Annotated in this window: 34 protein-coding genes and 3 pseudogenes (1 of these 37 cut by a window edge); 20 read left to right on the top strand and 17 right to left on the bottom strand. The window is 44.6% G+C overall.

From position 1 onward, the window contains the following. Positions 1–561: 561 nt before the first annotated feature. Together HPS56_RS05415 and HPS56_RS05410 are read right to left on the bottom strand one after the other, a co-directional pair. The gene (locus HPS56_RS05415; protein WP_172275108.1) at positions 562–3,003 is read right to left on the bottom strand and encodes a glycoside hydrolase family 31 protein; all 2,442 of its coding nucleotides are present in this window, start codon (positions 3,001–3,003) and stop codon (positions 562–564) included. Positions 3,004–3,318: 315 nt separating this feature from the next. Next, complete coding sequence (locus tag HPS56_RS05410) at positions 3,319–5,220, bottom strand: sialate O-acetylesterase (protein ID WP_172275105.1); 1,902 nt, start codon at positions 5,218–5,220, stop codon at positions 3,319–3,321. Positions 5,221–5,400: 180 nt separating this feature from the next. Between HPS56_RS05410 and HPS56_RS05405 the strand changes: the two genes are divergently transcribed. Genes HPS56_RS05405 through HPS56_RS05385 form a run of 5 tightly spaced genes read left to right on the top strand, consistent with a single transcriptional unit; the run spans position 5,401 to position 12,239 of the window. Then, positions 5,401–6,891, top strand: coding sequence for an MFS transporter (locus tag HPS56_RS05405; RefSeq protein ID WP_172275102.1), 1,491 nt, complete (start codon positions 5,401–5,403; stop codon positions 6,889–6,891). A 27-nt stretch (positions 6,892–6,918) separates the two neighbouring features. Further along, positions 6,919–8,031 carry an endo-1,4-beta-xylanase gene (locus HPS56_RS05400; protein WP_172275069.1) on the top strand — a complete coding sequence of 371 codons (1,113 nt, stop codon included), beginning with the start codon at positions 6,919–6,921 and terminating at the stop codon, positions 8,029–8,031. Beyond that, on the top strand, positions 8,028–8,993 hold the full coding sequence (locus tag HPS56_RS05395; RefSeq protein WP_172275065.1) for a glycoside hydrolase family 43 protein: 966 nt from the start codon (positions 8,028–8,030) through the stop codon (positions 8,991–8,993). Before HPS56_RS05400 ends, HPS56_RS05395 begins: the two co-directional genes overlap by 4 nt. Before the next feature lie 22 nt (positions 8,994–9,015). After that, the gene (locus tag HPS56_RS05390; protein WP_253952394.1) at positions 9,016–10,341 is read left to right on the top strand and encodes a glycoside hydrolase family 43 protein; all 1,326 of its coding nucleotides are present in this window, start codon (positions 9,016–9,018) and stop codon (positions 10,339–10,341) included. Between the two features lie 26 nt (positions 10,342–10,367). Continuing rightward, on the top strand, positions 10,368–12,239 hold the full coding sequence (locus tag HPS56_RS05385; protein WP_172275062.1) for an alpha-glucuronidase: 1,872 nt from the start codon (positions 10,368–10,370) through the stop codon (positions 12,237–12,239). 170 nt (positions 12,240–12,409) lie between these two features. On the opposite strand, the gene HPS56_RS05380 is transcribed toward HPS56_RS05385, so the two are convergent. The 7 genes from HPS56_RS05380 to HPS56_RS05350 form a co-directional block, all read right to left on the bottom strand. After that, entirely contained in the window at positions 12,410–14,800 is a 2,391-nt protein-coding gene (locus HPS56_RS05380) for a DUF5686 family protein (protein WP_172275058.1), read from the bottom strand. 95 nt (positions 14,801–14,895) lie between these two features. Further along, entirely contained in the window at positions 14,896–15,840 is a 945-nt protein-coding gene (locus HPS56_RS05375) for a CDP-alcohol phosphatidyltransferase family protein (RefSeq protein WP_172275054.1), read from the bottom strand. A 2-nt stretch (positions 15,841–15,842) separates the two neighbouring features. Beyond that, positions 15,843–16,625 (bottom strand): sugar phosphate nucleotidyltransferase, encoded by a 783-nt coding sequence (locus HPS56_RS05370; RefSeq protein ID WP_172275049.1) that lies wholly within the window; start codon positions 16,623–16,625, stop codon positions 15,843–15,845. Positions 16,626–16,800: 175 nt separating this feature from the next. Beyond that, positions 16,801–19,401, bottom strand: coding sequence for a DUF5686 and carboxypeptidase-like regulatory domain-containing protein (locus HPS56_RS05365; RefSeq protein WP_172275045.1), 2,601 nt, complete (start codon positions 19,399–19,401; stop codon positions 16,801–16,803). Between the two features lie 237 nt (positions 19,402–19,638). Continuing rightward, complete coding sequence (locus HPS56_RS05360; protein WP_172275041.1) at positions 19,639–20,967, bottom strand: inositol-3-phosphate synthase; 1,329 nt, start codon at positions 20,965–20,967, stop codon at positions 19,639–19,641. After that, a complete protein-coding gene (locus HPS56_RS05355; RefSeq protein ID WP_172275037.1) occupies positions 20,954–21,691 on the bottom strand; it encodes an HAD family hydrolase in 738 nt (245 codons plus the stop codon). Before HPS56_RS05355 ends, HPS56_RS05360 begins: the two co-directional genes overlap by 14 nt. Further along, the gene (locus HPS56_RS05350) at positions 21,691–22,542 is read right to left on the bottom strand and encodes an ATP-grasp domain-containing protein (protein ID WP_216655760.1); all 852 of its coding nucleotides are present in this window, start codon (positions 22,540–22,542) and stop codon (positions 21,691–21,693) included. The genes HPS56_RS05355 and HPS56_RS05350 overlap by 1 nt, the downstream gene beginning before the upstream one ends. A 640-nt stretch (positions 22,543–23,182) precedes the next feature. Between HPS56_RS05350 and HPS56_RS05345 the strand changes: the two genes are divergently transcribed. From HPS56_RS05345 to HPS56_RS05335, 3 genes are all read left to right on the top strand, one after another. Continuing rightward, entirely contained in the window at positions 23,183–24,073 is an 891-nt protein-coding gene (locus HPS56_RS05345) for a serine O-acetyltransferase (RefSeq protein WP_172275034.1), read from the top strand. Between the two features lie 24 nt (positions 24,074–24,097). Then, a complete protein-coding gene (locus HPS56_RS05340; RefSeq protein WP_172275031.1) occupies positions 24,098–25,705 on the top strand; it encodes a THUMP domain-containing class I SAM-dependent RNA methyltransferase in 1,608 nt (535 codons plus the stop codon). Positions 25,706–25,781: 76 nt separating this feature from the next. Beyond that, complete coding sequence (locus HPS56_RS05335; protein ID WP_216655761.1) at positions 25,782–27,944, top strand: S9 family peptidase; 2,163 nt, start codon at positions 25,782–25,784, stop codon at positions 27,942–27,944. A 90-nt stretch (positions 27,945–28,034) separates the two neighbouring features. Here the strand turns inward: HPS56_RS05335 and HPS56_RS05330 are convergent, their stop codons facing one another. Both HPS56_RS05330 and HPS56_RS05325 read right to left on the bottom strand, forming a co-directional pair. Continuing rightward, positions 28,035–28,223, bottom strand: coding sequence for a hypothetical protein (locus HPS56_RS05330; protein WP_172275024.1), 189 nt, complete (start codon positions 28,221–28,223; stop codon positions 28,035–28,037). Between the two features lie 11 nt (positions 28,224–28,234). Continuing rightward, the gene (locus HPS56_RS05325) at positions 28,235–30,244 is read right to left on the bottom strand and encodes a hypothetical protein (protein WP_172275021.1); all 2,010 of its coding nucleotides are present in this window, start codon (positions 30,242–30,244) and stop codon (positions 28,235–28,237) included. Between the two features lie 770 nt (positions 30,245–31,014). On the opposite strand from HPS56_RS05325, the pseudogene HPS56_RS05320 reads away from it, so the two are divergent. From HPS56_RS05320 to HPS56_RS05300, 6 genes and pseudogenes are all read left to right on the top strand, one after another. Next, positions 31,015–31,487 (top strand): annotated as a pseudogene (locus HPS56_RS05320) (AAA family ATPase); the annotation flags it as partial. Positions 31,488–31,500: 13 nt separating this feature from the next. Then, positions 31,501–31,668 (top strand): hypothetical protein, encoded by a 168-nt coding sequence (locus HPS56_RS13305; RefSeq protein WP_253952386.1) that lies wholly within the window; start codon positions 31,501–31,503, stop codon positions 31,666–31,668. A 195-nt stretch (positions 31,669–31,863) separates the two neighbouring features. After that, a complete protein-coding gene (locus HPS56_RS13525; protein ID WP_369800271.1) occupies positions 31,864–32,013 on the top strand; it encodes a hypothetical protein in 150 nt (49 codons plus the stop codon). A gap of 31 nt (positions 32,014–32,044) precedes the next feature. After that, positions 32,045–32,575 carry a very short patch repair endonuclease gene (locus HPS56_RS05310; RefSeq protein ID WP_172275017.1) on the top strand — a complete coding sequence of 177 codons (531 nt, stop codon included), beginning with the start codon at positions 32,045–32,047 and terminating at the stop codon, positions 32,573–32,575. Positions 32,576–33,239: 664 nt separating this feature from the next. Beyond that, positions 33,240–33,518: pseudogene (locus tag HPS56_RS05305) on the top strand (AlbA family DNA-binding domain-containing protein); the annotation flags it as partial. Between the two features lie 447 nt (positions 33,519–33,965). Further along, entirely contained in the window at positions 33,966–36,287 is a 2,322-nt protein-coding gene (locus tag HPS56_RS05300; protein ID WP_128703273.1) for a TonB-dependent receptor domain-containing protein, read from the top strand. A gap of 62 nt (positions 36,288–36,349) precedes the next feature. Here the strand turns inward: HPS56_RS05300 and mobV are convergent, their stop codons facing one another. The 6 genes from mobV to HPS56_RS05270 all read right to left on the bottom strand — a co-directional run bounded on the left by mobV (position 36,350) and on the right by HPS56_RS05270 (position 43,234). After that, a complete protein-coding gene (gene mobV / locus HPS56_RS05295; protein WP_128703271.1) occupies positions 36,350–37,972 on the bottom strand; it encodes a MobV family relaxase in 1,623 nt (540 codons plus the stop codon). 384 nt (positions 37,973–38,356) lie between these two features. Continuing rightward, the gene (locus HPS56_RS05290; protein ID WP_128703269.1) at positions 38,357–39,700 is read right to left on the bottom strand and encodes a DUF3987 domain-containing protein; all 1,344 of its coding nucleotides are present in this window, start codon (positions 39,698–39,700) and stop codon (positions 38,357–38,359) included. Further along, positions 39,697–40,062 carry a helix-turn-helix domain-containing protein gene (locus tag HPS56_RS05285; RefSeq protein ID WP_128717272.1) on the bottom strand — a complete coding sequence of 122 codons (366 nt, stop codon included), beginning with the start codon at positions 40,060–40,062 and terminating at the stop codon, positions 39,697–39,699. Before HPS56_RS05285 ends, HPS56_RS05290 begins: the two co-directional genes overlap by 4 nt. Before the next feature lie 938 nt (positions 40,063–41,000). Further along, complete coding sequence (locus HPS56_RS05280) at positions 41,001–41,534, bottom strand: GNAT family N-acetyltransferase (protein WP_107036474.1); 534 nt, start codon at positions 41,532–41,534, stop codon at positions 41,001–41,003. Positions 41,535–41,536: 2 nt separating this feature from the next. Further along, entirely contained in the window at positions 41,537–41,695 is a 159-nt protein-coding gene (locus HPS56_RS05275) for a hypothetical protein (RefSeq protein WP_164913280.1), read from the bottom strand. 276 nt (positions 41,696–41,971) lie between these two features. Continuing rightward, entirely contained in the window at positions 41,972–43,234 is a 1,263-nt protein-coding gene (locus HPS56_RS05270) for a tyrosine-type recombinase/integrase (RefSeq protein ID WP_128703462.1), read from the bottom strand. 231 nt (positions 43,235–43,465) lie between these two features. On the opposite strand from HPS56_RS05270, the pseudogene HPS56_RS05265 reads away from it, so the two are divergent. The 6 genes and pseudogenes from HPS56_RS05265 to HPS56_RS05240 form a co-directional block, all read left to right on the top strand. Beyond that, positions 43,466–44,695: pseudogene (locus HPS56_RS05265) on the top strand (ATP-binding protein); the annotation flags it as partial. 16 nt (positions 44,696–44,711) lie between these two features. Further along, entirely contained in the window at positions 44,712–45,422 is a 711-nt protein-coding gene (locus HPS56_RS05260; RefSeq protein WP_172275014.1) for a hypothetical protein, read from the top strand. Positions 45,423–45,427: 5 nt separating this feature from the next. Next, positions 45,428–46,252, top strand: a complete 825-nt coding sequence (locus tag HPS56_RS05255; RefSeq protein WP_172275011.1) for a hypothetical protein — start codon at positions 45,428–45,430, stop codon at positions 46,250–46,252. Positions 46,253–46,298: 46 nt separating this feature from the next. Continuing rightward, positions 46,299–51,485: a DEAD/DEAH box helicase gene (locus HPS56_RS05250; RefSeq protein ID WP_172275008.1), complete on the top strand. Its 5,187-nt coding sequence runs from the start codon at positions 46,299–46,301 to the stop codon at positions 51,483–51,485. A 5-nt stretch (positions 51,486–51,490) separates the two neighbouring features. Next, entirely contained in the window at positions 51,491–54,370 is a 2,880-nt protein-coding gene (locus HPS56_RS05245) for a helicase-related protein (protein WP_172275005.1), read from the top strand. Between the two features lie 12 nt (positions 54,371–54,382). Further along, positions 54,383–57,671: the 5' portion of an Eco57I restriction-modification methylase domain-containing protein gene (locus tag HPS56_RS05240; RefSeq protein WP_172275002.1), read on the top strand. 821 nt of this gene lie beyond the right edge of the window; only the first 3,289 of its 4,110 coding nucleotides appear in the window; it begins with the start codon at positions 54,383–54,385; the stop codon falls past the right edge of the window.

The following is a 57,671-nucleotide window of genomic DNA, read 5'->3' as shown; positions in this document are numbered from 1 at the left end:
TGCTGTATTTCAACACATTACACACCACATATACAAACACAAAATCCCTTAAAAATAGCTCAGGAATATAGTGCGAATTATTTTTACATATATTTCATATCATACATTATATTCATTCCCCAAAAGCCATGATATCGCTTCGCAATATATATAGTATATAGGGGGGGGGAATCATTGAAGGTGGCCGTCTTCCACATGACACGTGCCAAAGGCACGTCCCTACATATAGGATGAAGGAGCACATCCGGCTCATGAAAAAAAAGAAGGAGCACATCCGGCTCCCCAAGGGGGAGAGAAGATGAGCCCCTCCAGCTCCCCAAAGGGGAGAGAAAGGAAGGGTATGTGAAAGCATCAGATGGGAATGCAGGACACTGCCCAAAGTAGGGACATGCCTTTGGCATGTGTCAGGAGAAAAACACCCACACACATCGATTCATTCTACAATAATACACACATCGCAAAACGATGTGAAAAGAAATAAAGATAACTGTGGATGCTCATAAAACCTGCAAAATGGCGTCCTCCACAATTTGAGGACGCCATTTTGCAGGTTTTCATTTGTCAGAGTCTCACGGAAACCTTCCTTCCGTCATAGCTTACCGTCTTACGCACACCATCCTGTGTGACAATGGTAAACTTCCGTTTCTGAATCATTCCTTTATATGCGCCCTTACGCCGGCCTATCGTAAGTCTGCGTGAAGCATTACTCCATGATACCGGTATTTCTGTATATTCACCTTTCTCATAGTTATAGTTGTCAAACTCATCTTCATATATGACAAACTCACCGTCGGCACCTGTATATACGCGAAGCTCCAGATTATCCCACGCCTTTTCTGCCGAATACTGTACGTCCGGCCCTATCGGAACAATGCTCCCGGCCTTGACATACAACGGGATGACATCAAGCTTTGTAGTCTTTGATATTTCCCTGCCACCGTCATGACGCTCATTGGTCCAGAAATCATACCACACAGTGCCGGCAGGAAGATAAACCTTTGAGTGATGAGATTTTGTAAAATCCGCCTTCACGGCATTTTCCACCTTCTTTCTGTCACGGTCCCATCCGTCATTCTCATTCACCTTCACAGCCACCTCCGGAGTATAATGAGCCTCCAATACGGGAGCCACAAGTATTGAACGGCCAAACATATACTCGTCATTCATATCCCAAACATTGCGGTCATCGGCAAAATCCATAACCAAAGCACGCATGAAACTGCCACGACGACGCGATACATCCCATGATGTGGAATAGATATACGGCAACAAGGAATAGCGCAGACGTATCGCCTTCTCGATGGCATCATAAACAGGCTCTCCTTTCTTTCCGAACTGATAAATCTCACGCGGAGCATCCGCACCGTGCGAACGCATCATGGGATTGAATGCGCTGAACTGCAACCACCGTACATACAGTTCCTGGAACATCGGATTACGCGGTGCCCCGCCATCTGCATAGCTTTTATTATAATGTCCGCAGAAGAATCCTCCTATGTCGCTGTTGTAGTTGGGATTGCCGGCAAGGGTGAAGTTCAATCCGGCAGGCACCTGCTTGCGCAACGTCTCCCACGAAGAACCGACATCACCCGACCATACGTTGGCTCCATAACGCTGTTGCCCGGCAAAGACGCTGCGGGTGAGTATCATCACGCGTTTATCGGATGTAGCGGCACGCTGATGATCATAAACACCGCCAACAGTCATCAGAGGATATGCGTTGCGCACCTTTCTGAACGACCCCATATAAGTCTTAGTATCAAAGTCCTCCGGCTTAAAATCCAGATGATCAGGCTCGGTGGAGTCCATCCACCATCCGTCTATTCCGAACTTGAATACTCCGTCATTAAGATATTTCCAGTATATATCGCGGGCCTCAGGATTATAGGCATCATAAACCCTCACCCCGGAAGGATAGTTTCTGTCCGGCGGCCATGAATCGATACCCGATTGGGGCCAAGTGCCGAAATCGAACAACATGCCCTTGCCGGCAAGTTCGCGATAGGGTCTTGTGGCCGGTCCGAATGACGACCATATAGATATCATCACGCGGGCATTCATGCCGTGAATGTCATCCATCATCTTCTTAGGATTCCTGAACAGAGGATTCTGGAAGTCCATGGCATTCCACAAGTAATTATGACCCCAATACTGCCAGTCCTGAATAACACAGTCTATCGGCACATTCAACTCACGGTACTTACGCAAGACACCGACAATCTCATCCTGACTCTTATAACGCTCCTTACTCTGCATGTATCCGTAAGCCCAAAGCGGAATCATAGGAACATCTCCGGTAAGACGGCGCATCTTTGCCACAACACCGTCGGCATTGCCTCCATACATAAAATAATAGTCTATGCAATCGCCCACTTCCGAACGGAATGCCGTCTCTTCACCGGCATCTATAAAATCGGTGGGAGAATAGTTATCCCAATAAATGCCATAGCCCTTTACCGACTGTATAAAAGGAATGTAGTCCTCCACATTTCCTTGGACCATACGCTTCGTCTGGCCGCGCTGAGACATCTTACCGTTCTGCAATATGCCGAGGCCATATACAGGCTCATCCTTATCCAGACGGAAAGACTGCCTGACAGAGAACGTCTTATTGCCGGCGTCATTAAAATCTTTAAACGACGGACGACCCTGCTCGGAAACCAACAGTTTTCCACCGGCATCAAAAAATCCGACCACACCTGTCTCCATGTCAAAAACGACCTCCACACCTGAAGTCTTAAGTCTTACGGAATTTCCGTTCTCTTTCACGGAAATCCTGACTTTCTCCGGCACTTCCGTAACGGCAAGACTTTTTTTCTCAAAACTCCTCCCCTGCGGAGACTTCAAAACCCTTACTGTAGAAGCATTGTAAAACTGCAACTCTACATCAGTCCCACCGACAGAGGCCTTAAGGCCGTTCCCGGTAAGCTGATACTTCTGTGCAAAGCCCACAGAGGCATAAAACAACATTGCAAGCAATGTAAACTTATTCATAATCTGCATACTGGTTAGTTTTATTTCTTTCTTAAACACAAAGGTAACAATAAAAAAAGACATTATGATTATACGTTTGATATAAAAACAGACACGTGACACAATACAAAAACTATATGATACAATCATAAAAACAATCAAAACACAAACATCATACTTTTGCAAAACATACTTACTTTAACCCAAAACAAAAAGAATGAGACAGTTACACTTTTATTTATGTATCGCATTATCTTACACATGAAAGTAAGATACAAAATAAAACCGGCATTATCTGTCTGCGACAGATAATGCCGGTTTGTCTTTATATTAACAAAGAATGACTTACCCGCCTATAACCATCTGGAAAGGAGATAGCGGCAGATTATCCTTGCTGTAGGCATTTGCACGGGCCGGATTATTCTTCCATGCGTAACGCACAGACTTAGGAGCAGCTACAGGCGACTTTATCACAATACGGTTTCCATCCGCCGTCGCCTCCGCATTATGGTACTTTCCATCACTTCCGGCAAGCTCAAACTCATATAGCGCACCGGACTGAAGCTGCTGGTCAAGGGTAAGAACCACATCACCGTTCCTTATTTCCGAAGCGATAACCTCAGGTGACAGCCTTACCTTGGGATTGAGAAGCATCTTCTCAAATCCGAGAGCCACACGCTGGGCAACCTCACGCTTGCGCAACGGATGTATGTCAACAGCCTCGCCAAGATCTATAGCCACAGCAAGCTCGGTATTCGGCACGTGCTTGGCAGTGAGACGCTGAGCCTCACGCACCCACGACCATCCGCTGTCCTGCGGCTTGTCGCTCGGCTCCATAAAATTCGCGAGCTGTACGACAACGAACGGCATGTCGGAATCGTTCCATAGCTGACGCCAGTTCTGAATGAGCTTCGTGAGCATGTTTTCATATATATGTCCGTCACCGGTGTTTGACTCACCCTGATACCATACCACACCGGAAATCGGATAAGGAGCCAAAGGATATATCATGGCATTGTAAAGCGTGATGGGCAGATAGTGGACGTTTATCTCGCTGTTATGGCATCTCGGCATACGCGCACCCTCACATACGCTCCACTGCTCAGACAAAGGTATCTCCAAACCATCGTCAAATATCAGCTTATACGGTTTGTCCTTTATGAAATGCGGATTGCCTCCCTTTGTGATAAAACGCACGGTAAGAGCATTGTCACCCTCACGCAACAGTCCTGCCGGCACGCTATAGCGGCGCGGAGGATACTGATAACCGGTCTGACCGACCTCACGGCCGTTGATATATGTGAAATCCTGGTCATATAGCGTTCCGACAAGAAGACGCGCAGGCTTTCCCGCATGGGTGGCATCGATATTTATATGCTGACGGACCCAGAACGAGCCCATATAGCTGTGCTCACCGGTGAGATTGTCGTACTGATTCTTCTTCTGCCATCTGCTGTCGTCATATTCAAGAGCGGTGAACTTTCCGCTTATTCCTGGATCGGTCTCGTTCATCACCTCAAACCAACGTGAGTTCGCCAACTGATTGGCACGCATCTGCGACCTTATCAGCTCATCGTTCTGATACAACAGCGAACGACGGTATTCCATCGGAAAATTGTTTTTCATCGTATCGGCCGATATCCACGACTGTATGGGGGTCCCTCCCCAACTGTCGGCTATCACCCCCTGAGGCACTCCGGTCTTCTCATACATCTCACGTGCAAGAAAATATCCGATGGCGGAAAAATTCCATGCATTCTGCTTTGTCACAGGTTTCCACGATGTAGGGCGGATATCGCTCTTAGGACCGTGTATCGATGTTTCGTTCTCGACACGGAACATTCTTATATTGCCATTTGAATAAGAATCAATATCCGTTGTATACTGAGGATAGACCCTCTCCACCTGAAGATCCATATTTGACTGTCCCGAACAAAGCCAGACATCACCAACAAGCACATCCTTAATCTCATTGTCGTTGACCATGATGGAATACGGCCCGCCTGCCTTCTGTACGGGAAGCTGCAGACGCCAGTTGCCATCTGTATCAGCAGTTGTCTCATAAACTTTCTTCTTGAACTTTACTGTTACTCTCTCTCCTTTGTCGGCCTTACCCCATATTATAATAGGCTTGCCGCGTTGCAACACCATGCCAGACTGAAACAGCTGAGGCATGACGACCTTGGCACTCAGGCTGAAAGAGCAGCAGAATGCCGTGATGACTGATAGGATAAACTTTATTTTCATAATACTTGATAAATTATTTCGTCACCACAAAATTATATGTTTTATTCCAATAACTAATAGCCTAAAAACAGGAACATTCAACAATGAAACAAATTCAAAAACTTATGTAACATTTGTAATAATTACCAAATATAAAATATACTATCTTTGCAATCGGAAAACAAATAACACAATTTTATAATGAAAGAACAAATCTCACAAAAGGTATCATTGGGAGAAAAAATCGGCTATTCGCTTGGTGACGCGTCTGCCAATCTTGTATTCCAGATGATGATGATTTTCCAGCTGAAGTTCTATACGGACGTTTTCGGGCTGGACGGAGCCATCGCCGGAAGCGTACTGCTAATAGCACGCGTGGTCGATGCATTTGTAGACCCTGCAGTAGGAATCCTCAGCGACAGGACACAAACGCGCTGGGGAAAATACAGACCATGGGTACTTTGGACGGCACTGCCGTTTGCGGTGTTCTACGTACTGGCGTTCTACAACCCCGGAATAGAGGACAAAGGACTTGTGGCAACATACGCCACAGTATCATATATATTATTAATGGCAATGTATTCCTTCAACAACACACCCTATTCTTCTTTAGGGGGTGTGATGACCGGAGACATCAAGGAACGCACAAGCATAACATCCATAAGATTCGTTGCCGCAACAATAGCACAGTTTGTAGTGCAGGGACTCACGTTGCCGCTCGTGAACAAATTCGGAAAGGGCGACCTGCAGCACGGATGGCTATGCACAATAGGCCTGTTTGCAGCAATAGCATTCGTATTCCTTATCATAGCCTTCCTGTCTTCACGAGAACGCATACAGCCGCCAAAGGCACAAAAAGTGAGCATAAAGGAAGATATAAAAGGAACGGTGTCAAACATTCCGTGGCGTGCCATGTTCGTACTCACACTGTTTGTATTCATAACATTGGCCATGTGGGGATCCGCCATGAACTTCTACTTCCAGTACAACGTAAGCCAGAACTCTCTGTATGAGTTCCTTGCCGCATTCGGACTGACAGACCCGGAATATGAGAAAACAGGCATCATGGCTACGGTCCTCGGAGCATTCAACCTTATTGCACATGAGGAAAAAGACGCATTTGCAATAGGATTCTCACTCTTCAACATGGTCGGAGCACTGGTTCAGTTCATCGGAGTGATTTGTCTCTCAGGATTCCTTGCAAACAGATACGGCAAGAAGAACACGTTTATAGTATGTCTTTCGCTAACGGCATTGTTCACAGCCATGTTCTATCTGCCCCAGCCGTCAGACATAGGACTTATGTTCATACTGTGCATACTCAAATCATTGGCATACGCTCCCACTGTGCCTCTGTTATGGGCCATGATCGGTGACGTTGCCGACCACGTGGAATATGTAAACCACAGACGTGCAACGGGCTTCTGCTTCTCAGGAGTGGTGTTTGCTCTGAAAGCAGGATTAGGCATTGGAGGTGCGTTCGCTGGCCTTATCCTCTCCGGTTTCGGATATGTGTCGGGAAATGCCACAATACAGTCGGAAACGGCAATGGAAGGCATACGCCTCGTATCGTCAATAGTTCCGGCAATATTGTTCGGCATAGGCGTGGTGGCACTGTTCTTCTACCCCATTACCAAAGAGTTTAATGAGAATATGCAGGCCGAGCTTTCGGTAAGACGCAGAAATCAGTAACATATTTATAAACAGTAAGTATCAATTATGAATGTATCAAGATTTATTTTCAGTAGTTTAGTAGTTGTAGTATCCTCATGCGCCGCCTACGCGCAAAAGGGAATGAAGGAGACCGTGGGGCAATATTGCCTCATCGGTTCTTCCCTCAATCAAAGACAGTCTGACGGACATGATGCAGCGGCAACAGCCATTGTCCGTACACATTTCAACACTGCAGTGGCAGAGAACTGTATGAAAAGCGAATCGCTGCAGCCTGAAGAAGGAAAATTCGACTTCAGCGCTGCAGACCGCTTCGTGGAATATTGCGAAAAGAACGACCTCAAACCCATAGGGCACTGCCTGGTGTGGCACTCACAGGCTCCAAGATGGTTCTTCAAGGGAAAAGACGGGAAAGAAGTCACACGAGAGGAACTGATCAACAGAATAAAGACGCACATCCATACCGTAGTAAGCCGCTACAAAGGAAGAATTCACGGATGGGATGTAGTAAACGAAGCCATCGAAGACAACGGCTCTTTCCGCAAATCAAAATTCTACAATATAATCGGAGAGGAATTCATAGATATTGCTTTCCAGGAAGCACATGAAGCCGACCCGAACGTAGAACTTTACTACAACGATTATTCCATGTCGAACAAAGGAAAGCGAGATGCCACATGCCGTCTGGTAAAACACCTGAAAGAAAAAGGCATACGAATCGACGGAGTGGGAATGCAGAGCCATAACGGTCTCGACTATCCTAACATCGATGAGTACGAGAAATCGCTCGAGGCATTCGCGGCATGCGGAGTGAATGTGATGATAACAGAGCTCGACTTCAACGTACTGCCAAACCCGAGAGGTTTCGGAGGTGCCGCAGTGGAACAGAATTACGACTATCAGAAGAAGTATAATCCCTACACCAAAGGACTGCCCAAAGACAAGGCCAAGGAATTGAACGACAGGATTTTTGACTTTTTCAAGCTATACTACCGCCACCGTGACAAGATTACAAGAATAAACCTGTGGGGCATCAGCGATGCAAACTCATGGCTCAACGGATGGCCTGTACGCGGACGTACAAACTACCCCCTCCTCTTCGACCGCGATTATAAAGCAAAACCAGTAGTAAAAGACATTATAAAACTATATAAAAAATGAAAGAACCACGATATCTGTTTCCAAATGACTATATGGCCGACCCTTCGGCCAACGTTTTCAACGGCCGTCTTTACATATATCCCAGCCATGACTGGGACAGCGGTGCGGCAGAAGACGACAACGGCGGACATTTTGAAATGAAAGATTACCACGTGCTGTCGCTTGATGACGTGGAACAGGGAGAAGTGACAGATCATGGCCAGGTGCTGTGTGTGGACGATGTTGAATGGGTAGGCCGACAGATGTGGGACAACGATGTGGCCGAACGCGACGGGAAATACTATCTCATTTACTCTGCAAAAGACAAAAATGACATTTTTCATCTCGGTGTGGCCGTGGCTGATACACCTCACGGCCCATTCGTTCCGCAACATGACCCTATAAGGGGCTCCTACTCCATCGATCCCTGTGCTTTCAAGGACGAAGACGGTGAGATTTACGTATATTTCGGTGGTCTGTGGGGCGGACAGCTCCAGCGTTACCGCGACAACAAGGCACTTGAGAATGCTTATCTGCCGGAAGGCGAAGAGACGGCCCTGCCTTCCCGCGTAGCACGCATGAGCCGGGATATGATGCAGTTTGCCGAGGAACCGAAACCTGTCGTAATCCTCGACAAGGACGGTAATCCGCTTAAGGCAAACGACCCGCACCGTTTCTTCGAAGCATCATGGATGCACAAATACAACGGGAAATATTATTTCTCCTACTCAACAGGAGACTCACACCTGCTATGCTATGCAACGGGTGACAACCCTTACGGCCCGTTTACATTCCAAGGTGTCATACTTGAACCTGTAGTGGGATGGACTACACACCATAGTATTGTGGAATACAAAGACAAATGGTATCTGTTCTACCATGACTGCATACCGTCGGGAGACATAACATGGCTGCGCTCGTTAAAGGTCCAGCGTTTGTACTACAACGAAGACGGAACAATTAAACCAGTAATAAACAAATAGCATGAACAGACATCATCTTCTCATGGCTGTGGCGGCAGTAATGCTGCCGCTTACACAGTCAGCAGCACAGGAACTAAACATGCCTGTCATACAAACAAAATATACGGCAGACCCTGCACCGATGGTACACAACGACACTGTATACCTCTACACCACCCACGACGAAAACGATGCCGAGGGATTTCACATGAAAGACTGGCTTCTGTATACCTCCACCGACATGGTGAACTGGCAGGACCGCGGAGCCGTGGCATCGTTAGAAAACTTTGAATGGTTTAAAGGAAAGAACGGTGCATGGGCCGAACAGGTTATCGAGCGCAACGGGAAATGGTATATGTACTGCCCTATACACGGACACGGAATCGGAGTTCTCACTTCAGATTCGCCATACGGCCCGTTCAAAGATCCGATAGGCAAGCCGCTGGTGTGGCAAAAGGAACATTGGTACGACATAGACCCCACAGTGTTCATTGATGATGACGGACAAGCATACATGTATTGGGGAAATCCCAAGACTTACTATGTGAAACTTAACAAAGACATGATTTCCTATTCAGGAGAGATTGTAGAAGTGCCGCATATCAAAGACTATCAGGAAGGACCGTGGTGCTACAAACGCAACGGACACTATTATATGGCATTTGCATCCACATGCTGTCCCGAGGGAATTGGGTATGCAATGAGCAAATCGCCTACAGGGCCATGGGAGTACAAAGGCCATATAATGAACCATACACACAGGACACGCGGAAATCACCCGGGAATAATAGACTATAAAGGAAAGTCGTACTGCTTCGGACTCAACTACGACATATTCCGTCTTGAGACAAGCCGTCATGCGGAACGCCGCTCGGTGTCAGTGGCAGAAATGACATACAATGCCGATGGAACCATTCAGGAACTGCCTTATTTCCTCGACTGCAAGCTTGAACAGATAGAGCATTTCAATCCGTTCAGGAAAGTGGAAGCCGAGACAATGGCATGGGGATACGGTCTTGAGACAGTAGCAAAGAACCCATGGGGAAAAGAACGATGGAACCAGCTCGTAACAGGCATCGACAATGGGGAGTATATTCAGTTGAAAGGCGTTGATTTCGCAAAAGGCGCCACATCATTCAAGGTATGTGCCTCATGCCACCTCTACGGCGGAACAATGGAAATACGCCTTGACGGAGTGGACGGTAAGCTGATAGGCTCCGTAAACATCACCAACACCAAAACAGAACTAAAGGTGTTTGAAACAAAGATAAAAGGTGCGACAGGTGTACACGACCTCTATTTTGTGTTTAAAGGCTCTGAAAAACAGAAAAGGAACCTTTTCAACCTTGACTGGTGGGAGTTTAAATAACAGAAATCCAAGACATGACATACAATATGCTTAAGAAAAGTATATTTTGCACAATACTCTTACTCGCGTCAAGCCTCAGTGTCATGGCCGAGGATGGCAGCAAGCTGTGGTTGCGCTTCGGAATAAAAAACCGGGCAAAGGTTATATGCGACGGCTGTACATCCTCACCCACTGTGACAATAGCAAGACATGAACTGGAGCAATACTACGACGGAAAGGCGGTCAAACTGACAATAGACAAGTCCATACCTTCCGACGGAGGTTTCGAAATTTCAGGAACACGCGACAACAGACTCATAAGTGCAGGCAACGAAACGGGACTTCTCTATGGAACTTATGCACTGTTGAGAGGCGACACGATAAAAGGATTGAACCGACCGGTATTCAAACTGAGAATACTCAATCATTGGGACAATCTTGACAGTTCCATAGAACGCGGATATGCCGGTACAAGCATATTTTGGAACAAGGCCATGAGCATCGATACTGCACGGATACGCGAATATGCAAGAGCCAACGCATCGATAGGCATCAACGGAACTGTGCTCAATAACGTGAACGCATCACCGAAAATGCTCTCACGCCCCTACCTCCTGAAAGTAAGACAAATCGCAGATATTCTCAGACCTTATGGCATACGTGTGTATCTGTCAGTCAACTTTGCGTCACCGATGGGTCTGGGCGGACTGCCCACTGCCGACCCTCTCAACTCAAAGGTGCAGAAATGGTGGAAGAAAAAGGCAAAGGAGATCTATGCTGAAATACCCGACTTCGGAGGATTCCTCGTGAAAGCAAACTCTGAGGGACAGCCGGGACCCGGTGACTACAAACGCAGTCACAGCGACGGAGCCAACATGCTTGCCGATGCTGTCGCACCATTTAACGGAACGATAATATGGCGCAGCTTCGTGTATGGAGCAAATCACAAAGGTGAAGACAGAGTGAAACAAGCCGTATCGGAATTCGAACCATGCGACGGCAAGTTCAGAAGCAATGTCATACTACAGTCAAAAAACGGTCCTCTCGATTTCCAACCAAGAGAACCGTATGCTCCGATATTCGACCGTATGCGGCATACCCCGCAGATTGCCGAGCTTCAAATCACTCAGGAATATCTCGGACAATCAAACCATCTGGTGTATCTTGCTCCCATGTGGAAAGAGTTCTTCTCTTTTGTATCCCCGAAAAACCTTGCAGGCATTGCAGGGGTATCCAACATAGGCAACGATGCCAACTGGTGCGGGCATCATTTTGCCCAGGCGAACTGGTACGCTTTCGGACGTCTGGCCTGGAATCCGGCTCTGTCGTCCCGCAAGATTGCCGAAGAATGGCTCATGCAGACTTTCGTTGCAGACGAATCTCTCATATCAATGATGTTGCGCTCACGTGAGGCATGCGTCGATTATATGATGCCGCTCGGACTGCATCATATATTTAAGTTCGACCATCATTACGGCCCGGAACCCGACGGCTTCAAGGCCAGTTACCCCATTGAATGGTGTCCGGTATACTATCACCGGGCAGACAACAAAGGCATCGGCTTCGACAGGAGCACCAAAGGCTCGGGTGCAACAGCCCAATACCGTGAGCCGTATCGCACACAGTACGACAGCATTACCACATGTCCGGAAGAATACCTTCTGTGGTTCCATCATGTGCCTTGGACATACCGCACCCTCAGCGGCCGCAACATAATAGAGGAAATGCAATACAGATATGACCGTGGCGTAAAAGAGGTGGAGGATTTCACAGCTATCTGGCAGGCCATGCGGGACGACATCGACCAACAACGGTGGAATGAGGTGAACAACCGCCTGCATATACAACTCAAGGATGCCAACGAATGGCGAAGCACATGTATGGATTATTTCAACAAGAAAAAATCAGGCCTGAAATAATTGTCTCATTTTACCAGAATCACATGACCGATTCGGACAAAATCAAATAAAGAAAAGAATCCCATGTATCAGCGACTTGTCGGATATATGGGATTCTTCATATAGATACAACGGAAACGTTTTCCGCCTGCCGTATATCCCCCCACACTCTCATTAAAAGAGGAATACAATCAGAAAGCTATCTGGAAGGCTATACGCACGCCATGCTTAGTCGCTGTAGGCAAATCAAGATAATTGAGACGACGCACATACTGTATACTGAAAAAGCGGAACACATTATGCACTCCTGCCGCCAATTCCACATACGGACGGCTGGAATCCATCACATTGCACCCGTCAGGAAAATACATAAGGCGGGCACTACCGGCATTGCACGGCAAAAAAGGATTGTTCTTATCTGTCAGACTGCCCCACAAGACCTTAACACCGACGTACTCACGCAACTTTAATTTCTTTATGAGTGGAATACGGTTGAAAAGTTTACCGTTTATGTCCCATTCCGCGTCAAGACTCACATAGCGGTCGTTAAGAAACTCCATGTTGTTTATAAGATTGAAAGTCGACGGCTGGATGATATACGACATATTGGCCGCAGGCATTATAAGCAAAGGATACGGAACCTTATTCCACTGCGCCCCGGCATGCATATTAAGATTAAGCTTCCCCCAACTATTAAGGCGTATGCGATGGTAAACGGACACTTCAGTGAAATTGTAATTGTACTCACCTCCCATCACACCGCGCAATCCCACAGCATGACTCAAGGTGTAGACAGGTCTTTCACAGTTTATGGCCACACTGCGCTGCTTTGTGGATACTGTCTTCTCACCAGGTGCATAGCGCAGCTCGGCACGCAGCTCTGTAGTGCGCATGGCACGGCCATCGGAAAAGCCATCACCGGAAGAGGGTAACGATACGGACATTGGAACAAATGTCATCATGCCGCAAGCCTCATTCTTCTCACAAGTCAACAATAGTGTTGAACGAAGTCCCCACTCTTCCTCACGCACAAACGCGAGACGGTTACGCAGAGAGAACATCATCTTGTCTACTGTAGCCCATTTTAACGATGTGAAAACATTATCCTTATCCGTTTTCATGAACTTGTCTGAAGGCGAGACTACATCATACGATGATGTGAACGATATGTTCCGCATCGGAAATTCATGAGGCATATAATCCTTATCCCTGAACGAATACGTCACATCTGCCTTATAATAGTCTTTTTTACTTTCAAATCCATGAGCATAATATCCTCCTACAAACAAACGGCGATTGAGGTTTGCCGTAGTCTGAGCACCAAGACGCATACGGAAACCGTCAATGAAATTATTCGAAACAAACGTATTGACAGGCCCTATGTCCACCCTGCTTGGCTTCCCGGATGTGCCCGTTTCTATGAAATTCTCTGCAAGAAGCCTGAACACCGGCATGACAAGACGATAAAACTTCTTTTTCTTCAATTCCTCAAAATAACCGTCCATACCACGTTCACTGCCGGTCAGTTCAACCATACGGTGAGTGTTCCAGAAATTTCGGTCACGCAAACGTGCCATACGCAGGCTATCCGTAGCCCCACGCAGACTGAATGCCTCATCAGGCAAAGGACTGAAATCAAACCCACTGAACCGTGTGTTGCGTATCACAATGCCTTTCTGTATGAAATCAAAAAGCCTCAATTCCACTATCATGTCATCCGACATAAGCACCCATTCGTCTTCCGTACCGGCATTTCCAAAATCCTGAAGTATGCGCATGCCATCGACAAAATTCACACTGCTATGCTTCGGAATTGAAAGCTCGCAACGCCGCACACGATATGTGGAATCGGCCATGACGAATATGTCACCACTGAATCCAAAATCCATCGGGTTGTTAGGTGAAAAATAAAGGTGAAAACATTTATCTCTTTCCACCAAAAGCGTGTCTATGATAAAAAAACGATAGAAACCTATGGCATCCTTTCCTATCGGCGATGTGAACGTATGGTGAAGCAAGCGCACTTGGTTGTCGTAGATATTCACATCTGAGAAAAAGTCTTTCAAAGCCTCGTCAAGTATCTTTCCCGACTGTGTGAGAGTGCTTATCCCCCCGGAACGCTCACCCTTGACGTCGTCGCGCACCGTGTGGGGACGACGACGGAAACGCGACTCGGTCACAGTCTCACTGAACGTCACGGGCAGTATGAGCTTGTTGTTATACTGACACGGCTCCACAAGATTTATTATATCCGGAACAATGGACAAAAGCCCGCTATGAAAGTCTGACGGTGTCACATCGTTGGCAGCAAGCGTCAGTTTCCGATATTTCTCATAACGGTAGAAATCATGCTTCTGTTTAAGGTCCGTAAGCTTACGCGCGGCAATGACTTTACGCATAAGCTCCACGGCCGGATTGTTCTTCCTGCTATACTTGGCACGCTTCGAACGCACCGTCACCTCACTGATACTATGAGTACGGTTATACCACTTGCCCGTATCGCTGCTCATACCCGAATTAAGCTGTGCCCTTGACACCGGCACAACCATAATCAACATAAGCACAATATACACCGCACGCATAATCATCGGCCCTTTCCTTATTTATCCAGGATTAACACCACTATCAACAAGCATCCGGCATCCGACGGTACATATTCAACCGCCAATGCCCGAACTTAACGAAAATATTTCTTGTCCAATCTCTCACACAATGCCTCATGGCTGTTGTGCATGTGTGTGTACATGATGAAAAACACAAATATTTCTACAAGCGGATATACGTACGGCACGTTCAGCAGACACGCAAGATAAAGCGTTATGGCACGTGCGTTGAAAGTAAGCAGATTGGTGTATTTCATCAACGGAAGCGAACCTGCACGAAACTCTTCACGCAACTCACGCGGCATATCTTCCGCATTTGGCCATTCGCGCTTCACGTTCTTGAAAAAAGCCTGGAACTTTGGTGTACGACGTTCCTGTCTGGCACAATATTTAGCATAGTTGTAATAGAACGTGCGCTGCATGAAAGCTCCCTTCTTAGGAAGCGAGTTGAACACCTCCCACTGCGTCTTCGAATCGTCAAGCTCGCTGCCATTCTTTCCCAAAAGAAAATAAAGGTGTATCTGACGATAATAATCAGACAGAAGACACTGGTTGGTATGACTCACAAAACCGGCAAAGGCACACATCACAAAACCGAGTATACCCCAACTGAAATCAGTGAACGGAATAGGGTCATTCCATAGACGAAGCACAATGGCCATATATATAAAGAAAAACCATACATCGCTCGAAAATCCGTCAAGGATACGTCCGACAAGGGTTTTCTGACCTGTAAGTCTGGCAAGCTGACCGTCGGTAGAATCGCAGAAATTGGCAAACATAAGAAGAACCACACCCGCAACATTGTACCAAATATCCACAAAATAAAACATCACACCGGCTGCCGCACCAAGCACGATTCCCAATAAAGTGACAAAGTTGGGATGGACATGCAGACGCCTCCACATAAGTGCAAAGGCAAGTCCTATAGGACGCGTAAAATGCACGTCAAGCCATTCCTCTGTGTCGTCTGACTTGAAAGACTCACGTAGTAATTTCCTGAATGTACTGTTCTTCATTTCTATCTTGTTGTAGTTATCGTTTTTTTATTCTGTCCGGCAAGAAACTCTTCCGCCTTTGCTATGTCTCCGACATGGTCTATATCAAGAACCTTGCTGAAGGAATATGCCTTCAAACACTGCCCGTCAGCCACAAGAGCGCGCTGGAAATTACGCATACGGCTCTCGCCGCGGCTGATACATCTGTCAAGTGTCTTTATTGCCGTAGGAGTAAGGCCATATATCCCACCGGAAATATAGCGGCATGAATCAGACTTGTCAAGAAAGCCGGTAATAGTGTCACCTGCATCCGTTTCGACATAAAGCGGTGACTCGTCGTCGATATAATCCGTCACCACCATCATACCGTCGATAGGACTCATTCCGTCTATAGACCGGTCATAAACTCCTATGCTCAGCCCTTCCTCAAACGCCTCTACATAACGGGTGAACTCATCCTCAAGAAATATGGTATCAACCGTTGTAAGAACAAAAGGCCCATTGCCGAGATAACGGCTTATTTCATGAAAACTGTGCATTGAGCTCGGAGTGCTCTTTACAAGAAAACGTAACGGAACGGGACGCCCCTTCAGCCCATTTTGCTGCAAGTCAACAAGATGGCGGCTTACCATTGCTGTCCGGTCATTACATATAACAACAATTTCCTCCGGATTGTTCGACATGAATATACGTATGAGCCTGTCGATGAGCGACTCACCTCCGACTTCCACCAAAGGCTTGGGCATCTCTATGCCCTCGGCAGCCAAACGGCTGCCCTCGCCTGCGGCAATAATAGCAAATTTCATTATTTTATTACTTCCTTAGTATATAATAAGGCCGGCAAAATTACACAATATTAATCAGAAAAAAGAAAGATTGGAAGGAAACTTGTCCGTTCCAATCTTTCTTTAACAATTCCATCCACATTATAATTATACCGCGGAATTCAGAACCATAATTCATACATATCCCTATGCCACATCAGAATGTCATGCGTATCATAAAACGCACTCCGTTTTTATGTACTCCCGGATAGTCGTTGTAATTCAAACGACGTACATATTCCACATGTACAATCTTGAAAATGTTGTGTATGCCCAACGAAAGTTCGTAATACGGCTCCTTGGGATTCATCACATGGCTTGTTTCCGGAAAATGCATAAGTATCGGACTGTCCGCGTTTTGCGGAAGATAAGGATTATTCTTGTCGGACAGTTCCCCCCACAGACATTTGAAGCCTATGTATTCGCGCCATTTCAACTTCTTCAGTAACGGAATGCGGTTGAAAATCTTTCCGTTAAGATCCCAACTTATTTCCGCACTGGCAAAGCGGTCGTTAAGAAACTCCATATTATTTATAAGTTGGAACGTCTGGTCCTGAATGATATATGAAAGGTTGGTGGCCGGCATGCACAACAACGGGAATGGAACTTTCTCCCACTGAATGCCTCCACGCACATAACAGTCTATCTTACCCCAGCTGTTCATCCAGAAACGCTTGTATATGCTTGCTTCGGTATAATTATAACTATAATCCCCTCCCAGCACGTTCTTCAGTCCTAACGTATGGCTTATCGTAAACACAGGAGCATCAAGATTTATCTTCAACCGGCGCTGTTTGGTGTTGATATATGTCTCACCGGGAGCAAATCTCAGCTCACCGCGCACCTCCGTCGTACGCATCCTGCGTGACATAGCACGCATATCAGCCGGAGAAAGCTGTGTCCCGTCGGCCATAGATCCGCTATATTTGCCAAGAGGAATGAAATACATGTCGCCACAGGCTTCATTCTCTTCTGTCTTCAATGCGACAGTGGTCTTGAATCCCCAGTCCTCCTCGCGCTCGAATGAAAGTTCCTGCCGGTTATAGAACATCATTTTTTCTACTTGTGTCCACTTGAATGAAGTGAAAACATTGTCCTTATCGGTACGCATAAACTTGTCCGATGGCGAAGCCACATCGTATGTGGACGAGAATGTAAGCGTCCGCTTTGGAAATTCACGCGGCAAATATTCTTTTTTATTGAACGAGTATGTCACCTCGCCCTTGTAGTAGTTCTTATGACTTTCGAAACCGTGTGCGTAATATCCGCTGAAAAACCAATGTTTGTTGAGGTTTGCCGTAGTCTGAGCACTGGCACGCATACGGAAACCGTCTATACCATTGTTCGAAACCATAGTATTTATCGGCCCTATGTCCACCTTGCTCGGATTGCCTGTCTCCACGAAGTTCTCGATAAATGCCTTTGCACCGAATATAATATACTTGAATCCCTTTATCTGCTCTAAGTTATGAACAAAGGCGTCCATGCTGCTCTCTCCCTTGGTAAGGCTGACTTGTCTGTACTCTTTCCAGAAATCGTCGCCTCTCATCATGGCATTCGCCTCCTTCACCTCCGGTGCCTTACCCTTGAACAGCTGACGCGGAAGCTCGTCAAAAGCATAGTCACTCATTCTTGTGGTACGTATCACAATAGCCTTCTGGATAAAGCTCGCAATCTTAAGCTCAGCCACCATATCATCCTGGGTGAGCACCCAAGTGCTGTCGGGCAACTGCCTGAATTCCTGAAGCACCCTAAGATTCTCAACAAAATTCACATCGCTCTTTTTAGGTATTGTAAGCTCGCAGCGTTTCACCTGATATGAAGAATCGGCCATGACATAAATGTCACCTCTGAAACCGAAATCCTGTTGGTTGTTTGGCAGGAAATGAAGATGAATACACCTGTCACGGTCAACGAACAGAGTATCCATTATATAATATCTGTAGAAACCTATTGCATCCTTGCCTATCGGTGATGTAAACGGATACTGCAGCAGACGTACCTGATCATCATATATGTTTACATCGGTGAACACGTCTTTCAGAGTAGTTGTGAGAATATCTCCGGTCTGAAACAAATCGTTCACACCGGACGAATTCTGTCCTTTCACAATCCTTTTCTCTGTCTTTGGATGCTTTCTATATAGAATCTGAGTCACTGTCTCATCAACAGAAAGCGGCAGTATCAGTTTGTCGTTATACTGACATTTCTCTATCTGCGATATAAGCCACGGCTTGCTCTTCAGTTTCGGTTCCTCAAGCTTTGCCGGAGTGATGTCGTTGAACGCCAGCGTTATCTTCTGATATTTGTTGTATTGATAATAGTCCCGGTTGTCGAGATTTGTCTTTTTCTTCGCGGCAATAACCTTTTTCATAAGTTCCACCGCAGGGTTGTTCTTGCGGCTGTACCTGCTGCGTTTTGTCCTGACGGTCACTTCCTTCAAAGTCTTGTTATCCGGTTTCAGACGTATAGTCAATGAGTTCTTTATGCCTGCATTTACCGTTACGGTTTTTGATACATATCCCACCACGCTGAACGTAAGCTGCCATCCGTCATGCCGCTCTATAGAAAAATATCCGTTTATATTTGACGCCACTGCAATGTTATGACCACGATAAGTCACACTCGCATACGGAATGCTCTCACCGGTCTCGTCATCAAGGATGTTGCCCGTTATCTGTGCATTCAACCGAACGGCAAACATCAGCAGCAACAAAACTATATATGTTATTCTGAACTTTTCCAAATACTTCACCATCAAAAAAAACATTATAAGTAAGACAATACAATTGTCATCTGTATGCAATCTCACAACCGACAGCCTTAGGAACTACAGATAATTCCCGGCATTTGCATCATCAAAAAAACAAAAAAGCGGTAAGCGATAAATATAGGGGCAGTCCGCTTCAGAACCGCTCCCTATAATATACATGAAAATATAGTTTGTCAGGAATAATCATACAATACTTATCCCCGCCTTATACATATTAACTAATCAGTCAATCTCCTCGTCAGCCTCATATCCGCCCATTTCGCGTATGGCATTCTTGAGCATGGTATACTGCTGATAAAGATGGTTTACAGCCTCTTCCCCCTTTGTATAGTCATGCATTGGTGACTTGAGGAAGAAACTGAGGAAACGCTGTGTGCCATAGCGTCCCGCGCGTGCGGCAAGGTCGCTCAACAGACAGAGATCGAGACACAACGGCGCAGCAAGAATAGAATCGCGGCAGAGGAAATTTATCTTTATCTGCATAGGATAGCCCATCCAGCCGAAAATGTCGATATTATCCCATCCCTCCTTGTTGTCATTGCGCGGCGGATAATAGTTGATACGCACTTTATGATAGTACTGCGTGTCCTCATCGTTGCCGTGTCCGTAAAGATCGGGCTGCACATCCGGTTTGAGGATAGTCTCGAGTGTTGAAAGTTTTGACACCTCTTTTGTACGGAAGTTTGCCGGTTCGTCGAGCACAAGACCGTCACGGTTGCCAAGAATGTTTGTGGAGAACCATCCGTTCAGACCAAGGCAACGTGTACCGATAATGGGAGCAAAACCGCTCTTCACCAATGTCTGGCCGGTCTTGAAATCCTTACCGGCGATAGGCATACCTGTCTTTTCCGCCAACTCCCACATTGCCGGGATGTCTACAGTCGTGTTTGGAGCACCCATAATGAACGGAGCACCTTCCTCAAGGGCTGCCATTGCATAACACATTGAAGGAGCCACATGCTCGCGATCATCGGCCTTCATGGCCGCAACGAGATCTTCAAGCCTGTAATGTACCTCTTCGCAAACAGGAACATATATTTCCGTCGATGCAGCCCAAAGAACAACAATACGTGAACACCCGTTTTCCGCCTTAAACTTACGGATATCCTCGCGCAGCTGCTCCTTCATATCCCAACGGTCCTTGCAATCCTTTACATTGTCACCGTCAAGACGCTTTGCATAATTCTTGTCGAAAGCGGCTTTCATAGGAACAATCTTCTCCAATTCGTCTTTCACAGGATTGATATCCTTCTCTTTAAGAACCTCTGCATACATTGCCGCCTGATAGGCATTCTGCGGATATACATCCCATGTGCCGAATACAATATCATCAAGCTTTGCAATAGGAACGATTTCGCTGTAACTAAGGTATTTTCTGTCATCACCCTTGCCCACGCGTATCTTGTCATACTGCGTCATGGAGCCTACGGGCTTGGTAAGTCCACGGCGAGCCATGAGTACACCAGTCATAAAAGTGGTGGAAACGGCACCGTTACCTACCACCATGATACCTAACTTGCCGTCTGCCGGCTTTACATTAGTCTGTTTCATTACAATTATATTTTAATAATGTGTATAATAAATCTTTCAAATCGGTAATAATACTGTCCGCACAGTCACCGTCCGGTTCTTCATCCGTCCACCCCTCTCCTTTGTACCATACCGTCCGACAACCTGCCTTGGTAGCCGGAAGAATATCCTTATCGTAGCTGTCGCCTATCACAAGTGTCTCGTCAGGATTCAGTCCGAGAGACTCCACACCGAGTGTAAATATACGCGGGTCGGGCTTACGGACGCCCACAACGGCAGATTCAACGATTTCGGAGAACAGTCCGTCAAATTCAAATTCATGAAGAACAGTAGACACGTTCCCATAAAAATTACTCACAAGTACCATAGGATACCGGTCATGCAGTTGCCGAAGAATATGTCTGCTTACTGCAGTCTGCTTCCGGGTTGCGGCATAAATATCATCAAGCACCTTGCCATGCCATTCTCCAGGCACGAAGCCACTTGTATGTTCTGAGATATGTTCCATCTGTATACGGAGCTTTACAGACAGCGTCTTCTTAAAGGTATAGTCAGGCTGTATTATCGGGTTCTTTCCAAGCTGGCGTTCTGCATAAACGTATGCGTCACGAAACACCGCCTCAGAAACCGGCACTCCCTGACGTTCGTACGAATGCCATATAACCTTTCCCCAATGACAGCCGCCTGTGTCAAGCGTACCGCCATAATCAAATATAAGCCCCTTTATAGTTTCAGCCTTAATCATTATTTCTGTATTTCTTCAATTTGTTTCTGCAGCAGACTTTTTCCTGCTCTTACGGTTTCAACCAAATATGTTATTCTATCGGCTATGGCTTCAGCCGCCTCGTCACGGCAACGTGAAAAACTCGGCCAGTCATTAAAATCTATAATCCTTATATCTCCGTCACTGCCAACTATACAATCACCGCCATAAACATCCAGTCCAACCGCCTCCGCCGCCCTTTCAGCCAAGGAACAGAGCCAATTACGGTCATAGCAATAATGGTGAGGAATACCGTTTATACATTCATCACCAAACTTAGATATACCGTCATCACCCGGATAATAGGTACGGAAAAAACCTGTGCCTCTAACTCCGTAAAACTTTATAAGATCCCCCTCCACATGTGCGCTAACTATTATATCCGATATTCCGCAGGCACGCATTTCCGAATATGTTTTTCTCATGGCATCTGCATCTACGGCATACTTCACATCGGAACGGCACTCCGCCACCCCGTCTGCACGTTTAAGCCAATATCCGTTATTTCCTTTTTCCGGAGGCAGGGGAATACCTGCATTGCAAAGAACGCGGTTAAGCCTGCGTCGGTTGCAGCACAACCCAACACTGTATGAGGAATTCACGACAAGACAGCCTTCCCTCTCCTTCCGCCTGAGAAATTCCAATGTGGAATCCTCACGCCCCATTGAAACATATATAGAAGCCCCGTCATCGACCTTCATGCCACTTTCACATGAGAAGCCGACAGTGTAGCCTTTATCTGAGAGCATATTGCCCACACATTTCAAAATGGCGGCATCCTTTTCCTCACTGTTTGGGGAAAACCTTTTTGCCCTACCAATAGTCTGTATCATCACAGTCTTTGCAATGTTTGTTTTCTGCGCTCACAAAATTATAAATTAATTATGTAAACAGAAAACTTTTTAACACACTTTATTTTTCAACCCTGCAAAATACTGTTTAAAAGAAAACATTATACTGGCAAAGACCAGAGTTCCCGACTGGAGACATATCATAACACATAATAAACTGCCGTGCATGATTTCCAATAATAAGGATAGCGGCAGTCCAAACCGGCACATTCATTAGCCGGGACCGATATACCTGCGGATGACAGAATACAAATGCTTAAAGTGTATTTAGGCCAAATACACTCTGTACATAGGCCAGATACACAGTGTATGTAGGCTAAATACACTCTGTATTCAGGCTAAATACACTTTTAACATTTGCCGTTCGCCTGTCACAGTCCGCCTTCCTTTAGGCAAATTCATAAAATGAATTGCCGACCGTTGTTTTTTCAATCAGTCATATTTTCTCAAACTCACGTTAAATACCTAAAAAAAACTTAATTATAATTTTGCTGTAAATTCAAATTACATTACCTTTGCAACATGATAATACCATCCATGTCACACAAATGTTATACACTGCACGCCTGACAGCGCAAGAGACTGGCGTTATCCAAGCAAAACAAAGTACCGACAACAACAGATGAGTTCTCTTAACTTCACAAATATTCTGACACACACAGTAGAAGAACTGGCTGAGCCGGAATCTCTGAAGGGGCTTTTTCATCAGCACCGCGAAGGCAAGCCACTACCCTCAAGCAAGGCTCTTGAGGAAATTATAGACATTTCGCGTACTATAATTTTTCCAGGGTATTTTGGAAAATCATCAGTAAACACAAGAACAATACGATACCACATCGGAGTGAATATCGAACGGCTATACAAGCTGCTTACAGAGCAGATTATGGCCGGGCTGTGTTTCTCATGCCAGGACTGTCCTGAGGCTGACGGAATGAAATGCTACGGCAAAGCCCAACAAACAGCCATAAAACTTATTTCAAAACTACCTGAAATAAGAAAAATCCTGGCCACGGACGTTACCGCAGCATACAATGGAGACCCGGCAGCCGTAAACATGGGAGAAGTCATTTCCTGCTATCCCGTAATAAAAGCCATCACTAATTATAGGATTGCACATGAACTGCTAACGTTGGGAGTACCGCTAATCCCAAGAATAATAACGGAAATGGCACACTCGGAAACAGGAATAGACATACATCCAGGTGCACAAATCGGACATCACTTCACGATAGACCACGGCACGGGAGTGGTTATCGGAGCGACATGTATCATCGGCAACAACGTGAAACTTTACCAGGGAGTGACACTGGGAGCAAAGAGTTTCCCACTCGATGACAACGGCAACCCAATAAAGGGAATAGCAAGACATCCGATACTTGAAGACAACGTGATTGTCTATTCAAATGCCACCATCCTCGGAAGAATCACAATCGGAGAAGGTTCTGTGGTCGGAGCAAACATCTGGGTGACGGAAGACCTCAGACCTAACAGTAAGAAATTCAAGAAAGAATAGAAAAGCAAATACTATAATATAAAAATGGAACAGGAATTTGAACTTATCGCCAAAACGTTTATGGGACTGGAACCTGTACTGGCGAAGGAACTGACACAATTAGGGGCAGACAACGTGCAGATAGGACGACGCATGGTGTCGTTCACAGGAAACAAAGAACTGATGTACCGTGCAAACTTCCAACTACGCACAGCCATCAGGATTCTTAAGCCGATACGCCATTTCAAGGCAAAATCTGCGGAAGATGTATACGAAGAGGTTAAAAAGATAAATTGGGAAGACTATCTCACGATTGACAAGACATTCTCCGTTGACTCCGTTGTGTTCTCCGAAGAGTTCAGACACTCAAAGTTCGTATCATATAAGGTGAAGGACGCCATAGTGGACCAGTTCCGAGAGAAGATGGGAACACGTCCCAACATCAGTGTGGCAAATCCCGACATCCGTCTCAACATGCACATAGCGGAAGACAAATGCACACTGTCTCTTGACTCAAGCGGTGAAAGCCTTCACAGAAGAGGCTACAGACAGGAAAGCGTGGAAGCACCATTGAACGAGGTGCTTGCAGCCGGAATGATTCTTATGACCGGATGGAACGGAGATACCGACTTCATCGACCCGATGTGCGGATCAGGGACACTGCTTGTAGAAGCAGCCCTCATAGCACACAACATGGCTCCGGGAGTCTTCAGAAAGGAATTTGCATTTGAGAAATGGTACGATTTCGACAAAGAGCTTTTCGACAGAATATATAACGACGACTCCCAGGAAAGAGAATTCAAACATCACATATACGGATATGACATAGACATAAAGGCTGTAAGCAAGGCAAGACTTAACGTGAAAGCCGCAGGTCTGTCTGCAGACATCACAGTAAACGAGGCTGATTTCAAAGATTTCACACAGCCGCAGGAAAAGAGCATCATCGTCACAAACCCGCCTTACGGGGAACGCATATCCACTCCAAACCTTCTCGCCACATACAAGATGATTGGCGAACGGCTTAAACATCAATTCCTCGACAATGAGGCATGGGTACTGAGTTATCGTGAGGAATGCTTCGACCAAATAGGATTGAAACCGTCAATAAAGATACCTCTTTATAACGGTTCTCTGGAATGTGAGTTCAGAAAATATCAGATATTCAACGGAAAGTTGAAAGAATTCAGAAGCGAAGGCGGTATAGTAAAAACAGAGGAAGAAAAAAGACAAATGGCCGAAAAACACCGCTTCAAGAAAGAAAGGGAATTTAAGAAGCGGCTTGAAGAAAGCGAGGAGAATGAAGAAAACGACATTCGTTCTTTCAAATTCCACAGTCATTATTTAGACACCGAACATGACAATTACGGGGATAAGAAAATACGTAATGACAAATCAAGACGCTCCAAAAGAGAAGACAGAGACAACGATTTCAAAGACTGGAACAGGAAAAAAGACTTCCGCGACAACCGTGACTACGGATATGGAAGACGAAAAAAAGAATACAGCGACAGTGACAACCGCGGAGGACACGAACGTTTCGACCGGAGCGGAAAACGATTCGACCGGACACAAAAACCGGGCAGAAACCCACGGCCGGATATGAACAGCAGAAAAAACAACAGAAGCAACAGATTCAACCATGAAGATTAATATTAAAATAAATGCCGCCATACTCATGGCGGCATTGGCATATACCACTGCTACATCAGCCCAAACAGACAACAGCATGGACAATACACAGACGACAGCATCCGAACAGTTGAAACAATTCACACTCGAAGACCTTAATTTCGGGGGAAACAACTACCGGAACATGTCACCTGCCAATATGTATCTGACATGGTGGGGCGACAAACTGATGTATCAAGATGCCGAAGAATTCGGGACTGTAGACTTAAAGAACGGAAACAGACAGACCATAATCACACTCGATGAGGTCAACAAGCTTATGTCTGAAGACAAAATTCATTCGGCAATGAACGTAAAGTTCCCATATTCCGACAAACCTCTCGCACTGCTCAGAAACAGTAAACAAAGAATATTGTTCGACTGGATGAAAAAGAAAATAGTATGGAAACAGAACTGTACCGGTGAGACATACAGTGACTGGAACCGTAACTCAAAAGCCGTAGCATTCGTAAAAGAAAACCAGCTTTATGTTACCGATAGCGACGGGAAATCCGTAAAACTCACCTCCGACGGCTCACGCGAGATCGTCTACGGACAAGCTGTACACCGCAACGAATTCGGCATAATGACCGGCACCTTCTGGAGTCCGGATGGCCTACACCTCGCATACTACCGCATGGACCAGAGCATGGTAACGGACTATCCGCAGGTGAACACTTTCACAAGAGTGGCAGAATACGAGCCTGACAAATATCCTATGGCCGGAATGACAAGCCATAAGGTTTCCATTGGAGTATACGATATGACGTCAGGAAAAACAATCTATCTGAAAACCGGTGACCCGACCGACCGCTACTTCACAAATATAGCATGGAGCCCAGATTCAAAAACTATATATATTCAGGAACTGAACCGCGACCAAAACGAAATGCAGCTTGTTAGCTACGATGCAACAACAGGCAACAAGAAAAATGTTATATATGAGGAAATCAGCGACAAATACGTCGAACCACTACACCCAATAGAATTCCTTCCGTGGGACAACGGCAAGTTCATAATACAAAGTCAGCGCGACGGATACAACCATTTATATGTAATGGATACAAAAACACAAGTATATCCGGAAGTCCACAAAACGGGATATGGGGTGAAATACAGACAACACCTGAAAACCACACAGCTTACAAGCGGTGAATTTGTCGTACAGGAACTGATTGGATACAACAAAAGAAAAAAAAGCATCATAATCCTGTCAAACGAGAAAAGCCCTATACAAAGCAACATTTTCTCAATAAACACTTCCAACGGAAAACGCACCGGGCTTGACAACGGCCGTGGAGTACATTATGGAGTCCTGTCGGAAACAGGCACTATGCTGTATGACAAATACAGCGAGCCGGATGTTCCGCGCAATATAGAAACAGTCAATACAACCACCGCCAGGCGAAACATGATATTCTGTGCACCCGACCCTTGGAAAGGCTATAACGTGCCGGAATATTCATGCGGCACAATAAAGGCTGATGACGGCACAACCGACCTTTATTACAGGATGGTCAAGCCCGTGGGATTCGATCCCGACAAAAAATATCCGACCGTCATATATGTATACGGAGGGCCACACGCACATAATGTAGATGCGAGATGGCACTATATGAGCCGTTCATGGGAAACCTACATGGCTCAAAAAGGCTACCTGCTCTTTATTCTCGACAACCGAGGGAGCGAAAACCGGGGACTTGCCTTTGAACAGGCTACATTCCGCCACCTCGGCCAGGAAGAGATGAAAGACCAGATGAGGGGAGTCGAATATCTGAAGTCGCTGCCATACGTAGACACAGAAAGAATAGGAGTACACGGATGGAGTTTCGGAGGGTTTATGACTATTTCACTAATGACAAACTATCCGGACGTATTCAAGGTCGGAGTGGCCGGTGGTCCTGTCATAGACTGGAAATGGTACGAGATAATGTACGGTGAACGCTACATGGACACTCCTGAAAGCAACCCCAAAGGCTATGAACAGACAAGCCTTCTCAATAAGGCAGAAAACCTGAAAGGCAAACTTCAAATAATAATAGGCATGAACGATCCGACCGTTGTGCCGCAACACGCACTGCAGTTTATAAATTCCTGCACTGAAGCCGGAACCCAACCAGACTTCTTTGCATATCCGGGTGAGGGACACAATATGATGGGACACAAAAGTGTACATCTTCACGAACGTATCACCCAATATTTTGAAGACTATCTAAAATAATCCGCAAAAACAATAGTATACTTCATATAAGGGAACAGCCGGATTAAGTTTATATGCAAACTTAATCCGGCTGTTCCCTTATATAAACAATCATTCATCCCACAACGAATTGTTTCCTTTGTACCATTTGGCCGCCGCCTCATCCGCGTCTCCGTCCGTTTCAATCCATTTCCGAGAGCAGTCGATACCGTCTTCCCTGATAAACGAACCTACAAGAATATGATTTTCAAATTCCTGCTCCACTATTGTTATTTGTGGTTTTATATATGACTTTTTCATGGAACGGTCTTTTATCTGATTATCAATTTCTTTCCGTTTATTATATATATGCCTCTGTTTGCACGGCCATGTCGCAAGAGTTCAGAATCTTCCGTCCCTGCCATACGTACCCCGTTCAGATTATATATTCCTCCGTCTCCGGTGGCAGTAGTGATGTCTCCTGCATAAATGTCGCTCAAGGACGTATCGTTCCCGTTGATGCTCAACCTCATTGACCTCACAAGCCCAATGTCCGGCAGGACGACAAAAGCCCTCATTCCGCTTATTATGTTCTTTCCCTGCGCCGCTGTGCTCAATGTGCCTCTCTTTGTTATGAACAGCTCATTGCTTTGCAGAGAGTAAGGGGAGTATACTCCTCTGAATCCGTATCCGTCTGTAAGGCCGGCTTCGGGATTCACGCCTTTTGTCCCGACAGTCACCTTCACGAACTCGGGATTCACAACGTTGCGCTCCGGCATTATAAGATATGCCACACCTTCCTCGATGTTTTCAGACGGTGTAAAATTCATGACGCTCCTGTCTTCCGACATACCGGAGAACCTGGAAATCACCGTGCCGTCGCCAAAGACGCTCCTGACCTGGTCGGAAGAGATTGTGAACGGAACACAGAACGTGTTCCAATATGTGTTTGACAGGCTTCTTATAAGCCTTACGTCCGCATATTCCGGACAGGGGATACAGACATCCTCCTTTTCGTCCAGGCACAGCGCGACGGGTATCGGTATGACGTCTATCCTGCTGATGTATGTGCCTCTTTCGGCCGCGGTTATCCTGAAAGGTTGGGATGTATCCGTGACATTCAATACCGCCGTATATCCGGTTCCCCATGCGCTCGATTTGGGACCGTTCTCATACCAGACGCTTTCTTCGTTTCCTGACCTTATTTTCAGGGGAACGGAGTTGTTTTTCGCATAATATGTCACCTTTACGGTATATCCGTTCCTGTAGTTGAATAAAGGTGATGTAAGGTTGCCTTTTGATATGTGCATCACCAGTGGGGAGTTGTCCTCGCCAGCAATGGCCTTGAATGTGGCGCTGTCCTTGAACGTGTATATGTTTCCGTCGTCACCGATAAAATCCGTGTATCTTTGCATTATGCTGCTGCCGTGTGCGTTCTTGAAAGATCCCTTCACGCTTGTGAATGAGACACCGGTGGATGGTTTTGACATGTCATAGTCAATTGTGTAGCTCATCTCTGACGCGGCAAGGCTTTCTGTGCCGTTGAAATACGCTGTTATTTCTGTTGTCCCGAACGATCTCAGCGTCACTGTCCCTTCATCGTCGACGACAGCCACATTACTGTTGCCGCTTTTATATCTGACGTCTTTCATGCCATAGCCGCACAGGGTCGCCCTCGGTGATATGAAGGCAACGTCGTCCGTTATCCTTAACGTACCGTTGTCGATGGTCGTCCCGTCACTGTTCTCCCCAAAGGTAATCCTTGTCGGTGTCTGGTTCCCGGGATATTCGACAAGCCTTATCTCATCGAGATAGAAACTGTTCTTAATATTCGGCTCCGCACTGTCGAAAATGACGTACGGAGAGCCGGACACTCCCTCGGCTTTCGTTATGGGGACAACGAAATCGGAAAACATTCCTCCGGGAGCTGTCACTGTAGTGTCTGACGAGCGCTTTGTTCCTGACACATATCCGTTCTTTACCAGGATTTTTATCCCCTTGCCTTTTTGTCCGAAGCCGCCTGCCTTAAAATACAGCACCGCATTCCGCTCCATGTTCTTAAACACAGGCGAGGAAGCCTTGCCGTTCTTCGTTCCCTCGCCAACCCTCATGCACATGAACCCTTGTGAGCTGTAATAAGGTGAGACGTTACTTATTGTCCATGACGGATTGTCCAAATGAAGGTCCTTGTCTATCACACTTACAGACGACTCGTCCCATGTGAGGTCGTTACCTCCCTGTCCGTTGCATTTGTCGAATGATTCATAGAAAAGCGTCCTTTGGGCTTTTCCGGCCATGCAGCATACCACTGTCATGGCAATGAACAGAATTCTGTTTCTCATAGCATTTTCAGATATTAATAATGATGTTATTTTTAGGCCGGCACAAGACTTCCATGTTGCATTTTCACATATAGGACCTTAATGCCTGTCGATATTTGTCAGGTAAGAGAGACATCATGGAAAACATAATCCTCCATTATTACAGGTAAAGGGAGCGGATTGTACTTGGATTGTTCAAAAGGTTATTGCGGACGGCTCCGGCAGGCTATAGCCTCGGACATTCTTCAGTAATAAATCTTATATTTATTGCCTGTCTCTTTTTCATAATAGGTTAACGTTTCAATGAACTCTCAATAACAAAAATAATACTAATTTTCAATACACGAAAACATTTGTCGTGTTTTTTTGTTTAATTTGTGTTTTTTTATGGAAACAAGGCGGTTCTTGATAATTTCGGACTGTCGGATATCGTTTTTCAGACAATAATCATCGGTTGTGACAGATATTCTCTATTATAATTGACCGCGTAATATCTATACAGATACCCTGACTGAAATTGCTCATAACCGTATCCTAAATTCACAATACACATGCATGCGTTGCATTATTATAACAGATATCTTATAGTAACAGGAAATTTCAAGTCCTATGCTAACTTTCCCACACAAATACATTCCTCAAAATCAACATAATCCATGTATGAGCAACTTTCTTGAACGTATTACAATTATATCGAAAATCCGAAAATAAGCATCCATAAGCAACCACAGCCTTGACTGCAAAAGCATGAAGCATTCTAATGAATACCGGGATATAAACGCATAAAAAAACAAAAACGTGGTTCCGGTTTACGCAAAATGCGAGAGTTTACGGAGAAACTACCCAACTTCCTGCAAGGAAAAGAACCGCAATATCAAACGGAAGCGACCTCTTTTTACACCACGTTCTATAATTTAAACTGGAACGAAAATGGAAGAATACCTGTTGAAGAAGTAGCCTACAGAATAAATAGTACCCCCAAAAAGTATCCTGTAAACGAAGAATGTTCGGTAAAAACCTTTGGTGTTACGCAAGAAAGTTCGGAGATTCGAAAAACAAATCTAAAAGCATTGGAAAAACCGCACAAAAGATTATTGATTTCGTCATTTCCGGCCCATCAATGTCTGCAGAAGCAATGGCCTATAAAATAGGAATAAGCTCCCGAGCCGTAGAAAAACATATTTCAAAGCTTCGTTCTATGGGTATTTTGTCTCGTGAAGGAGCTGACCATGGTGGCTATTGGCGCATAATTGTTAAACCATAAACAATAGAATCACATGGCAATATTCATATTAGTCTTTACTCTGCTCATAGCTTTAGCCATAGCCTTATTGCTTGGCGTAGCTCTGATAAGTTCCAAAGCTAAATTCAAGACAATGTACGTTGGTGTAACGCTTATTGTGCTGGTTGCTACTATGGCTTGCGATTATATATATGCAAACTGACATGCCAACTAAAATCAGATTTCATGCAGTATTGATATTCGCTATCGTTGTCGGATATTTTTGTATAGTCGTAGCCTATATGGAAAAGTACAATGTAGTGAAACGCAAGAATCAAAAATACTCAGAAGCCCTTACTGCAAATGAACAGGAAAAAGTTTCTATTCTATTGGAACATAAGAACAAAAAACACTTCAAATGCAAGAACTCGAATGTTTAGCAGAGGAAATCAAGATATTCACCGAAGAAGAACAGAGAGCTATTCTTGCAAGTGCTTACGCATTTGCAGAACATCACTTGATTGTTGCTCCAATAATAGTAATAAGCCATATTTTAAATGCATTATAATTATCTTATGGTTTAAAGAGGGAAACTTATCATGGACAAGCTCTCTAAAGAACAGCGCCATCGTTGTATGTCCGCAATAAAAGGAAGGAACACAAAACCTGAATTACTGGTTCGGAAGTTCCTTTTTAGCCGTGGCTTCCGCTATCGGCTGAATCATCCACGTCTTCCCGGTCATCCCGATTTGGTGCTTCGCAAATACAGGACTGTCATTTTTGTGAATGGTTGCTTTTGGCATGGTCATGATAATTGCAGATATTTCCGTTTACCTAAAACCAACATTGATTTTTGGTCAAACAAGATAAAAAGGAATAAGGAACTAGATAAAAAAGAGCAATACCAACCTGCTACTATGGGCTGGCATTGCATTACAATTTGGGAGTGTCAATTAAAACCTAAAGTTCGCATGCAAACATTTGAGGCATTAGCTTATACATTGAATCATATTTTTCTTGAAGACAGGAAAATAAGAACATACGAGTTACAAGATACAAATGACGCACTCATGGCGGCAGAACCAGAAGCCGTTTATGAAAGAAAAATCAAGAGTAAGAGTGGCAGATAATTTCTTCCAAATGGTCATTTGTACATTTCTTTGGTTTTACTCCTGTTTTTCTATAAATACTGATACTGTTCTTTACATACCGATAAATCAATGCACAAAGGATTCTGCCCTTCATACCTCACACTACTAACAGAAACAGACATACTCTTTAGTCAAAGCCCGACAGACTTTAATATTGCGCACTCCTCGCAACTTCTTTGAATAGTGTAATTTCCTCTTGACATATTCTTCTCGTTTTAAATGGTTTATATCAATCTAAGTGTATCTTATCGCCAAATAAGACATGTCGCAAATAAGAGATAAAAAAGCCCATAGAAACCATGAATCCTATAAACCCAAAAGCGTGCAACCCACCAGAGCAGCACGCTTTTGCTTATTGTTTATTATCTGTTTCCTTATCGGAATCATTTGACTTCCTCAAAATCAACATGATATATCTATCAGCGACTTGCGTACACGTGTTGCAAATATAACGCAAACCCGAAAATAAGCATCCATAAGCAACACACGCTCTTGCTCACAAAAGTACGATTTTTATTCATAAACAAGAGATGTAAACGCATAAAAATCAAAAGAAAGCGATGTTTTTAACAGATTCTTCGGTTTTATCCTTACCTTTGTATATGATATTGGGATGTTATACCCGAACAACAATAAGGAAACTATGCAAATACATAACAATACATTGATAGCGGAATGCTCGGCTTACGATTTCAAGGAAATGCTGGAACGTAAGAAAGTAAAGTCATGGCTTAAATCCGTGTCGGCATTTGCCAATACGGACGGTGGCAGTTTGTTTTATGGAGTGAATGATGACGGTGTAATTGTAGGTTTGGAGAATCCACAAGCCGATGCTGATTTTATCAGTGAAATGATAAAGGCACGACTTGACCCTGTGCCGGAAGTTCAGCTTATTCCGATAGAACACGAAGGGCATACCTTATCCTTTCTCATGGAAGATAATATATTATTATTCAGTGGATTATAAATTATATATTGTACTAATGTTGTACTAATTAGTTGGATAAATCGAATTTTCGAGGTTCGATTTATGGATTTTTAAGAGGTGTTTGTTTTATTTAATTGACTTTCTTTCGATGGATTTTCCGAGGATTTGAGGCTTGGAAACACCGGGCATTGAGAAAAAATCGTTAATTTTGCAGTCGGATTGGCTGCGGTCAGTCCAGACATTTTGGTAAAATAAGAAGCAATATGCTTATCTTGTAATTGGAAACGTAGGAACTTTTCAAGCGTGCAATGATAGCATAGTGGTTCTCACGCATATGCGTGGGTCACTATTGTTACATCTGCACGACAGGTTTCCTACGACCTCCAATTACGACGTGGCATAGTTGGCTCACGTTTTTGCATTCAAATAGTACATCACAATATGCGTAAATCAATCACATTCATTCTTCTTTGCTTGATGTCGCTGTCAGTATCGGCTCAAGCATTAAAGGGCTTAGTCGTAGGAACGGATAAAGAGCCTCTTCCGTTTGCCAACGTGGTTCTTCTCAAAGACAGCACATTTGTCAGTGGGGTCGTAACTGATGATAACGGCATATTCGTCTTTGAACAGCCGTATTCTTCCGCCAATAAGATTAAAATAGCTATGGTGGGTTACGAGGATTATCTTGCGCCGATTGCACCGACAGGCGATTTCGGAACAATCACGCTGAAAGAATCTTCCGTAATGCTCGACGAGGTAGTTGTCAAAGCCAATCTGCCGACAACGCGCCTCAAAGGAAACGCAATGGTAACAAGTGTGGAGAATAGTGTGCTGTCCAAGTTAGGAACCGCAAACGATGTTCTGTCACATCTTCCGTTGGTGAGCGAATCCGATGGTTCATTTACCGTTTTTGGAAAAGGAACACCACTTATATACATCAACGGTAAACTCGTAAGGAGTTCGACTGAATTGCAGCAACTAAGTTCTGAAAATATACGTTCCGTCGAGGTGGTAACGAATCCCGGCGCACAATATTCATCGGAAGTGCAATCCGTTATAAGAATCAAGACCATACCGCCTAAAGGCGAAGGCTTCGGCGCAAATCTCTATGACCAAATTTCAGCCTCACATTTTGCCCGGAATACAACGGACATATCACTGAATTATCGTCATAACGGATTGGAAATATTTGGTAATGGATATTTTTATTTCGGCAAAAGAAATAATAAAAATGAGGCTGAAATGCTGACCTATGGGGATAATACTCTTCATCAATTTATAAATGCGGAAAGCGATGTAAAGGCAAATAATTTATATGGTAAACTTGGTTTCAGCTATCAATTTTTGGAAAACCATTCCATAGGAGCCTACTACCGCATAGGCCGAGAGAGGGATGATGTTCACTCCTACGGAATATCCAATGTCAGCCTTTATACCCAATCGGAATTGACATCTTCCGATGAAATATCTTATGATTGGCTGAACAAGGGCATTGTAAGACCTGTGCAGGAAGCAAACTTGTATTACAATGGCTCTTTCGGAAAACTTGATGTGGATTTTAATGCGGATTTCACACAATCAAGGGGTGATAGAAGCGATGATCAATTTGAAACCAATGCAAATAACCCGGATGATGACCGACATATCGTATCGGCAGGGTTGAAGAAAAGCCGATTGTTGGCGGAAAAACTAATCCTTTCGTACCCGGTCTGGAAAGGAAGTATTGAGTTAGGCGAGGAATACACCAACTCCAGATTGAACTATGCGAATACTTATGATGGCGCGCCAATTGACAATTCATTGACTGACATTCATGAGGATAACATAGCTGCATTTGCCTCCTTATCGCAGACATTCGGAGTGGTTAATATTTCGGCAGGGCTAAGATATGAACACGTTAATTATAAATACTTTGAAAACAATCAGCTTCAAAAAGACCAGTCGAAAGACTACAACAATCTCTTTCCGACGTTCTCTTTGAGCGCACCAATCAATAAAGTAAATCTTTCTTTCTCGTTCACCAACAAGACACGTCGTCCAACCTACCGACAACTTGATGGAGGCATCGAATACATCAATCGGTTTTCCTATCAATGTGGTAATCCAAAGTTGCAGCCGACTAAAATGTATATGTTCCAATTGATGGGTATGTGGAAATATTTTTTCACCCAAGTATCGGTCAATCACGAAACTGATGCTATCTTTTGGAAAACAAGCGCATATAAAGATGATTCGGCTGTAAAAGTGATGTCTTTTGAAAATGTGCCACATTACACGCAACTGCAAGTAGCCATTGGCGCACAGCCGACAATTGGGTGTTGGAAGCCTCAACCTGTCATCGGTATGATGAAACAATTTTATACCACAACATATCGGGGTGAGAAATTATCCCTTGGAAAACCGTTCTTCTCGTTCACTTTTGAAAACCTTTTCTCTTTGCCGAAGAATTGGACTTTGGGAGCGGATTTTCAATTCACGACTGCTGGCAATGGACAAAATACATTTATGAAACCAACTAATAAAATTGATTTGTTGGTGCGTAAATCATTCCTCAACAATAATCTTTCTCTTACCTTGTATGCAACTGACCTGTTGAACAACTATCCCGACAGAACTACAATGTATAGCGGAGATATAATGACTTATACCTACAATCAGTTTGAAAGTCGCTCAATACGATTTGCTGTAAGATATAAATTCAATACCACCCGTTCTAAATATCGTGGTACGGGAGCCGGAGAAAATGAAAAGAGCCGTATGTAAAAAGGTCCTAAATTATTGTTATAGACCGCCGAGAATGAATTTTTCTCGGCGGTCTTGTTATATCAGCGTCTAATACCTCGGCTGAACGTTTGTTTTAGGCGTTGCCATTGCTCTTTGAGCCATTGGAACACACGGGTGCCGTTGATGTGGAGGTGAAATTTGTTGTCCGTGGGGCTGCGCTTGATTTGCACCTCTGCGTTGGATACATCGAAATCTTGACGGTATGTTTCCGAATGGATGGTGGCTCCCTCCTTGAAATATCGCGTTTTCTGGTCAAGCAAAGCACGGGTTACAGTGTCCGACAAACCGACCTCACGGCATTCCCTCGCCGCCTCCAACATCGGAAGCACATCGGGGAAGAATGTGTTGAGGTCGGTTTCCAGATAGTTGTGTATCCGGATTGTGGAAGCCTCACTCTCCTTTTGTCTGCGTAGGCTGTCGGAGAGGTTGGACATCTCACGGCGAAAATCCTGCTCCATTGCCTCGGCTCGGTCTTTCAGCTCCCGGATTTCATTGTCTTTCCGTGCAACCTCGGCTTCAAGCCGCTTGGTCTTGCTCCCGGTGAAGATGTTGGCGATGTTGCTGACGGCTTCCTTTCGCTGTGCGTCGCGCTCGGCTTTGGCTTCATCACGCTCACACATGGCGGTTTCAGCCTCCTGCCGTGCCTCGGTGGTCTGCGCCTCGTATGCCTTTTTCTCGGCGGTCAGCCTTTCGGTGTCGGCTGCAAGATTCTCCCGCTGTGTCGACAGCCTTGAGGCTTCTTCCGAAAGTCCGGCATTGGTGTCGGCAAGCGATTTGTTCTCGGCGGCGAGAGAAGAATTTACCTCGGTCAGCCGGGTGTGTTCCGAATAGAGTTCGCTGTTAGCCTGCCGCATTTCCTCGTTTACCACTCTCATTTGTTTCCGTTGAGCGTCGAGGGCGATTGTCTGACATTCAAGATGACCGACCTTGCTCTCCAATGATTTCTTCTCTTTGTCGAGCTTCTTTTTCTCGGTGGAGAGTTCGGCGACATCCTTTTCAAGTCCGGCTTTCTCGCGCTGGCATTGGCGGTAATATTCGTGTTGGTCGATATGCCGTGCTTCCGAACCCCGGATGCCTCGCTCCAATCCGTATTTCGCCATTGCCTCGGCATAGAGGTCTTGGTAACGGCTCATCGCCTTACGCTCCATTATGTCGTCGGCACACAGCCGGGGGCGGTTGGTCGGCTTGGTGCGGTAACGCTTCTTAACCGCCGCCTCCCTCGCTTTCTTCTTTCTCTCGGTTGTGACAATCGGAACGACCGCTATGTGGAGATGCGGTGTGCGCTCGTCCATGTGCAGGGCTGCGCCGACAACATTGTCACTGCCGAATGTGTCACGAACCCATTTGATGTTGTCGGCTATCCATTGGTCGAATTTTCCGGCGTCGATGATTTTCTGCATACCCTCGTTGTCGGAGGTCATCACCATGTTGAGGCAGCGTACTTGCCGGTCGGAGATTTTCCGGGTTATCCCGGCATTGGCTATGCGGTGTTCGACAGCAGCCGCAAGCCCGGTTATCCCGTCGGGATATTCGACCAGCCCGTAGCGGTTGAGGTGCGTCCGCTCCGGGTCTGCGTTGTCGGGATGGGAGGTGCGCTCGATATGCCTGGCTATCGAGTTCAAAGACGAGTTAGCCTTGATGATGTGGAACACTGCATAGCTCATAGGCGAACGAGTTTTTGTTGCGGAGCAATTGGAGTGTACGGCTTCATGTTAAGCCGTTGAGGGGTTTCCAAAGGGATGTCACCCTTTGGCATATTGGGGATATTTTTAGCGTTGTCGCAGACAATGCGGCTCGAAAAATTCCCTAATATGCTAAGGAATTTCCCGCATGGCTGTAATTTCCGTGCGCGGCAGCACGGATGGAACTGCTCCCCGTATAAGGGTCGCAGGGCGGTAAACCACTGTAACGGGTATAGTGGTACACCGAGAAAAAAACTTGATTTCATCATTTCAAATTTAGGGATACACTCGTGGCACTTTCGGCATTTTGGCACAATCGCCCGTGAGGGTGAAAATGCCAAAGTGCCAAAAATGTCAAGGGTAAATTTAGAATTTTGTGTATGTGCCGTGGCTGTCGCGCGAGAAGAAAACGCCCCGTTTATCACGCAGGAAACGTTTGAATGTCCGTTCCGGCATTCCGTTTTTGGAGGCGATGGCAACGCCCTCGGCGGTGGTGAACGTGTCGGGCAGTTCCGACATCACGGCAAGCTGCACATCGGTCAATCCGTCCTCGCCGATTATGCCCTGCACCTTTGCGGCTGTCACGCGGAAATACTCCGTCAGCCGGATTGAACGTTCGACAACGGCAGTGTCTATCGCCTTTTTCTTCTTCGCCCCGGTAGCCCAATCCGCAACAGCCAGCAGGAGGCAGAACCTCACGGCATAGATTTCGAGTTTGCTCGCTATGGCGGTCTGCGTGTCGCTTTCCTCGGCGTTGCATTTGTCGGTGTAGTCGTTCTGCCATTTGACAAGGCGGTCGAACGCTTCGGGTGCAAACAGCACGTTCTCCGGGATTACATTGCCGTTGGTGTCGGTTGCCGGAACAATATCCGTCAGCTTGAAGATTACCTCACGCCATGCCGCCACGATGTCGAATGAGGGTGTTTTTCTCTCGCTGCTCCATTTCACTTTGGATTGGTCATCCGGCACTACAAAGAGAAAACGCTCCATGAAGCCGTTGGCGTTGCGGTTTCCGGCGGCGAGTTCGCCCAGCACTTTGGGCTGGATCGTACCGATGACGCACAGGAACGGATTGGCGATGAACACACCGCTCTGGCTGCTCTTGCGGTCGGACATGGCTACCTTGTGGTTGAACACCGACATCCAGAACTCGGATTCGGAGCCGTTGTTGTAGCGGTTGAAGTTCTTGAACCATGCGGCGAGTTCGTCGGCATAGAGGCACAGCCCCCTCGGATTTTCCGAGAGTATGCGGTGGACTGCCTCCGGGGTTACATCCTGCAAGGTGAACCGTATGCGCCTCGGCTCTGCCGGGTTGGTGTCGTAGCCGTTGGCGGCTCTCTCTTTCGGCGGCAGCTCCATTGCCGCCCCGTAGCGTTTCATCGCCTCGTTGAAGATTGCCGACTGCTCCGCGTCGAAATCAATCAACGGCTGCATGGCGAAACTCAAAGGGTGGCTCTTGTTCGCTCCGGGGCGGCCTACAAGGGCGACGAAAAGAATGCAATACTCCTGCCAGCAGGTATTGTATTCGACCTTGTGGGTGTTGCCTATTGCCGCCGACATAGCCGTGAGCATTGACATGGCGAGATAGTCCTTCGGGAAACCGAGAGTGACGTTTGCCTCGTCGATTATTTCACGCACTTTCTTGGGGAGTACATCGAGAGGGAAAGGATTGCCAATGTTTATCTTTTCGGCGGTATCTTCTTTTTTCATCGCTTACCCCCTTTCTGTGCTACGGTGGCGGGTACAAGCACACCCACGGCGTTACCGTCTATCAGCTTGGATTCGGCCCATTCAAGCAGCTGCGATTTCTTGAAATGGAGTTTTCGCCCGAATTTCTGGAAAGGGATTGTTCCCTTGCTCGTTTCCTTGTAAAGCTGTCCTCTCTTTATGGGATAGCCGTTGGCATTGAGAAAAGCCAGCGCACCGTTCATGTCGAGCGATTCACATTCTGGTTTCGCTGCCTCTGCATCGGTTGAAGCAGATGCTTCCTTTTCGGAGAGATACGCCTCTACCGACCCCCTCACAAGAAGTTTGAGGACTTCCACGAAGGGGAGATTAAGAAAATCAGTCATGTTCATTGTGGATGTGGATTGATTAGTGGTCAGGGAAAGTTTTAGCGCATTGGGCATAGACTTTTCAGAATTAAAAACGTGTGGATTTTCATCATACAGATGTGGGGGTGTTGTCAAAGGGTTAAAATAAGCCTCACAGCCCTGACTACACCCGGAGGGATAAGGCTGCTTGACTACCGTTAATATAATAATCGGGCAACTGCCCTTTGCCTTGCAAAACAGCGAAAATCATTGAAAATGATTTTGTCCTGTTATTGCCACGGGATATAAGGCAATTGACAGGGCTTACACTCGTACTGCCGCTTTTATATACGTCATATACGGATATAATAAAAGTCAATTCTCAATGGTTCTTGCTTTCGCAAGTGGTGCAGTCGGCAGAGGGGGTAGCACTGATGTCGCTATAATCATTGTAGCGGTTTTAATCATTGTTCCCGGCATATCGGCTGCCAATGCTCCGTTACTACAAACAAGGAAATTTCCATGATGGTTCGCTGTGTCTGGCTTTGTCCGTGTTATTCCGCCATACGTCCAGCTTTTTCTTTTCGGAGTTCGTTTCCTTGATTGCGCGACGAAATTACAACCCCGGCACGGAATATCCAAATTTTCAGCACCTTGCGACTTGCATTGACTAATGGCTGACTGAAATCGGCTAATTCTCTGCCAGGATTGCTATATTAAGTTACGAAAATTTTTCGGAATTTGCAAATGATGCGTTGATTTCACTGCGCAGGAGGCAGTGCGTTACCAAAATATCCGGCTAATCCAAATGCAAACGCTATGAATCCCACTAAAATTAAGATAATGCCTCCGATTATAAGTGTTAGAAGCACCACAAGCCAAGGATAATGAATTTTTTGCGCCAGTAGATTCATTATCCAACGCATTAGAAATAATGCGAGAACCAATATACTTATGAAAACAACAACCCCCATTTATCAATCGGGAAAATTGATAAGGTCGAAATACATCGCCCTTGTAGGAGAATGTTTGTCTTTATCGGAGAGGAACATAAAGCCGCATTTCTCATAGAACGGCACGGCTGCGGCGTATGCGTCAACCGTGATGAAACGGCAAGCACTTCGGCGCATAGTGGCGAAAATATGCTTTACTTGCAGGAGAATCGCCCTGCCTATCTGCTTTCCGGCATAGTCTTTCGAGATGGCAAGACGACCGATTTTAACTGCCGGATATTCCTTGCGCCGTTTGGAGTTAGCTACGCGGCGGTTAAGACGGTTCCACAGTTTCTTCTCATCGGGGTCAAAAACAATCTTGTCGTTTAGCAGGCTGTAATAAGCAACGGTCTTGTCCGCCTCGTTATCTTCGAGCAGATAGGTCAACGCCATCATCGACTTGTAGTAGTTGACAGCATCGGAAATTAAAAAGTCATTCAAATCGGCATCGCCGCAATCGAATGACTTTATCCGTGTATCGGCATCTATCTGCCGGAAAGTGAATTTGTCAAAGTCCATAATTACATCGGGAATGTGCTTATGGCTTTGAACGCCTCATACGCCTTTCTCGCCGCTTCCTTTTCAGCCTTGCTGACGGGAGCGGGATTCGCCATTCTCTTGGCGAAATTCTCAGCGTCCTTGCCCCTTAATACGGGGGTTTCTTTGATAGGTCGTGCCATGTCTGTACTCCTTTGTTGCTTATTAGATTACAAAGATACAACAAATTTCTGATATATAGAGTTGTTAAGTCGAGAAATCTTGCAACCTTGATTGCAAGTATGCTGTGAGAGGAAAAAGGACACCGGGTATCCCTCCCAGTGTCCCACCACTAAAATCCACAATCAAAATAAATTTATGACTGCGATTCGTATGCAAAGTTAAGTCTTTATTCTCACTTGCACAACCTTATAACGCTCCGACAATGCGGAAAGTGCATCAAGGCGGCGAGAAAAAACTCAATCTTTATCGTCCTCGGTGTCGAAATTTGTTTTGCCGAGGCTGTTTATCGCCTTTTGTTTGAGAGCGTCAACGACATGGAGATATTTCTCCGTCATTTTGATGCTTGCGTGTCCTAACAACGCGGATACGGTCTTTATGTTCGCTCCTGCGTTGAGCAGGTTTACAGCGAAACTGTGGCGGGCGCAATGCCATGTGATATGCTTGGTTATGCCCGTCAGTTTCACCCACCGGGCAAGATGCTTTCTCGCCGTACCCTTGTGTGGAAGAATAAATATCTTCTCTTTTGCAGGGTCATCGCCTTTGGGAGTGCCTATGAGTTTAAGCAGTTCGTCATTCAGCGGTGTCACAACTGCGGCGTGTGCGCTGCGTCCTGCGCTTTTCTTTTGGGTGAAACGCATTACCATTCCGTCCGTGTCGATATTGGCGAATGTCAGCTCCGACACATCGCAGTAGCGCATCCCGGTATGGCAGCAGAAGATGAATGCTCTCTGCACCTCCCGGTGTTCGCCCTCGTATCGGAACGAAGCCAGCTTACGGATTTCTTTCGGTGAAAGTATCTCCTTGAGCATTACATTCGTGTCATAGACAATGCGGATGCCCTTGCACGGGTTCTTGCGCATGAGTTCTTCCTCCACAGCGTCGGCGATAACTTTCTTGAACCAATGATAGTTCTTTCTCGGCCCCTCCCCGGTGCATTTCTTCCGCAGATAGTTGGTGAAGCCCATTACCATATCGGGAGTGATTGCGTCCATTGGCAGGATAGTCGCATATTTTGAGTAGATAGGATTTTCTGCCAAATACTCTGTGAAACGGATATAGGAATACTTGTATGACTTTCTTACGGATATTGTGAACGCCTCGTTATCGCGGTGCTGCTCGAAATATCGGAGGAAGTTGCTCTCCTTTTCCTTTTTCAGCCGATAGCCCTTGCGGTCTTCAAGCATCTCCTGCTCACGCTCGAAACGGATTTTTTCGGCGAGTTGAAGTGTGCTCTTGTTCTGCTGACGCTCCTGCGCGGTGCGTGGCGCGACCCATATGTAGAGGTTCAACGCCTCGCGGCGGCGTTGGTGTCTGACGGTGTATTTCGGTTTCCCTTTCATCGCCCCTTTGGTATAGAGAACGGGGTTGCCGTCATCGTCATATACGGGAGCCTCCGTCCTGCCGAGATAAAAGTCAAGAGCGAGGCTTGCCCGTCCATCGCTCATGACGTGCTGCACAAGGCGCGGATTTTGTTTGAGTTTGTTTGGTAGTCTGCCCATAAATCTTTAATTTTGTGTTCGTAACGCAAAGGTAGCGACGTGTTGTGAAACACGGAAATCGCTCACAACATCTATTAACAATCGAAACGGCGTGATGTTGTACTAATGTTGTACTATTTGCGAAAATAGGCGCAAAAACAAGAAACTCACCGCAAAAGCCAATCGTCGTAACACGCTGACAATCATTTAATTCATTTTGCTTGGCTTATATCCGTTTTACTATGCTCAAAACATACCTTGCTTGAAGTGAAAGTAAAGGCAGGAACGCTTACACCTTATTACTATTATCAGGATGGGACACGTACCGCATATGTACGAGTTGGCAATGAAAGCGTGGAGTGTAATTCGCAACAGCTTCTTTCATTGGTATTGAAAGGTACGCACATGACTTGGGATTCACTGCCTACCCAAGTGGATGCCAGCAAGCACTCTTTCATTATCCTTGCCAATACTTTCCGCGAACAGACCCATCAGGAATGGAATGACAAGTATCTGGAATCATTCGGTCTGGTTACTCCTGACGGTAAATTGACCAATGCCGGATTATTGTTCGTGGATAACTGCACCGTATTCCAATCACGTATTTTCTGCACCCGTTGGACTGGACTCTATAAGGATGATGCCATCAGTTCCGTAGAACACCGGGCTAACCTAGTATTGCTATTGAAATACGGCATGGACTTCATCAAGAACTACACCATGAGCGGATGGGTGAAGATGCCGAACTATCGTCTGAATCTCCCTGACTATTCCGACCGTGCCATCTTTGAAGGGTTGGTAAATCATCTTATCCATAGAGATTATACGGTAATGGGCGGTGAAGTGCATATTGACATTTACGATGACCGTGTAGAATTGGTATCACCCGGTGCTATGCTTGACGGAACACAGATTCAAGACCGTGACATATTTAAAGTGCCTTCCATGCGCCGCAATCCCGTCATTGCGGATGTGTTCACACAGTTGGACTATATGGAGAAACGTGGTTCCGGCTTACGGAAAATGCGGGAACTTACAGAGAAGCTGCCTAATTTCTTGCAAGGGAAAGAACCACAATATCAAACGGAAGCGACTTCTTTCTACACCACGTTCTATAATCTGAATTGGAGTGAGAACGGCAGAATACCTGTCGAGGAAGTGGCCAACAGGGTAAATAGTACCCTCGAAAAGTACCCTGTAAACGAAAAATGTTCGGGAGAAAAGTACCCTGTAAACAAAAATAGTACCCTCGAAAAGTACCCTGTAAAACGAAATGCCAACAAACCTGTTGGTAGAACGGCTCAACGTATTATAGATATGGTCATATCTAACCCGATGATAACTCGTGAAAAAATGGCAAATGAATTGGGTATCTCTTTGGATGGTGTCAAGAAACAGATAAAGAACCTTCGAGATAGAGGCATTCTCATCCATGAAGGTTCTGACAAGGCTGGTTATTGGCGTATAATTGTTAAACCATAAGCCGAGCAATAAACCTATGGGAACATCTTTCATTCCACTTTGTGCAATAATTGCCGTCTTGATTATCGCCTTTTTGTTTGCTTCCTTACCGCAGATAAACCATAAAACGCGATACAGAGTACTTTATGCAATAGCCATCATCATGCTATTTGCCGTTATTCCTATCAGTGAGTATATGTCTGAGAATACCAAAAATCCAAACAGCAATTATCTGCTTGTACTAATATTCGATATTGCAGTAGGTTATTTCTGTATGTACATTGCCGCATTGCTGAAATTCAATGTCCTTAAACGAAAGAATCAAGCATTGGAAAATGCCTTGACCGAAAAGCAACAAGAAAATGTAGCAATTCTATTGGAACATCAGAATGAAAAGCAACAAGCACTTCAGCAAAGAGAACTTGAATGGTTAGCAGATAAAATCAAAATGTTCACAGAGGAAGAGCAGAAAGCTATTCTTGCCAGTGCTTGCGCATTTGCAGAACACGGCTTGATAATCCCTCCCTCAATAACTATTCAGCAAACAAATACATGTAGTCAGCAAGATCTTATGTATTTTGTTTGTTCTGCTTTTTTCAACATGAGCAAGAAGCGTAGTGATATTGTAAGTTTCTTATCTCAGGTCTTTCCGCTTTACTTTCCTGCAGGAGAAAGTGTATTGGCTAAAAAGATGCCGGGATGGGAAAGAGTAAAAGAAAGGAGAGAGAAAGAAAAAGAAATAAAATAACGATTATGGAAAAAGAAATAATCATATCAACAATACTTGACGTTTGCAAAGACATGGGTCTAAACTATATAACCAAAGTAAAGTCTTCCACATGGAATGCAGATGTTGTTGTTGAACATAATACATACAAAGTGGCTTTCAACGTGTGCAAATGTCCTCGCAATGTAGAAGCTACATACAAAGCTATGCGTAAAGAGCGCGTTTGCGGATGTTGGCTACTACTGCCAGCCGCAAACGCGTCTTATCAGGAACAGAGCCTGCCATGTTTTAATCTCATATCCCAAACAGATAAGGAGTTTGTTTGTCTCAATTCTGTCATGAATGATAATTCTAATAATCAAATAGAATTACCAATGTTCCTTCATTCTCTTATTGATGGTAAGATAAGATTTGCAAAACAAGCGGAAATCAACAAAGTTGAATTGTGCTTCTATAAAAATGAATGTTGGAAGTGCCATAGAGAAAATGATGTATATTTCGTCAATTGTCTCTTTTCACGAGAAGGTGTAATGATTGGTGGGCAGCATTTAATGATGAATGAAGACATTACATTCAATCCATCTATTATCAAAGGACTTAAGAATTTTATACATGAGCATCCGTCTGAAACATTCATTATGGGCGAAATAAAACCAAGATATAGTAAAACGATAGGAGAAGCATATCCTTCGTTTGGTTGTGCCCAATGTGACAGTATCTTCGGAAACTTTTATCTTCAAGAGAATATGATGGAACTCATGTACTGTACGGATAATTTGCGTAAAGTTATTATCACCCTTGATGAACCAATAAAAGTACCTGCTCATTGTTGGTACAAAGTAAATAATTGAAATACAGGAATACATTCAAGAACAGTTTCAAAATAAATAAATCAGAATGAATATAATAGATATATATGACAAATTGAAGAATAGTTATAAAAACTATATCGGGAGTTTTGTATCCATAAAAGACGAGCGGATAAAGCAGCGGGTCAGTGAGGCAATTCAGAATGAGAAGCTGTGGCCTAAGGCTTTAGTCCAGTTCAATCCGAATTTTGCCCAAGGTCTTGGGGTTTCACAATTGATTAAAAAAGGACTTCCTATTCACAAAGATTTGGAACAATTTTTCAAGACTCCTTTTTACAAACACCAACAAGAGGCAATAGAATTAGGATGCCAAGACAGAGAATTTATAGTAACCTCAGGTACAGGTTCTGGCAAATCCCGTACCTTCATGGCTACTATCTTCAATTATGTTTTACTGCATCGGGAAGACTGCAATAATAAGACTATTGCCATCATTGTATATCCGATGAATGCCTTGATTAACTCGCAAGCAGAAGAGTTGGATCACTATCGGCAACAATACGAGGAAACGATGGGTGAAAAGTGTCCGTTTACATTCGGTAAATATACAGGGCAAGAGGATTCGCAAGCTCGTGAGCGAATGCAACAAACACCACCTAACATCATATTGACCAACTACATGATGTTAGAGTTATTGATGACTCGTGCCGGTGATGAAAAACGTCTTAGAGATTGTTTCCTCGAAAATCTGCATTATCTAGTATTTGATGAATTGCACACTTATCGTGGTATGCAGGGTAGCGATGTTTCGTTTTTAATTCGTCGTATCAAGGCGCAAGCGAAAGAGAATGTATTGTGCTTTGGTACGTCCGCAACAATGGTGGCAGACGACAAGTTGACTTATAAAGAACAACGCCAAAAGGTAGCAGATGTTGCGTCCTGTATTTTCGGTAGCAGATATGATGCAAGTCAAATTATAGATGAGACGTTGAAAGTCGGTCTGACAAATTCGAATTACTCTAAATCTGATTTGCTGACAGCAATTACTTCGCCTATACCTACAGAACTGAATGCAACGATGATTCAGAAATTTCCTACAGCAAACTGGATTGAACAGAGCATTGCATTACATTATGATGAACAAGAACAAAAATATTTTCGTGGACAGCCTTGTTCTATTGAGGATATTGCCGAAAAACTATTTAATTACATAGATAAGTCTATTACGCAAGAGAAATGTTTTCAACATATTATAGGTGTATTGAATTGGTGTAATGAAGTAAATGTCTGTCAAGGTACAAACCTGTTACCATACAAAATTCACCAGTTTATTCCTCAAACTGGCAATGTCTATGCGACTTTGGGTAATCCGATGGATAGGTATATTACTGTCGATGAAAAATTGTATTGCGAAGAGTTATCAGATGAAAGTAACAAAGTAAAGTATTATCCAATCATGTTTAGCCGACTCAGCGGACACGAGTTGTATTCTGTCAAAGTCGTAGGTAGTACCTTCTTGCCTCGCAACTTTGATGAACGTAATGAATCTGACGAGGAAGAGCAAGAACAGTCTGTAAACAATGGATATATTATTGTACCTCATGAGAATGAAAGCATAGAAGATTTCCTGCTTGACCCCAATTCTGACGATATACCGGAAGATTGGTACAAGTTGGACAGACTGGGGAATCGTAAATTCAAAAAAACGTATTCAGACCGATTCCCGAAAAGGATATACTTTAATGTATTGGGACAATTGTCTGAAACAGCTGATATACTTGATAATCCAATCGAAGGCATTTACATTTCCTGCCCATTAAAATATGATCCGACTGCTAAAGCCGTATATTCCGGTTCCAGCAAAGAATGGTCTAAATTGTCAAAGATTGGCAGTGAAGGTCGAAGTACAGCTACCACTGTACTCTCTTATGAGAATATCACTAAAATGAAAGATGCCGGAGTAGTTTCTGTTGACCGAAAGCTCATGACTTTCGTGGATGCTCGTCAGGATGCAGCACTTCAAGCTGGTCATTTTAATGATTTTATTCGTATTGGTAAAATCCGTTCTGCTATTTGGAATGCAGTAAAAGACTCCGACGAACCTATTGGCAGTGATAAAATTGCTCGATTGGTATTCAGACATCTTAATCTATCTCATGAGGACTATTTCCGTTACCCAAATTGGAGCGGTGGTCGTGCTAAGAAGGTGGAAGGTGTCATGGAGAAATATTTGGGCACTATCATCTATGATGATTTAGCCGGAAATTGGCAGGTCAATATGCCCAATCTGGAAGATTGTGCATTATTGAAAATCAATTATGAATTTCTTCATGATGAAATTACTGGTGAGAATGGTTGCGAACGTTTGTATGATATACCAGAATTGGATGGATTATCAGATGAAAGTAAGGAGCGTTTCATTGTTCAGATTTTGGACTATATGCGTCATAAGTTGTGCATTAATTCTGATGAGAGAACAGAAGAAGCAGCAAAGGATCTTGAAAAACAAGTTCGCGAAAATCTTAAAAGCCCGTGGACTTTGGATGATAACGACAGAATCACTTCCGCCCATGCCTTATGCTTTGTAAAGCCACAAAACAGACGAAAAGCATATGGCAAGGAAATAGCCGGCTATCGCTCTAAATTGGCATTCTTCATTCGTGACTTCCTCAGTGCTAACGGTGGTACCGCAACAATCGGTTCTGCTGAAGAGTATGTTTCTTATATGCAGTCGTTGTTCACAGCATTGGGCAATTACATAGATGAAAACGATGGAGCATATCAACTGTACTATTCCAGTATTTTATGGGAAAAAGGTGACGAAAAGAATGTTCGAACTGACCTTACCAGGATTAGAACAATTGGTGACGAAATCGTATATACACCGAATAAGTATTTCCAGGAATTTTACAAGAACATTCCTTTGGCAAACGTAAATTTGGAAGCCAAAGACCATACAGGACAAGTAACTAAATCCGAGCGTGAAGAACGTGAGCAACAGTTCCGTAACGGTGATTTTCCTGTGCTTTATTGCTCTCCTACAATGGAATTGGGTATTGATATTAAAGACTTGTCTATCGTGGGTATGCGAAATGTGCCGCCTACACCTGCGAATTATACCCAGCGTGCCGGACGTGCCGGGCGTAGTGGTCAGGCTGCATTGATATACACATACTGCCGTCCACGCAACTCCCACGAGAATTACTATCTTCGCCATCCCGAGAAAATGGTCAGCGGTGAAGTAAAGGCTCCACGCATGGAGTTGGTGAACGAAGAACTATTTTCCACCCACTTCCATTCTACGATACTTTCAATATGCCCCATTCCTCAGTTATCTAATGGTATTGCCGACCTTGTGAATTATAGTAATGCCAATGCGATTACCTTAAAACCGGAAGTTGTACATCATCTTCAGCTATCTGATGAGCGAAAGGCTGAGATAAAACATATATTCAAGCAAGTGATAACCGACCATTATCTGTCAAACAGAATTATAGATGAAATGCCATATTGGTTTACAGATAATTGGATGGATAATATCCTCAATAACTATCTTTCCGATTTTGACAAGGCTTTAAATCGCTGGCGGAGCTTATACAAGTTGGCTCAGCAACAAATTGAAGAGGCGCAGGCTATCATCCGAAACAATGTGTATGGAGAAAACTCTAACGAGAAGAAGGAGGCTTTGTTAAAAGAAAAGCGAGGCACAGAACTTCGAGACATGTTGCTTGGGCAGAATCAAGGAAAAAATGCTGAAGAAAACGAATTCTATCCATATCGTTATTTTGCCAGTGAAGGCTTCTTGCCCGGTTACAACTTTACAAAGTTACCTCAACGCATCCTTCTACAATATAAAAACAGTGATAAGGTTGAATATCTTAGCCGTGCTAAATCTTTGGCATTATCTGAGTTTGGTCCGCAGAATATCATATATAATAATGGTAGTAAATTCCGCATCTCACGAATGATGCTTACTGGGGACCCAACTCCCAATAAATTTTTCTATAACCCTAAAACAGGGGTTATCTATAAGAATCAGGAAAATGTCGCCCATCATACTGATATTATCACAGGTGAAAGTCTTGATGGCGTCTCCAAATTGATACCTGGTTACTGTATTCAATCGCAGGATATGATAGCCCAGGAGACTGAGAAAATCACTTGTCAGGAAGAAGAACGTAGTCGGAAATTCTATCAACTAAAGACCTATTTTTCTTCTGATGACACACGTGCAATGAGTACGTGCGAACTAAAAACAAAAAATGGCATACACCTCGCAAATATACGATACATACCTTCATGCCGACTGACTTACATTCTGGAATCCAAGAATGACAATAATGCTAATGGCTTCGCTTTCGATACAAAGACCGGTGATTGGGTCAGTTCTGAACGTATGGCAATCTATGCACAAAGGCAACAGGAACACCCAGAAGAGCCTAATTACATCAAGTATGTCAAATTATTTACAGAAACAACGGCTAATGCTATTTATATTCAGCCACTTGAAGCTCTTTCTTTAAGAGATAAGGGGGCTGTGCGCACATTCCTCTATGCCTTTAAGCAAGCCATTGAAGATGTGTTCCAAATCGAGGGTAGTGAAATTGGCGCGGATGTGATGGGTGAAGAAAAAATTCCTAATGTACTCATTTATGAAAATGCGGAAGGTTCTTTAGGCGTTTTAAGTCGCCTTGTTGCTGAACCTGCCTCCTATCGTGCTGTTGTGAAACGGGCTTATGAGATTTGCTACAAAAAAAATTCACAGCTTTCTGATGAAGAACGTGAAAAACTAATACCAGCAGATTATACAAATCTGCTCAACTATTACAATCAGCCGTATCATCAACTTATTGATGTACGTAAGATTTATGATACGCTTTGCATCATGATGAATGCGGATATAGAAATGCGTTCTGCTGGTCAGCATCAAAACTACGACAATCAATATAAGGCTCTTGAAGAAGCTCGCGATCACAATAGCAGTACGGAATACAAGTTTCTGAAATACCTTTACGAACATAAACTGCGTTTGCCGGATAAGGCACAACCCATGTTCCCCGAGCAGTACTATGTACAGCCTGATTTCATGTATGGTGACAGAATCGTTGTCTTCTGTGATGGCACTCCACACGATTTGCCGGAAGTACAGGAAGATGACCGGAACAAGCGTGAAGTGCTTGAAGATGCCGGTTATGTAGTAATAGCATGGCACTATGCAACACCTCTGGCAGAATTTGTGGCTGCACATTCAGATATATTCACCCCAGTAAGTTAATTGAAATGGAATATAAGACTGGAACACTCGTTGAATTTCGCTCACGTCCCTGGGTGGTTCAACAATCATCAGATAAAGACTTGCTTGTCATCAAACCTCTTGGAGGAACTGATGCTGAGACTGTCGGACTATACAAGCCCTTGTATGGCGACAAACTTGACACGACTGTTAGCTCGTACAATTTTCGTAAACCTTCAGCAGAAGATGTAGGTACAAACAGCTATCCAAAAGCAGCACGCATTCTTTATAATGCGTGTAGGCTGTCGTTTCGTGATATTGCAGGGCCTTTTCAATGCTTGGGCAGACTCTCTTTTGAGCCACGTCCCTACCAAATGGTGCCGTTGATTCTTGCGCTAAAACACAGACAGATACGCTTGCTTATTTCTGATGACGTAGGTATTGGTAAGACATTGGAATCATTGCTTATAGCCAAAGAACTTATTGACCGCAGAGAGATTCAGCGTTTTGCTGTCATCTGTCTACCACACCTTTGCGAACAATGGCAAAATGAAATACGTGATAAATTTGGACTGGAAGCAGAAATCATTCGTTCTAGTACAATTAGTCGTCTGGAAAAGAATATGCGTGCCAATCAGAATGTGTTCCGTGATATTCTTTTTCAAATCATCTCTATTGACTATATCAAGTCTTCTGACCGCAAACCGATGTTTTTACAGCATTGCCCTGAATTTATAATTGTGGATGAAGCACATACGTGCGCCAAGCCCAAGGGAGCAAATAAAGGTCAACAATTACGTCATTCTTTGCTCTCGGACTTGGCAAAAACTGAACGCCACATTGTTCTCCTGACTGCTACACCCCATAGCGGAAACAGTGAAGAGTTTCAATCCGTCATAGGTTTGCTTAAACCTGAGTTCGCTCATTATACTTTAGAAGACGCAAGGCAACGTGAAGAACTATCTCATTACTTCATCCAACGACGGCGTGCAGATGTAAAACCCTACGTTGGTGATGATGTAATCTTTCCTACTCGTGTGCAGTTTGATGCCAAGTACGAATTGGGCGAACAGTATCATGCTCTTCTTATGGATATAATTGACTATGTTCGTGAAGGAGTAAAGATTGCCCGCTCTTTGGGTAAGGTGAAGCAACGCTATATTTATTGGGATTTGCTGGCACTCATCCGGGGTGTCATGTCCAGTCCCGAAGCCGGCATCAGTATGTTGCAAAACAAGATATCCAAGCGTTCCAATGATTCTGACGATGTAGCAAACGATGAAGAGAAGATATATAAGTTCAACGATGCGCTGAAAGATGGACTTCTCGGTGACGATATACTTCCGGAATCATATGAGGAATCTTCTATCGGTGAAAAGAATAAGTTACGTTCTTTCATTACAAGGCTTCGTGAAATCAAAGAGAAGAAGCAAGATAACAAGGTGTTAGAGTTAACTAAAAATGTGGAGTTTGCACTCAATTCCAGCTACAGTCCCATTGTGTTTTGCCAATACATCCAGACAGCCGAGTATTGTAAAGACTACATTGCCAAATATCTGGCTTTAAACAAGAAATACAAGGATGTAGCCGTAGAGGTTATTACTAGTCGTCTCACAGATGAAGACCGAAAGATGAAGATTGATGAATTATCAAAAACGCCCCGTCATGTCCTTGTATGTACCGATTGTCTTTCAGAAGGAGTCAATCTGCAAACAGGCTTCAACTGTATCATCCATTATGACCTACCGTGGAATCCCAACCGTATGGAGCAGCGTAACGGTCGTATTGACCGTTTTGGTCAAACGGAAAAAGAAGTGGCTATTTTTACTTTATTTGATGAAGAAACCAATCCTGTGGATAAAATCATCATGAAAGTACTTTATCGTAAACAGGATCAGATCCGTAAATCTCTGGGTATCTATATTCCGATTGCCGACAATGATTCGTCGCTGATGGAAAGCATCATGGAGGAGATTATCGTCCTCGATACAAAAAAACACCTCATTCATCAGCCTACACTGTTTGATTTGGATGAGTTCAAGGAAACCACCGAGGAACATGACAAGCGTATCCAGCGTGCAGTAGAAATAGAGAAAAAATCACATACCTACTTTGCACATAACACAAAAGCAATGAATCCGACTCGTTTGGTGGAAAGTTTGAACGAAGCAAAGAAAGTAATCGGTGACATCTATGATACACGAGACTTTGTAGTCGATGAGCTTCGCCACGCCGGAGTGAATGTAAAGACAGATAATATGCCGCTTTGTTATTCGTTTCAACTTATCGAACTTGAAGAGAATCTAAAGCCATATTTCTTACAAGCATCCGATAAAAAAGGAGTAATACGTATATCTTTTGCTTCACCAACCCCTAAGAACTATATGTATATTGGGCGCAACCATATCTTTGTGGAAGACCTTTCGCGAGCAGTGATCAATGATACGATTAATGGCGGCGATTTGGGAGCGTGTCGTGCTATGGTGATTCAAACCGATAAAGTACAAACCATTACCACGGTATTGTTGATGCGTGTTCGCTCCGTAATCAGCGAAATAAAGCATAGTGATCACCAACTTGTAGGCGAAGAAATGATATTTTTGGGATATAAGGGAAAGGTGGAGAATCATGATTTCCTGTCAGAAGAAGAATGTCGTAATCTTTTCTTGGAATCACAAGCATCCGGTGATGTGGATTTTGTGGCTCAACGCAACATTTTCAAACGTCGTTTGGAGTGGGTAGATAATGAGACAACATTGCGTCTGCATACCGATGGTATAGCCACCGAACGGGCCAACAATCTCGTGCGTTCGTTTGCACAATATCGTACCTACCTGTCAGAGACAGAATATCAGGTGGTGAGTCCGGTTTTGCCGATGGATGTGATTGCAGCATTTGTTTACATGCCCAAGGTTCCTCAATTATAAAAGGTATTCACTATGGATTATACATCAATACATATATATGGTCATCTTCTTTCTGATGACATCTTGCACGAAATAGAAACAGATTCATCCATGCAAGGAAATCGTGAGCAGGACTTCAACCTTGATGTTTCGCTCACTGCTAAAATTGACAATGCATGGAGTAGCCTGCGCAATGATTGGAAGCTATTCGCCGAGCGCAACACGCTACGCGACCCATACGGTACGAAATCTGTACGCCGCCTGATGGAGCGTTTCTTTTCTAGTCTGGACTACCAACTGGATTATCAGCCGACTCAATTAGAGGTAAGCGAGCGTAAGTTTGATATTCCCTATATCTGTCCCGAACTTGGACAGATGCCTGTCATCATTGTAGGTGATAAAACTGGTGATGTCGAACTGGACACATTGGATAAATGTACGCTTGATCAACGTGTAAAAGGCGAGCGCCGACAAAAATCTCCTCATGCCACCATGCTCGACTATCTCAACAGTACCGAGCATATCTATGGTATCGTGGCCAATGGGCAGGTGCTTCGACTGATTCGCAACACAGGACAGTTGGTAAAACTGACCTATATCGAATTTGACATGCGTCGCATGGTCGAGGAAGATCATTATGCCGAGTTCTGTCTGCTGTTCCGTTTGATGCACACATCTCGTTTCAGCCATGGTGGAGATGATGCGTGCATCATGGAACAATGGTTCAATCGCTCCATTGAAAGTGGCAACCGCATTCGTACCGGATTGAGCGATGCTGTTCAGAAAACGATGGAAAAGCTGGGGCGTGCCGTTGTTTGTGGCGAAGGTGAAGGTAATGAAGCCTTTCGTTTGGCTGTTATAAATGGTGAAGCCAATGCTCAAACGCTCAACAAGGAACTAATACACTTCATCTATCGCATCCTGTTCCTCTTTATCATTGAGGACAGGAATTTGGTGTATCATATTGGTGAGCCGGATAAGGATGCTGATTATGACCGAAAGGTTCGTTGCCAAGACATTTACAAAAGGTTCTATGCTGTATCTCGTTTGCGTGGATTATCCGAATTGCCCCATTTGCGCAATGAGAGATACCATGACTTATGGGAAGGTCTGATGGACTCATTTCGTTTGTTTGAGGATGAAGCCTTTGGAGCGCCTCTCTGCATCAAACCACTTGGTGGGATATTATTCCACAAAGATACTTTGCGCTATTTACGCCGATGTCAGATTTCTAATAGGCAGCTACTTGAAGCTTTCTTTAGTCTGAACGAGTTTAAGGACGAAAAGCAAAATCGAGTAAAGATTAACTACTCTTCTCTTGATGTAGAGGAGTTCGGCTCAGTATATGAAGGTATCCTCGAAATGCGTGCCGTCATAACGCAAGGTACTTCTCTTACAAATTGGGACTTTACATTTGGTGCTGGTTTGGATAGAAAGTCATCCAGTTCCTATTATACTCGCCCCGACCTTGTACAGAATCTGATTCGTACCACATTGGAGCCGGTTATTAAAAAGCGCATTGCCCAATGCCAAACCACTGAAGAGAAAGTACGCTCTCTGCTCTCTATGAAAGTTTGCGATGCCGCCAGCGGTTCCGGTCATATTGTATTAGCTATGGCTCGTACACTGGCATGGTATATTTGTACCTTGCGTACAGGTGAGGACAATCCGGCTTCGCAGGACTACCGTGAAGCACTCCGTGAGGTCATTCAAAAGTGTATCTATGCCGTCGATTACAACCCTGATGCAGTGGAATTATGTAAAGTCGTACTTTGGATTGAAGGTTATTGTGCAGGTAAGCCGCTTTCATTCCTCGACCATCATGTACGTTGCGGAAACTCTGTGATAGGTGTTACCAATCTCGACACATTGCTCAATGGTGTACCTAAAGAGGCTTTCTCTGCCGAGAATAAAGAAGCAAAGAAAAAGATTATAGACTTGAATAAGGAAGCTCTTAAAGATGTGGCTTTGGTTCAAGACGGCAAGTCGGTAGGATATGCGATGACATTGTTTAGCGGAGACATTGCCATACAGAGCATTGACAGCGAGCAAGTAGGACTTGCCGGAAAAGTAAAAGAAATTAGTGCCCTGCCAGAAGAATCGCTTTTGCAAGAACTTACTAAACAGTCTAAGTGGGAAGAACTGATGCAATCGCCACGTGTAGAATGTTTGCGACGTGCTTGCGACATTTACACTTATAGTTTCTTCAAACAATTCAAAGATGAAGATTTTATTTCTCAATTTGACGAAGAGACAAATATATTCACATCGCTTGACATTCCCTATACCCGTACCGTTTATAATGCGTTGCAAGAGATAAAGTATCTTGATTACACAGCCGAAGAAATGGAAGGTCTGCAAGTGCTTTCCGATTCGTTCAAGCATGAAGTGAACGAAGTGGCACGTGCCAACCGCTTCTTCCACTGGTGCGTAGAGTTTCCCGAAGTCTTTGCTGATGGTGGATTTGATGTAATGTGCGGCAATCCGCCTTGGGATAAAATCAAGGTGGAAGACAAAAAGTGGTTTGAAAGTCATGGGCGTTTCGACATAGTCAATGCAGGAACAGCAGCTCAACGCAAAAAAGCAATTGCCAACCTTCCGATAATTGACCCAATATTATATAAGGAATATACCGATGCTTTGGCTTTTGCCGAGGCAGAGAGCCGCTTCGTCCGATTTTCCAGCCGATTTCCGCTTACTGCCACTGGTGATATTGACCTTTATCCAATGTTTGCGGAACTTTGTTTGTCTTTCTCCAGAGAGGCATGGGGGCTTGTTCTGCCAACCGGTATAGCTGTGAACGACAGCAATAAAGCATTTTTCTCAAAACTCATAGATGAGAACAGGCTTGTATCTCTCTATGATTTTGAGAATAAAGAAGCATTGTTTGATATACATCGTATGTTCAAATTTTGCCTTCTTACCGCAGGTAAGACACAGACAAAATCGCGTTCTGTTAGTGGAGGATTTTATCTTACACGCCTTGACCATCTGCTTGACCCAAATCGCATATACACGTTGCAATCTTCCGACTTTGCACGACTGAATCCGAACACCAAGACGTGTCCCGTATTCCGTACCAGTCGTGATGCTGAATTAACAGCAAAAATCTATCGTCATTCGCAGATATTACTTAACGAAACTACAGGTGAGAATCCTTGGCAAGTGAAGTTTGGAAGTATGATTCACATGTCTAATGACTCCCAACTGTTCCGCACATATGCCCAACTGATAGATGCTGGTGCCACCTATGAAGCCCCCAACTTCGAATTGGATGGCGAAATATACGTGCCACTCTATGAGGGAAAGATGATTTGGCACT

It is taken from the genome of Xylanibacter muris (assembly GCF_013166605.1).
GTDB classification, from domain to species: domain Bacteria; phylum Bacteroidota; class Bacteroidia; order Bacteroidales; family Bacteroidaceae; genus Prevotella; species Prevotella muris.
Note: the sequence above shows the minus strand (reverse complement) of the source record. Positions and strands in the feature narration are given on the sequence as shown.

What these genes read in the sequence shown, in the direction of transcription:
- HPS56_RS05385 (WP_172275062.1), top strand. Translation starts at nt 10,368, where the DNA reads ATGCTTAAGAAAAGTATATTTTGCACAATACTCTTACTCGCGTCAAGC.
- HPS56_RS05330 (WP_172275024.1), bottom strand. Translation starts at nt 28,223, where the DNA reads ATGAAAAAGTCATATATAAAACCACAAATAACAATAGTGGAGCAGGAA.
- HPS56_RS05400 (WP_172275069.1), top strand. Translation starts at nt 6,919, where the DNA reads ATGAATGTATCAAGATTTATTTTCAGTAGTTTAGTAGTTGTAGTATCC.
- mobV (WP_128703271.1), bottom strand. Translation starts at nt 37,972, where the DNA reads ATGAGCTATGCAGTGTTCCACATCATCAAGGCTAACTCGTCTTTGAAC.
- HPS56_RS05260 (WP_172275014.1), top strand. Translation starts at nt 44,712, where the DNA reads ATGGGAACATCTTTCATTCCACTTTGTGCAATAATTGCCGTCTTGATT.
- HPS56_RS05310 (WP_172275017.1), top strand. Translation starts at nt 32,045, where the DNA reads ATGGACAAGCTCTCTAAAGAACAGCGCCATCGTTGTATGTCCGCAATA.
- HPS56_RS05415 (WP_172275108.1), bottom strand. Translation starts at nt 3,003, where the DNA reads ATGCAGATTATGAATAAGTTTACATTGCTTGCAATGTTGTTTTATGCC.
- HPS56_RS05340 (WP_172275031.1), top strand. Translation starts at nt 24,098, where the DNA reads ATGGAACAGGAATTTGAACTTATCGCCAAAACGTTTATGGGACTGGAA.
- HPS56_RS05290 (WP_128703269.1), bottom strand. Translation starts at nt 39,700, where the DNA reads ATGAAAAAAGAAGATACCGCCGAAAAGATAAACATTGGCAATCCTTTC.
- HPS56_RS05405 (WP_172275102.1), top strand. Translation starts at nt 5,401, where the DNA reads ATGAAAGAACAAATCTCACAAAAGGTATCATTGGGAGAAAAAATCGGC.
- HPS56_RS05285 (WP_128717272.1), bottom strand. Translation starts at nt 40,062, where the DNA reads ATGACTGATTTTCTTAATCTCCCCTTCGTGGAAGTCCTCAAACTTCTT.
- HPS56_RS05335 (WP_216655761.1), top strand. Translation starts at nt 25,782, where the DNA reads ATGGACAATACACAGACGACAGCATCCGAACAGTTGAAACAATTCACA.
- HPS56_RS13305 (WP_253952386.1), top strand. Translation starts at nt 31,501, where the DNA reads ATGGCAATATTCATATTAGTCTTTACTCTGCTCATAGCTTTAGCCATA.
- HPS56_RS05300 (WP_128703273.1), top strand. Translation starts at nt 33,966, where the DNA reads ATGCGTAAATCAATCACATTCATTCTTCTTTGCTTGATGTCGCTGTCA.
- HPS56_RS05245 (WP_172275005.1), top strand. Translation starts at nt 51,491, where the DNA reads ATGGAATATAAGACTGGAACACTCGTTGAATTTCGCTCACGTCCCTGG.
- HPS56_RS05325 (WP_172275021.1), bottom strand. Translation starts at nt 30,244, where the DNA reads ATGAGAAACAGAATTCTGTTCATTGCCATGACAGTGGTATGCTGCATG.
- HPS56_RS05255 (WP_172275011.1), top strand. Translation starts at nt 45,428, where the DNA reads ATGGAAAAAGAAATAATCATATCAACAATACTTGACGTTTGCAAAGAC.
- HPS56_RS05410 (WP_172275105.1), bottom strand. Translation starts at nt 5,220, where the DNA reads ATGAAAATAAAGTTTATCCTATCAGTCATCACGGCATTCTGCTGCTCT.
- HPS56_RS05370 (WP_172275049.1), bottom strand. Translation starts at nt 16,625, where the DNA reads ATGAAATTTGCTATTATTGCCGCAGGCGAGGGCAGCCGTTTGGCTGCC.
- HPS56_RS05270 (WP_128703462.1), bottom strand. Translation starts at nt 43,234, where the DNA reads ATGGGCAGACTACCAAACAAACTCAAACAAAATCCGCGCCTTGTGCAG.
- HPS56_RS05395 (WP_172275065.1), top strand. Translation starts at nt 8,028, where the DNA reads ATGAAAGAACCACGATATCTGTTTCCAAATGACTATATGGCCGACCCT.
- HPS56_RS05350 (WP_216655760.1), bottom strand. Translation starts at nt 22,542, where the DNA reads ATGATACAGACTATTGGTAGGGCAAAAAGGTTTTCCCCAAACAGTGAG.
- HPS56_RS05280 (WP_107036474.1), bottom strand. Translation starts at nt 41,534, where the DNA reads ATGGACTTTGACAAATTCACTTTCCGGCAGATAGATGCCGATACACGG.
- HPS56_RS05375 (WP_172275054.1), bottom strand. Translation starts at nt 15,840, where the DNA reads ATGAAGAACAGTACATTCAGGAAATTACTACGTGAGTCTTTCAAGTCA.
- HPS56_RS05355 (WP_172275037.1), bottom strand. Translation starts at nt 21,691, where the DNA reads ATGATTAAGGCTGAAACTATAAAGGGGCTTATATTTGATTATGGCGGT.
- HPS56_RS05275 (WP_164913280.1), bottom strand. Translation starts at nt 41,695, where the DNA reads ATGGCACGACCTATCAAAGAAACCCCCGTATTAAGGGGCAAGGACGCT.
- HPS56_RS05360 (WP_172275041.1), bottom strand. Translation starts at nt 20,967, where the DNA reads ATGAAACAGACTAATGTAAAGCCGGCAGACGGCAAGTTAGGTATCATG.
- HPS56_RS05250 (WP_172275008.1), top strand. Translation starts at nt 46,299, where the DNA reads ATGAATATAATAGATATATATGACAAATTGAAGAATAGTTATAAAAAC.
- HPS56_RS05390 (WP_253952394.1), top strand. Translation starts at nt 9,016, where the DNA reads ATGGCTGTGGCGGCAGTAATGCTGCCGCTTACACAGTCAGCAGCACAG.
- HPS56_RS05345 (WP_172275034.1), top strand. Translation starts at nt 23,183, where the DNA reads ATGAGTTCTCTTAACTTCACAAATATTCTGACACACACAGTAGAAGAA.
- HPS56_RS05380 (WP_172275058.1), bottom strand. Translation starts at nt 14,800, where the DNA reads ATGCGTGCGGTGTATATTGTGCTTATGTTGATTATGGTTGTGCCGGTG.
- HPS56_RS13525 (WP_369800271.1), top strand. Translation starts at nt 31,864, where the DNA reads ATGCAAGAACTCGAATGTTTAGCAGAGGAAATCAAGATATTCACCGAA.
- HPS56_RS05365 (WP_172275045.1), bottom strand. Translation starts at nt 19,401, where the DNA reads ATGGTGAAGTATTTGGAAAAGTTCAGAATAACATATATAGTTTTGTTG.